The following is a 56,183-nucleotide window of genomic DNA, read 5'->3' on the forward strand; positions in this document are numbered from 1 at the left end:
CGTCGGCCGACGAGCCCCGGGTGAACGTGGCGATGTCGTCCTTCCCGTCGCCGTCGAAGTCGCCGACCGCCGGGATCTCGGTGCCCGCCGCGAAGAAGTCATGCCATTTGCGGGCCCCCGCGAATCCGGAGCCGGTGGACAGCGCCACGTAGACGTCGGCCGACGAGCCCCGGGTGAACGTGGCGATGTCGTCCTTCCCGTCGCCGTCGAAGTCGCCGACCGCCGGGATCTCGGTGCCCGCCGCGAAGTAGTCGTGCCACTTCCAGGACTGCTGGACGAACTTGCTCCCGTCCGACAAGGTCACGTACACGTCGGCGGCGGTGCCCCTGGTGAACGTCACCGCGTCGTCGCGGCCGTCGCCGTCGAAGTCGCCCGTCAGGGCGATCTCCTGGTCAGTGGCGAAGAAGTCATGCCATTTCCATCCGTTCTGCACGAACTTCCCGCCGTCGGAGAGTGACGCGTACACGTCGGCGGCGGTGCCCCTGGTGAACGTGACCGCGTCGTCGCGGCCGTCCTTGTCGAGGTCGGTGCGGGTCGGCTGCCCGCTACGGCCGGACACGGCAGGCCCGAGGTCGGCCGTGCGGCCGGACAGATCCACCGCCACCACCCGGTAGTACCAGGTCTTGCCGGCCGCGAGCCCGCCGTGGGTGAAGCCGAGCGCCCGGGTCGTGCCGAGCAGGCTGCCCGGCCCGATCGGGACGGTCGGAGACGTGGAGCCGTACACCCGGTACTCGCGCAGCCCGAGATCGTCGGACGGCTCCCGCCAGGTGAGGTGCAGCGCGTGGTCGGTGCCGCCGATCAGGGACGGCCCGGTGGCCGCCGAGGGGGCCCGGTCGTCGATGTGCTGTTCGGGGATGATGCTGTCGGCGGCGTACCGGGCCGCCGTCCACGGGGGCGCGCCGGCCGAGGGCCGCAGTTCCACCCGGATCAGGCTCTTGTTGAAGGTCGCGCTCGCCGGCAGCGCGAAGGTGTCGGACTGCCAGCGCTGCACGCCGTTGCCGAGCGGCTGCCGCCACTCTCCCACGTCGGCCCCGTCGACCAGGACGCGGGCCGCCTGGTACGCCTGGCTCTGGTCGGAGGTCCGGCGCAGCAGCACCCCGTTGTTGTCGCGGTCGACGCCGACGAGGAACGAGACCGGGCTCGAGGTGGACCTCGTCACGTCGCGGACCGACGCGTCGTCGTCGTCTCCTTCGTAGACCGAGGTGAGCGTGGCCTGCGTCGCCGCTCCGGTCTCCTTGTAGTCGTGGTCGGCCCTGCTGGTCGCGTCGCCGACGTCCAGGACGGTGGTGCGGTGTGTCCCGAAGGACGGCTGGGTGTACAGGAACGCGGTGGAGCCGTACACCGCCGGCGCGTCGTTCTGCATCCCGTGCTCGATGCCGAACCTGAGGGCGGTCGAGTACTCCACCGCGTCCGACAGCATCAGCCGGTAGGCGGCGTCGCACTCGTACGTGCAGCCACCGCCGTTCTTCTCGTGCGCCGGGTTGCCGTTCATCGGGTTGCTGAAGGTGCCGCGGTTGAAGTACCAGCCGGACTCGTAGAAGTCCTCGGCGCCGCTGCCGTGGATCTGCGGGGTGAGCGCGGCGTCGGTGTGGACGCGCTCGTCTCCTTCCAGGTACACCCGCGTGTTGCCGCCCGCGAGCTGCCCCTGCATGGTGTGCGAGACGCCGACGAACTTGCCCCGGCCGGTGCGGTCGGCGAACAGCCAGTCGGCGTCGCGTACCGTGTCGCCGCGACGCGCCTCGGTACTGAAGTAGCCCGCCTTGCCACCGGGCACGAGCGCGTCGGCCCACGCGGGGTCGGGCGCGGAGGTGACCTGCGCCTCGACGTCGTTCAACGTGCGTCCCGTGGTGTTTAGCAGGCTGACCTTCGCCTCGGTGCGGTACGGCATCGGCCACCAGGTGGTGTACCAGCCGCCCGGCGCGGTGTCCATGGCGAACAGCAGCGACCGCACCTGGTACTCGCCCAGCCCCGATCCGAAGAACTCTCCGACGGGCGCGTCGACCGTGGTCCGGCCGTCGAAGTCCAGCCGCAGGCGCAGCTTGGCCAGGGTGTCGTCGCCGCTGTCAGCGTCCGGGATCCGGATGCGCAGCGTGGAGATGGCGGCCGGCCCGGTGAGCCGGGCCATCTCCACCTGCTGGCCCGCGGTCAGCGTGGCCTTCTGGCTGCGGGTTTCCGCGCCGGGCCGCGACGGCTTCGGGTCGCGCGTCCCGGACGCCTTCAGCAGGCCGACCACGTCGGCGGCCTTGTCGGCGGGGTCGAAGCGCTTCACCCCTTCGGCGTCGGGGAAGTGCCGGTAGGTCACGTGGTAGAAGAGCGGGTTGTGCTGCACCTGGACGCGCATCGACTCGCGGTACGGCATGGGCACCTTGACGTACACGCCGCCGGAGGTCTGGTCGGCGTTGGCCACCAGCGGATGCACGAACGGCGCGCCGACCTGCCCGTTGACCAGGGCTTGCAGGGACGCGTTGACGACGGTGACGCCGTCCAGCTCGACGGTGATGGTGCCGGTGGCAGAGACGTCGCCCCCGTCCCTGGTGAACCAGATGGACGAGATCTCGCCGGGGCCGGTGTCCTCGGCGATCACGCAGCCGGAGGACGTGGTGCGCAGGCAGGAGTAGCGGCCGTCGAAGCCGTCCTGGACGTTGCCTCCGGCCCGGTCGAAGCTGGAGAACTGGCGGGTCTGCGTTCCGGGGCTCAGGTAGGGGAGCCGGTCGAGCTGGCGGAAGACGTCCCAGCCGATCGGCCCCTTGTCGGCGGCGGCCGCGGCGGGGGGCGCGGTCACGGCGATGGCGAACACCGCGACGAGCATGCTCGTCACCACCGCCGCGAGCAGCGATCGGCGGCGTAGGGATGAACCCATGGTTTCCTCTTTCAGAGGGTGGTTTCGCCGGGGAGGCCGAAGTAGTCGTGCCACTTGCCGCCGCCGGCGAAGGACGTGCCGGTCGACAGGCTCACGTACACGTCGGCCAGTTCGTTCTTGGTGAAGGTGACGATGTCGTCCTTGCCATCACCGTCGTAGTCGCCCGTGTACGGGAACTCGCCCCCCGGAGCGAAGAAGTCGTTCCACTTCATCCCGGGACCGAACCCGGCCCCATCAGACAGAGCCACATACACATCGGCCAGATCGTCGCTGGTGAACGTGGCGATATCGGCCTTGCCATCGCCGTTGAAGTCACCCACGCGCGGCTGCTCACCCGCCGGGGCGAAGAAGTCGTGCGCCTTGCGCGCCGGGCCGAACGACGTGCCGGTCGACAGCGCGACGTAGACGTCCGCGCTGGTGCCCTGGGTGAAGACGATCAGGTCGTCCTTGCCGTCACCGTTGACGTCACCCACCGCCGGGAACTCACCGTTCAACGCGAAGAAGTCGTGCCAGACCGACGCTGTCCCGAAACCGCTGCCGGTGGACAGCGCCACGTAGACGTCGGCGTTCGTCCCGCGGGTGAAGGTGACGATGTCGTCCTTGCCATCACCGTTGAAATCGCCGACCGCCGGAATCTCACCACTCGGGGCGAAGAAATCGTGCCACTTGGTGGCCGCGCCGAAACTCGTGCCCGTCGACGGAGCCACATACACGTCCGCGCTGGGCCCCTGGGCGAAGGTGACGATGTCATCCTTGCCATCACCGGTGAAATCACCCGTGTACGGCGTCTCCCCGCCCGGAGCGAAGAAGTCGTGCCACTTCACCGACGTTCCATCGAACTTCGCCCCATTCGAGGTGGCCACGTAGACGTCCGCGTCGGTGCCGTGCGTGAACGTGACCACGTCGTCCTTGCCGTCACCGTTGAAGTCCGCCGGTGAACCGCCGAAGATCGAGCCGCCGTTGACCAGCTGCATGTAGTAGTCCCAGTTCCAGTTCGGACCGGGGTCGGTGTGGTCGTTGCCCGGCAGTTCGCTGTGGCCGACGATGTTGGCCCGGGTCCGCGGGATTCCGTACTTGTCGCAGAGGAACCGGGTCAGCGCCGCCGAGGAGCGGTACATCGCGTCGGTGAACCACGAGGGGTTGTCGACGTACCCTTCGTGCTCGATGCCGATGGCCTCGGGATTGGCGGACCGGACGTGGTAGGCGGTGTCGCCGTCGCGCACCATCTGCGTGACGTCGCCGTCGGACGACCGGATCACGTAGTGGGCGCTGACCTGCGCGCTGGGGTTCTGGAACCAGTTGATCGTGCCGGCGTACGAGCCCTGGGTGACGTGCACGACGACGTACCTGATCGGCTTGGTCCGGCCGGGCGTGTAGTTGTTCCCGTTGGCCGGAACCCAGTGGGCGGGTGGATAGTCCGCGCTCAGGACGCCCGCGTCCGCCTTGGTGGTGACGTCGCCGGTCGACTGCCCGAGCGGCTTGACCTGCTCGTACCGTCCGCGCTCCGGGCGGACCCGGCGCGGCGTCACGACGACCTTCTCGCCGTCGGCGACCTTCGCCGTCAGCCCCTGGCGGAGGATGTCGTAGACGGTGTCGGCGTACAGCCGGGTCACCTGGTCGTTCGAGGCGCCGCCGTAGCGGGCGACGACCGGGTACCACGCGTCCAGGCGAGCACGCTGCGCCGCGTCGAGCCCCAGCTCGTCGGCGTACGCGCGGAGGACCGCCGCGCCGCCTCTGATGTTGGCCGGCGTCTCGCGCTTCAGCGTGTCCTCGGGCTCGCCGGTGAGCTTGGCGGCCTGCTCAAGGGTCTTCCGCTGGGGATTGCTCACCAGGTGCATCACGCCGTAGCCGTTGGAGGCGCTCGGCTTTCCCGCGTGGCCGTCGAGACGCGTCTCCCCGTAGCCGATCGCCACGAGCAGGTCCCGCGGCACCTGGAACTCGGCCGTCGCCTGGGCGAACGCCTTGCCCATCACGTCGCCCGACGGGTTGGCGGCGGCGGGGCCGCCCGTGAAGAGCATCCCCGAGGCGGCCAGCACACCGCATAAGGCGGCGCTACGCACTCGTTTCCACCACTGCGTGGTCATGTCTGTCTCCCTGATTCTTCACGGGCTGGTCAGAGGGTGGTTTCGCCGGCGAGACCGAAGTAGTCGTGCCACTTGCCGCCGCCGGCGAAGGACGTGCCGGTCGACAGGCTCACGTACACGTCGGCCAGTTCGTTCTTGGTGAAGGTGACGATGTCGTCCTTGCCATCACCGTCGTAGTCGCCCGTGTACGGGAACTCGCCCCCCGGAGCGAAGAAGTCGTTCCACTTCATCCCGGGACCGAACCCGGCCCCATCAGACAGAGCCACGTACACATCGGCCAGGTCGTCGCTGGTGAACGTGGCGATGTCGGCCTTGCCATCGCCGTTGAAGTCACCCACGCGCGGCTGCTCACCCGCCGGGGCGAAATGGTCGTGGACCTTCGTCGCGGGCGCGAACGAGGTGCCGGTCGACAGCGCCACGTAGACGTCCGCGGTGGTGCCCTGGGTGAAGACGATCAGGTCGTCCTTGCCGTCGCCGTTGACGTCCCCGACCGCCGGGAACTCGCCGTTCAGGGCGAAGAAGTCGTGCCACTTGGCGCCGCCGGTGAAGCCCGTGCCGGTGGAGGTGGCCACGTAGACGTCGGCGTTGGCGCCGCGGGTGAAGGTGACGATGTCGTCCTTGCCGTCGCCGTTGAAATCGCCCACCGCCGGAATCTCACCGGCCGGGGCGAAGAAGTCGTTCCACTTGGTGGCCGTGCCGAAGCCGGTGCCGGTGGAGGGGGCGACGTACACGTCGGCGGTGGAGCCGTGGGTGAAGGTGACGATGTCGTCCTTGCCGTCACCGGTGAAGTCACCCGTGTAGGGCGTCTCGCCGCCCAGGCCGAAGAAGTCGTGCCACTTCACCGACGTCCCGTCGAACTTCGCCCCGTTCGAGGTGGCCACGTAGACGTCCGCGTCGGTGCCGTGGGTGAACGTGACCACGTCGTCCTTGCCGTCACCGTTGAAGTCCGCTGGCGAACCGCCCAGCATGCCGGCCATCCGCGTGGCCTCGTCGAGCAGTGTCCGGGCCCTGGCCTCCTCCTGGTCGTAGCGGTACGGGAAGCCCGAACGCTGGACGCTCTGCGCGAGCTGGCCGGCGGTGAAGCCGGGATTCTGCCGGTCGCTCGTGATCGCCCTGACGAAGAACTGGGTCGCGGCGTAGGCCGGGTCGAGAATCTGCTCCGGTGTGCCCCATCCCATGCTGGGGCGTTGCTGGAAGACGCCGAGGGAGTCCTTGTCACCGCAGGCGACGTTGTTCATGTGGGACTCGACCCAGCCCGCTTCGAACGCCGCGAGCATCACCTTGTCGTTGACGTTGTGGTTGCGTCCCACCCGATAGACGGTGAGCGTCACCCAAGGGTCGTGGCTGGGCGGTACGTCGCAGTTCACGTTGAGCAGGTTCGCGTTGGCGCGGCGCGGGTCCGGGGGCGGAGGGTCGGCGTGGGCGGGGAGTGCCGTGCACAGGGCGACGAGCACACCGGCGGCGAGGGATAACAGCCGGCGCGCCCGGGCATGCGGAGTGGTCATGATGGTCCGTCCTTCTGGAGATGGGTCAGAGGGTGGTTTCGCCGGGGAGGCCGAAGTAGTCGTGCCACTTGCCGCCGCCGGCGAAGGACGTGCCGGTCGACAGGCTCACGTACACGTCGGCCAGTTCGTTCTTGGTGAAGGTGACGATGTCGTCCTTGCCGTCACCGTCGTAGTCGCCCGTGTACGGGAACTCTCCCGCCGGGGCGAAGAAGTCGTTCCACTTCACCCCGGGACCGAACCCGGCCCCATCAGACAGAGTCACGTACACATCGGCCAGATCGTCGCTGGTGAACGTGACGATGTCGGCCTTGCCATCGCCGTTGAAGTCACCCACACGCGGCTGCTCACCCGCCGGGGCGAAGTGGTCGTGGACCTTCGTCGCGGGCGCGAAGGAGGTGCCGGTGGACAGCGCGACGTAGACATCCGCGGTGGTGCCCTGGGTGAAGACGATCAGGTCGTCCTTGCCGTCGCCGTTGACGTCACCCACCGCCGGGAACTCACCGTTCAACGCGAAGAAGTCGTGCCAGACCGACGCTGTCCCGAAACCGCTGCCGGTGGACAGCGCCACGTAGACGTCGGCGTTCGTCCCGCGGGTGAAGGTGACGATGTCGTCCTTGCCATCACCGTTGAAGTCACCCACCGCCGGAATCTCACCGCTCGTGGCGAAGAAATCGTGCCACTTGGTGGCCGCGCCGAAACTCGTGCCCGTCGACGGAGCCACATACACGTCCGCGTTGGGGCCCTGGGTGAAGGTGACGATGTCGTCCTTGCCATCACCGTTGAAATCACCCGTGTACGGCGTCTCCCCGCCCGGAGCGAAGAAGTCGTGCCACTTCACCGACGTCCCGTCGAACTTCGCTCCGTTCGAGGTGGCCACGTAGACGTCCGCGTCGGTGCCGTGGGTGAACGTGACCACGTCGTCCTTGCCGTCACCGTTGAAGTCCGCCGGCGAACCGCCGAAGACCTGTGCGCCACCGCAGTTGCCGCTCACGTGCGTGGTGGCACTCGTGCTGTAGCGCAGGGCGACACCGTCGATGACGATCCGCTGGTTGACGCCGTCGGCCTCCTGCTCGTAGTGCAGGTGCGGTCCGCTGGAGTTACCGGTGGTGCCCACCTTGCCGAGTTCCGTGCCCGCGTCCACCCACTGGTTGTCGTCGACCGTGATCCTGTCGAGGTGGGCGACCAGGGTCGTCCAGCCACCTCCGTGGTCGACGCGGACGTAGTTGCCGTAGCCGGGGTCGTTCCGGACGGTGTCGATCACCACGCCCGGGGCCGAGGCGAGAGCGGGTGTGCCGAGATCGGCGGATCCGGGAAGGTTGAAGTCGATCGCGTTGGCGACCTCCGTGGAGTGATGGTAGTAGTCCCGCGCCTCGCCGCATGGCCACGGCGCGCGGAAGCTGGGGGGCGGGCCGGCGGCGAAAGCCGGCGCGGGTGATGCGAGACCGACGCACGCCGTCATCGTCACCATGGCCGTGACGAGTGCCACGAGCCTGTTTCTCATGTCTTCTCCCGTCGGGAAAGAATGCGGCGCAGAGCGACCCCACGGCGCGACCGAGCGTCGCGCCGAACGATGGAATGACCGGGTCAGAGGGTGGTTTCGCCGGGGAGGCCGAAGTAGTCGTGCCACTTGCCGCCGCCGTTGAAGGCGGTGCCGGTCGACAGGCTCACGTGGACGTCGGCGGAAGGGGTGTGGGTGAAGGTGACGATGTCGTCCTTGCCGTCACCGTCGTAGTCGCCGACGTACGGGAACTCGCCCGCCGGGGCGAAGAAGTCGTTCCACCTGGCGGCCGTGCCGAAGCGGGCGCCGTCGGACAGGGCCACGTACACGTCGGCCGCCGTGTCGTTGGTGAAGGTGGCGATGTCGTCCTTGCCGTCGCCGTTGAAGTCGCCGATGCGGGGCTGTTCGGAGCCGGGCGCGAAGTTGTCGTGCACCTTCACCGCGGGGCCGAACGAGGTGCCGGTCGACAGGGCGACGTAGACGTCCGCGGTGGTGCCCTGGGTGAAGACGATCAGGTCGTCCTTGCCGTCGCCGTTGACGTCCCCGACGGCGGGGAACTCGCCGTTCGGCGCGAAGAAGTCGTGCCACTTGGCGCCGCCGGTGAAGCCCGTGCCGGTGGAGGTGGCCACGTAGACGTCGGCGTTGTTCCCGCGGGTGAAGGTGGCGATGTCGTCCTTTCCGTCGCCGTTGAAGTCACCGACGGCCGGGATCTCACCGCTCGGGGCGAAGAAGTCGTGCCACTTGGCGCCCGCGCCAAAACCCGAGCCGGTGGACGTCGCCACGTAGACGTCCGCGCTGGAGCCGTGCGTGAAGGTGACGATGTCGTCCTTGCCGTCACCGTTGAAGTCACCCGTGTACGGCGTCTCGCCGCTCGGGGCGAAGAAGTCGTGCCACTTGGCGCCCGCGCCGAAACCTGAGCCGGTGGACGTGGCCGCATAGACGTCCGCGCTGGAGCCGTGGGTGAAGGTGACGATGTCGTCCTTGCCGTCACCGTTGAAGTCCGCCGGAGAGCCGCCGAACACGCTGCCGGGCGTGCCCGCGTAGTAGACCTCCAGTTCGGCGATGGAGGTGAACGTGCGGGTGCCGCCAGGTGCCCCGACGACGCGCACGCCGTCGCCGTCGACGGGGTTGAAGCCCAGTTCGAAGCTGCGGTTCGGGCCGGCGGTGTTGTCGTACGGGTAGTCGGGTGTCACCCGCAGGCCGCTCACGTCCGTCCACCGGCCGTCGCGGCGTACCTGGACCCTGAGGTCTGCGGCGAACCAGCCGCCGTCGCCGAACATCTGCCCTGTGGTGTACACGACCTTGTTCATCAGGTACTCGCGCGGCCAGGTGTACCCCCACCAGCTGGCGCCCTTGCGCTCGTCGTTCCAGTCGTCCTCGTTCTGCGCCTTGTTGCCGTCGTTGTAGAACGCGGTGTTGCCGAAGTGGGTCGCCCGTTCGACGCCCACCGTTCCCGGCTCGCGGGCGAGGTTCCGGTTCGCGTCGGACCTGTTGGCCGGGGTGGTCGGCACGTCCGGTTCGAGGCGGAGCCTGCGCAGGGAGAACGTGTACGCCCAGTGCTCTCCCGGCGGGTAGCCGCCGCCACACGGGCAGACGTTGGACTGCAGCCACATCGACTTGCCGTCGGCGCTGATGTACTTCGACGGGATCGTGGTGGCGTAGCCGCCGTGCTTCGTCCTCGTCCACGGGTAGCCGCCGAAGTCCTTGGTGGCGAACGGCTTCCATGGGCCCCAGGGGGTGGGCGACTCGTAGAACTCGAAGGTGTATTCCGTCCAGGAGGTGTAGAGGTAGCGGTTGAGCGGCTTGTTGTAGACCACGCCGCCCTGGCTGATCACGCTGAGGTTCTGCACGCGGTTGGCGGTGTACACGTCCTGGTAGACGCGCCGGTCGTCGTGGAGGACGGGGGCGCGCTTGGCGATGTCCGAGGACCAGGTCGGCGTGCCGGACGCGTCGAAGCCGCCGGCGAACTGCCAGGCCGACCGGTTCTGGACCGCGTCCTTGGGCACCCGGGCCAGGTAGAGGTCCACGGGATCGGGCACCCGGTTAGAGAAGGAGTCCCGCCAGTTGTGATCGAGCCCGTACGCGTAGACGTAGCCGTCGGGCGCGTTGGCGTAGTCCTTCCCGTAGTCCAGGAACATGATCGTGGTGAACACGCCGTTGCCGAACATGGGCACCGAACGGTCCCACGTCCAGGTCTGGCCGTGGTCGAGGGACTTCGCGACGGTCGCCGCCGGGGCGTCGTCGAAGTCGAGGGCGAGGTCCTGCACGGCCAGGTAGAGCGCGCCGCCCACGCAGGCCATGCCCGTGGGCTTGCGCGTGTGCTGCGCGTTCCACACCTGCCCGACGCGCTCGCCGATGGCCAGTTGCGAGCCGGTGAGGTTGCCCGGCGTGCCGGAGATCCTGGCCACGCCGATGTCGCTGTAGACGTCGCTGAACCCGACGCCGTCGCCGTAGGCGGCGTAGACGTGGTCGTCGTTGGACCAGCACGACGGCCACAGGTCGCCGTGGTTGCGGTTGTCGCCCACGGCGGGGGCTCCGACCGTGGCCGCTGAATCGATTTCTGTGGTCGAGAAGAACGTGCTCGGCGGCGGTGGCGCTGCCGCCTCGGCCGGGACGGAGGCCACGGCCGGAACCAGCAGCAGCGCCGCGATCAGGGCGCTTGGGCGCATCAGGCGTTGAACGATCGTGTACACGACTTCTCCTGGCAAGGGGTGGCCCCGTGACACCGTGGTGGCAGTCAAGGGATCACTGGGGGCGGGGAGGGAGAAGAAAGGCAGTGAGCAATCGATTTCTCGAAGAACGTACAGTCGCCGCCTGACCCCGTCAAGACCTTGCTCGGTCATGACATCTGTGGCGAAATGGGCAGTGCCGGGCGGGCAGGCGCGCCCACCCGGCACCACTTTCAAGGAGGCGTTTCCGGGAAATCGATTCCCTCTAGCTACTCAGATCCTCCAGGCGCAGAGCGGACGCGATGGCGTGCGAGCCGGCGTCGCTGGGGTGCAGCCCGTCCATGAAGACGTAGCCGGGCCGGGGACGGTCAGGCGCGGCGGGGTCCGCGACGGCGCGGTCGGCGTCCAGGACGGCGTCGTACCCGCCGCCGGTGCGGATCCACTGGTTGAGCGCCGTTCTGGCCTTCTCCACGTCCTCGTTCCAGAACGGGAACAGCGCCCCCTTCAGCGGAATGATGGTGACGCCGATGGCTTTGATGCCGCGGGCGTGGGCGGCCCTGATCAGCGCCTGGTGGCCTTCGATGAGCTGCGCCACGGTGACCCGCGGGTTGGGCTTGGTGCACGCGCCGTCGACCTGGGGGTAGCCGAGGTCGTTGGCGCCGAGGTGGATGACGACCGCCTTGACGCCGGGGCGGTCCAGCACGTCGCGGCGGAAGCGGTCCGGCGCCTTGTCGCCGAAGCAGGCGGAGTCGTTCAGCAGGCGGCTGCCCGCGATGCCCGCGTTGACCGTCCCGGCCCGGCTGCCCGCCTCGACGAGCCGTTCCGCGATCTGGTCGACGAACCTGACGTCGGCGCCGGCGCTGGAGCCGACGCCGTCGACGAGCGAGTCGCCGAAGGCCACGACGGCGGGCGCGTCCGCGACGACCTCCACGCCGCTCAGGTAGTACCACGCGCCGGTGGACTGGCGGAAGGCGTCGGCACCCTGGTCGGACAGGTGGTCGCCCTGCGCGCGGTAGGAGGTCGCGGTGGTGAAGCGGTGGAAGGTCGCGGGGCCCGTCGCGCCGGACAGCCGCAGGGTCACGGCCAGCTTCTCCAGCGGCGAGGTGGTCAGCGCGACCGGGTCGCTGACGGCCTCCTTGCCCGGCGGGATCTCCGTCGCCGGCTTCCCGCCGAATCGCAGGACGCGCGAGCTGCCCGGCCACACCAGCGCGCCCCCGGCCGACCTGCCGAGCCGGGCGCCCGCGATCTTCAGGGGTTTGCTGCCGTACAGGTTGGACAGCCGGATGCGCGCCTGGGAACCCGCCGCGGTGACCCTGACCACCTGCCGGAGCGTGTGGTCCCTGAACCCTCCGACCGACCAGTTGGGCCCGTTGTCCTCGGTGCCGGGGGTGGGGCGCTGGACCGCCGCCCCCCACGTCGCGACCCAGTTCTCGCCGGCTGCGCGGTCCTGCGCGGCCGCCGGCACGGCCGTGGCCGCGCACAGCGCCACGGCCAGCACTACCGATCCTCGCCACCTCGATGGCTTCGTCACTTCGGCACTCCAAGTCAGTTGTCGGGACGATCGTCGAAGATCGTCCCGGCAACCGCTCAGGCTGAGGATCGGCCTTTCGGCCGAGTCCGCATCTGCCGTTCGGTCATATCGGCGCGTCAGGTGTCGAGGAACCGGTGGAGGGACGCCTTCATGCCGGCGACGAAGGCGTCGCGGGTCCGGTCAGGGACGAGGTCCAGCGACAGGTACGGGTTGAGGTCCTCCAGCTCGACCAGCAGGAGCGCGCCGTCGCGGGTGCGGCAGGCGTCGACGCGCTGGATGCCGTGGTCGATGGTGTTCCACTCGACGAAGCGACGGGCGAAGTCGAGGTCGGCGTCGGTGGGCTCGTACGGTTCCAGGCTCCACCGCTGGTCGGGACGGGGGGCGTGCAGGGCGTACTGGAAGGTGTGGTCGACGTAGTAGAACGACACCTCGTAGCGGAAGTCGACGCGCGGCTGAACCAGGACGTCCCCGTAGGCGACGTGGGCAAGCCGGTCGCGGGTGACGAACTCCAGGCCGATGGAGTCCGCTCCGGCCTTGGGCTTGACCGCGTACTGGTCCGCCTCGGGCAGGCGGCCGAGGTCCTGGGGGCGGTCGACGGTGGGGATGACCGGGTATCCGGCCGTGGTCAGATCCAGGAGGTACTGCTTGCCCGCCATGTCGGCCCGGCCGGACAGCGGGTTGTAGACACGGGTGCCGCGCTGGGCGGCCTGGGCGCGGAAGGCGTCGTACCGCTCCTGGTAGTGCAGGACGGGCCCGCTGTTGCGGACCACGACCGCGTCGAAGGCGTCCATCAGGGCGGCGGCGTCCACCGGGTGGCACAGGGCGAGGTCGAAGTCCTTCCGCAGCCGGGAGGACAGGAAGATGTCCTCGTCGCAGTAGCGCCGCCCCCTGGCCTGGTAGGCGAGGTCGGTGACGAAAAGGACTCGGGGCCGGGCGGACGCCATGCTTCTCCTGACAGGTCGGGGTTGCCCCAAACCTACATAAAGCACACCGCCGACCCGATCCGCGAGGGCACCGCCGCCTGATGGATGCCGGGGGCCCGTGGCTCAGACCGCCGCGCCGACGACGAAGTCGACGATGTCGGGAAGCCGGAAGACCCGCCCGGCGGCGCCCCAGTTGCCGTCGGGGATCTCGAGCAGGTGGACCCAGGCGACCGGCCGGTCGTAGAGCCGCTCCGGGTCGTCCTCGGCCTGGGACAGGACGCGGGTGATGCGGCTGATCATGTCGGCTCGCTTGTCGTCGTCCAGCGACCCGGCGGGGACGCTGACCCGCACGACGTAACGGGGAGGCTCCTCGTCGAGGAGCTGCCGCCCGCCGACGTACCAGGTGTCGGGCTCGTTGACCACGAGCCAGGAGATCTCGCGCGCCTCCGGGCTGTCGGGCGCGCCCTCGGCCAGCATCACCTCGGCCACCAGCTGCTCCTTCACCCGCTCGCCGCGTTCGCCGTCGAGAGCGCCCTTGGGGGTGAACAGTTCCACGAAAGGCATGCCCTGCTCCTTGGGTAGTCCTTGTATCCAACTGCTGCCGACGCTAGACGAGTGAGTTCAAAAAATCAACTCATCACTTCAGCAGCCGAAGGACCGGCTCCACCCGCCGACGGCGGGCTCGTCAGGCCGTGGTGCCCGCGTCCACGGCGATGGACGCGCCGGTGATGTTGCGCCCGCCCTCCCCCGCCAGGTGCAGGACGGTGGCGGCGATGTCGGCGGGGTCGCAGTAGCGGCCCAGCGCGGTGTAGCGGCGTTCCTCCTCGGCGTCCGGGCCGTCGGCGGGGTTCATCTCGGTGTCGGTCGACCCGGGGTGGACGAGGTTGGCGGTGATGCCGTACGGGCCGAGGTCGCGCGCCAGCCCCTTGGTCAGGCCGATGAGCGCGGACTTGCTCATCGCGTACAGCGTCCAGCCCGGATAGGGGACGCGTTCGGCCAGGCTGCTGCCGATGGTGATGACACGGCCGCCCGCGCCCATGTGCCGGGTGGCGGCCTGGGCCAGGACGAACGACGCCCGCGGGTGGACGGCCAGCGCGCGGTCGACCTCCTCCAGCGTGACGTCCTCCAGCGGCCCGTAGGGTGCGATGCCCGCGTTGTTGACCAGGATGTCCAGCCGTCCCATCGCCGAGACGGCGTGCTCGACCGCCGCCAGGAGCGCGGCCGGGTCCGCGGCCTCGGCCGGGACGGCCAGGCCGCGGCGTCCGGCCGCCTCGATCTCCTTGACGACAGATCGGGCCCTCTCCGCGGCGTTCGTGTACGTGATCACGACGTCGGCGCCCGCCTCCGCCAGGCGCCTGGCGATGGCGGCCCCGATGCCCCGGCTGCCGCCGGTCACGATCGCGACCTTGCCGGTGAGCTCTGTCATGTGCGGTCCCCTCGATATACCGGAATGCGTTCCGGTTAAGGGTAAGCGGAACGCATTCCGGTTATCAAGCGGGCCGCTGCCGATACGGTGACCACGTGACGCAGACTCGACGCAGCAACGACGCGGCCGGGCGGCCACGCGGCGGGGAGCGCACCGACGCCGCCCGGAACCGGGCCAGGATCCTCGCCGCGGCGGCGGAGATCGTCGCCACGGACGGCATCGAGGGGCTGACCATGGCGAAGGTGGCCAGCGCGTCAGAGGTCGGCGTGGGCACCCTCTACCGCAGGTTCGGCGACCGCTCCGGCCTGGCCTACGCCCTGATCGACGAGCGGGAGCGCGAGTTCCAGCAGTCCTTCCTCACCGGCCCCCCGCCGCTGGGCCCCGGCGCGCCGCCCCTCCCCCGCGTCCGCGCCTTCCTCCACGCGCTCACCGACCGCACCTTCGCCCAGCTCGACCTCCTGCTCATGGCCGAGACCGCGGGCCCGTTCGCCCGCTTCGGCGGCGCCTACGACGCCTACCACCGCCACCTGTCGATCCTGATCGCCGAGGCCGACCCGGCACGCGACGCCCCCACCCTGGCCGACGCCCTGCTCGCCCCCCTGGCCGCCAACCTGGTGACCTACCGCCTCCGCGAGCACGACCTGGACCCCGCCCGTCTCAAGGCCGCCCTGGACGACCTCCTGTCGGCCTGCCTCGCCGCCCGCCGCTGACGTTCAGCTACCGAGGGTGGCGCGCAATGCGGGCTGAAGGCGGTCGGCGTGGGCCTTCACCATGTCGTCGCACAGCTCCCAGATCTGTTCGACGGTCAGCGTCGCGGCGGTCGCCGGGTCGGTCATGGCCGCGTGGCGGATGTGGCGCGGCTCGTCCTCGATCGCGGCCCTGACGACGAGGTCGGTGACGCTCAGGTAGGTCCGGTTGAGCGCCGCCAGCTGCGCGGGCAGCGCCCCGACGCGGGTGGGCTGCACGCCCAGCGCGTCGACCAGGCAGGGCACCTCGACCGCGCCGTGGTCGGGCAGGTTGTCGATCAGGCCGTGGTTGGGGACGTTGCCGTAGACGGTCCGGGGCGTGCCCGTGGTGATGCTGTGGATGATCTGGGGGGCGTACTCCATGGTCCCCTCGACCGGGAGCGGCTCTCCGGCGGCCAGGGCGTCGCGCGTCCGCTCGTAGCTGGCCACGTTCTGCTCGACGATGTCGAGGTAGGCGCCGACGGGCAGGCGCAGCCGCTCGATCTCGCCGTCGTGGTGCAGGTACCAGGGCACGTACTCGGAGGAGTGCTCGCTGGTCTCGGTCGGGTAGTAGCCCAGCCGCCGGTACATGTCGACGCGGACCCTGCGGCGCAGCTGCTCGTCGGCCGCGATCAGGGCGTCCAGGCGGGGGTACAGGTCGGCGCCGTCGTGCTCGAACCGCAGCACCCACGCCTGGTGGTTGACGCCCGCGGCGCGGTAGCGAACCTCCTCGAACGGCACCTGCAGCAGGTCGGACAGGCCGCGTATGGTCCAGTACACCGAATGGCACAGGCCGACCACGCGCGTCAGCCCGGCGGCCTGGGCGAGGTACTGGACGTTCATCGCCATCGGGTTGGTGTAGTTGAGCAGCCACGCCTGGGGGCAGACGGCGGCGATGTCCTCGCTCAGGGAGCGCAGCACCGGGAAGGTGCGCAGCGCGCGGAAGATGCCGCCGATGCCGAGGGTGTCGCCGATGGTCTGGCGCAGGCCGTACCTGGCGGGGACGTCGAAGTCGGTGCGGGTCGCCTCGCCCATGCCGACCTGCACGATGTTGATGACGAAGTCGGCGCCGTCGAGCGCCTCCCGCCGGTCGGCGTGGGCGGTGACGCGGGGGCGGGCCCCGCGCTCGGCGGCGATGTGCCGGGCGGCCTGCTCGGCGGTGGCCAGGCGCTCGGCGTCGATGTCGTGCAGGGCGACGTGGACGTCCTGCAGCTCGGGGAAGGCGAACAGATCCGCGAGCAGGCCCTGGGTGAAGACGACGCTTCCCGCGCCGATGAATGTGATCTTGGTGCTCATGTCAGGTGCTTTCCGATACGGGTGACGTGCGCGACGGCCTCGTCCCAGGTGGCCTGGGCCGGGGTGCCGCCGTGGGCACGGGTGGACAGGGCTCCGCAGGCGGCGGCGACGTCCAGGGCGTCGGCGGGGGGCAGGCCTGCCAGGGTCGCGGCGACGAAACCGGCGTCGAAGCTGTCTCCGGCGCCGACGGTGTCGACGGGGGTCACGGTGATGCCGCGGGTGCTGGTGAGGGTGGCGCCGTCGTGGCAGAGGGCGCCGTCGGCGCCGTTCTTGACGGCCACCAGCGGCCCGCGCGTGGCGAGGAGGGCGGCGGCCGCCTCCGGCGAGTGCGCGGCGGGTCCCGCGAGGTGGCGCGCCTCGCGGGCGTTGGGGAGCAGGATGTCGGTCTCGGCGAGCACGGCGGGCAGGCCGAGCGGGTCCCACTGCCCCGAGGGGTCGTCGTTGGTGTCGAGCGAGGTGGTGGCGCCGTGGGCGCGCGCGGCGCGCAGCAGGCGGGGCAGCGCCCGCGCGAGCGCGGGCATCAGGAAGTAGGAGGCGGCGTGCACGTGCCTGCTGCCGGCGAGCAACGCCTCGGGGACGTCGTCACCGGTGGTCGCCGCCAGCGTGCCGGGGGCGGTGAGGATCGCGCGGTCGTCCTCGCGGGTGACCACCACCGTGAGAGGGGTGGGCAGCTCCGCGTCCATGCGCAGGGCGCCGGTGTCGACCCCGCGGGCGGCCAGGGTGTCGCGGACATAGCGGCCGGCGTCGTCGTCGCCGACGCGGCCGGCGAAGGCGACCTTGAGGCCGAGGCGCGCGGCGCCGCAGGCCATGATCGCCGCGGAGCCGCCGAGGGTGAGCGCGCCGGCGCCGACGAGCTGTTCACGCTGCTCGAAGGCGAGCGGCGCGTCCAGCGGGCCGACGATGACGTCGGGGTTGGCGTCCCCGATGACGAGCAGGTCGAAAGTGTGGTGCATCGGTTTCCGTAGGTCGGTTGCGAGGTCAGCCCTTGAGGCCGCTGGACGTGATGGACTGGATGAACGCCTTCTGCGCGCCGACGAAGGCGAGCAGCACCGGCAGCACCGTGATCACGTTGCCTGCCATGACGGCCGCCCACTGGGTGTGGTGCTGCCCCTGGAAGGTCGCCAGCCCGAGCTGCAGGGTGTACTGGGTGTCGTGGTTGATGGCGATCAGCGGCCAGGTCAGATCGTTCCAGGTCGACAGGAACGTCAGGATCGCCACGGTGCTCAGCGCCGGACGCGACAGCGGCAGCACGACGCGGAACAGCACCCGCAGCCGCGAGCACCCGTCGATCCAGGCGGCCTCCTCCAGCTCCCTGGGCAGGGAGAGGAAGAACTGCCGCAGCAGGAACACCGCGAACGGCGTGACCAGCGAGGGCACGATCAGCGCGCCGAGCGTGTCGATGAGCCCGAGGCGCTTCATGACGAGGAACGTCGGGATCATCGTCAGCTGGAAGGGGATGGCCATCGTGGCCAGCATCAGCACCAGCAGGACGCGGGAGCCGGCGAACCGCATGCGGGCGAAGGCGTACCCGCCGAGCGCGCCGAACAGCAGGTTGGACGCGACCGCGACGGCGGAGACGACCAGCGAGTTGGCGAACCAGCGCGGGAACATGGCGTTGCCCAGGACGTACCGGTATCCCCCGAGGTCGATGCCCGACGGCCACAGCGCGGGAGGGAACCGGTTGATCTCCGCGTTGCTCATCACGGAGCTGAGCAGCAGCCAGATCAGCGGGATCGCGAAGATCAGCGCGAGCGGGGCCAGCAGCAGGTGCCAGGGGCTGAACGGCAGCCGCGCGCGGCTCCGCCGTGGCGTGCCGGCGTGCGCGGCCCGGCGGGGGGAGGTGGTCAGGGTCGCCGTCATCGGGTGGCTCCTTCGAGCCGCCGGCCTTCGCGGCCCCGGACCACACGAAGGCCGGCGGCGATCACGAACAGGGCCACGGCGAGGACGTACGCGGCCGCGGCCCCGTAACCGGCGGTGAAGTTCTTGAACGCCTGCTCCCAGATGAAGTAGACGATCACGGTGGTGGCGCCGAGCGGGCCGCCCTTGGTCGTCACGTACACCAGGTCGAAGAGCTGGAGCGCGTTGATGGTCTGCCACAGCACGAGGAACACGCTGACCGGGGCGATCGTGGGCAGGGTGACGTGCCGCAGCAGGTGCCACCGTCCGGCGCCGTCCAGCCGCGCCGCCTCGATCAGCGGGCGCGGCACGTCCTGGAGGGCCGCGAGGTACACCACGACGCAGAAGCCCAGGCCGCTCCACAACGTGACGGCCACGAGGACGGGCATCGCCTGGCCGGGGTCGGTGAAGAAGCCCTGCGGGGAGACGCCGAGCGCGTGCAGCACCGCGTTGGCCGCGCCGAACTGCGGGTCGAGGATGAAGGAGAACAGCGTGCCCTGGGCCGTGGCCGAGACGACGAACGGCACGAAGATCAGCGTGCGGTACAGGCCGACGAGCCTGATCCGCTGGTTCAGGACGAGGGCGAGCCCCAGCCCCAGGACGATGCTGAGCGGGACGTACAGCGCCGTGTACACCAGCGTGTTGCGGACGGCCTGCCCGAAGTGCGGGTCCTTGGTCAGCGCGTAGTAGTTGTCCAGCCCCACCCAGCGGCTCGGCGTGACCAGGTCGTCGGCCTGGAAGGACAGCAACAGCGACCAGACCGTGGGCACGATGCTGAGCCCGAGGATGACCAGCACCGACGGGGAGATGAACGCCCAGGCGGTCCGCGACTCGTGGCGGCGTGACCGGCGCAGGGCGCGTTGACGCAGTTCGTGGTCGGAGACGGTGAACGGTTTGGGGGGACCAGGCATGGAAGGACTCCTCAACGCGGGATGAGCAGGGCGGCGTCGGCCTCGTCGGCGCAGCTGCGCAGCGCTTCGGCGGGGGTGCTCTTGCGGAGCAGCACGGCGACGATGGCCTGCCCGAGCGCCTGGGAGATCTGGGGGTAGGCGGGGTGCGCCGGGCGTGCCCGCGCCGACTCCAGCGCCTGCGTGAACACCTTCAGACCCTGGGAGCCGGAGGTCTTCTTCTGCCAGGCGGGCATGGCCTGGGTGGCCCGGCTCAGCGGCAGGCTGCCCGCCTCCACGGCCCAGCGGACGTCCTGCGCGGGCTGCATCAGCCAGGTCAGGAAGGTGCGGGCGGCCTGCACGCGCGCGCTGCCGTTGTCGAACATGGTCCACGTGTCGGGGCCCGAGATCGTCACCGGCCGGCCGCTGAAGGTGGGCAGCGGCGCCACGTGGTAGTCGATCCCGGCGTCCTCGATGTCGGGCAGCTGCCACGGGCCGGTGAGCACCATCCCCATCCGGCCTGACAGGAACACCTGGTACATCTGCTCGCTGCCCGGCTTGGGGTCGATGTAGACGCTGGAGGCGCGGGCGAGCGCCTCCACCACCTGAAGGGCCTGGACCCCGACGCCGGCGAACCCGATGCTGCGCCCGTCGCCGGCGATCACGTCACCGCCGAGGTCCCAGACGAGGGGCCACAGCCGCCACACCGTGTCCTCGTCGCCCACGCCCGGCCAGCCCGTGCCGAACGTGCCGCGTGCCGCGTCGGTGAGCCGCTGGGCCGTCTCGACGAACTTCTGCCACGTCCAGCCGGGCTCGGGCAGGGGCACCCCGGCCTGGCGGAACAGCTTCTTGTTGCAGACCACGGCCAGCGAGTCGACCACCGCGGGAACGGCCCGGACCTGGCCGTTGACGGTGACGGCCGCCCGCGCGGGCGCCCAGTAGTCGTTCCACGGCGTGGGGCCGGAGTTGACGGTGCCGGTCAGGTCGACCACCTGCGGGCTGCGCGCGATGCTGGCCAGGTCCGAGCCGAAGATGTAGGCGATGTCGGGGTAGGAGCCCGACGCGAGCGCCGCGGTGATCTTCTGCAGCATCGCGTCGGCCAGCACTCCGCCGCCGACGTCGACCCTGATGCCGGGGTGCGCGCGCTGGAAGTCGGCTACCAGCCGCTTGATGGCTTTCAGAGCCGTGTCGGTCTGCCCGTGCCACAGTTCGATCGTGACCCGCCCGTCGGGGCCGACGCCGTCACCGGCGCCTTTCCCGCACCCGGCCACGGCCACGCTCCCGACCGCGGACAGCGCCAGGGCGCCGGCGCCGCGCAGGAGTCCACGACGTGATGGCATGGGGGCAGCGTGATGGATCGCCTCCATCTGTACCTCCGAGATAACAAGAAGACCGGACGTTATCAGCAGGTCTGCCGAACGTATCCGCTGCTGCCCTTGGGGGAGACGCTCACGTCGCGGCGGACGACGCTCAGCCGGCCGCCCCAGCCCGAGCAGGCCTTCGACAGGCCCCGGGCGGTGTACTCGATCACGATCACGTTGTCGCCGAAGGCCGCGGTGTAGTCGCCGCACTCGTCCCAGACGCCGCACTCCTCGGCGACCGCGAAGTCCAGCCCGTTCTGCTGACGCGAGCCGGCCAGCTCCGAGGTGTTCTTCTGGGCGATCGCCAGGCCCTGGGCGTGCGCGTGCGCCGACAGCAGACGGATGTACGCCTGGGCGTTCGCCTTGCTCACCAGGCCGCGCGAGCGCGAGTAGCTGTCGTAGTTGTCGGGCTCGACCGCCTGGAACCCCTTGGCCTTGCAGCCGTCGATCCAGCCGTTCACCTTCGCCGCGACCCGCTGCCGCTTGGCGTCGGTACGCAGGTCGAGCAGCGCCTCGTTCCAGTTCTTGTCGACGACCACGTTGCCGTTGGCGTCGCGTAGCAGCAGGTCGGCGTCCCACTCCTGCTCAGCGCCGGACTGGGCCTGGAAGGCGTTGACGTAGCAGATGTTGTACAGACCGGCGGCGGGGCTCGCCTCGTGGTCGCGGCTGACCACCTTGACCCCCGTCGGCGGCGTGTACGGACCGCCGATCTGGTAGTCGAACCCGGCGTGCGCGGGGGGCGGCACGATTGCGGCGGCCGTCGTTTCGGCCGACGCGGTGGACGGGGTGATGAGCGGGGCGGCCAGCGCGGTCGTGAGGGCCACGACGGCGCCGACAGATCTACGGGTGGGGAGACGATTCGCTCGCATCGTCGCGCTCCAGACGCTTGAGGGTACGTCCCCGCCTCGGATGCTGACAGCGATCCTGGCGACTCAGTCCGGGCTCGGGCGCGGGCCACATACCGGCTGGGCGTACCTCTGCCGCCGGATGCTCAACCCGGCGTGCAACGGAGTAAATCGAGCGGGAACTCTCCTGTCAAGAGCGTGGAGTTGCTCGAATCAGGCCGATACAGCGCAACATTGCTCACCGGCGGGCCGGTCCCGTGGAACGGCCCGCCACCCGCGTGCTACGTGAGGCGTCTGACCGCGACGACGTTGTCGATGAGGGTGCCGCGCTGCCCGTCCGGGCCCGTGGCCTCGCGCTTCGGGGAGCCCAGTCGTTCGGTGCGCCACTGCCCGGGGCTCAGGTCGAGCACGGCCAGGGTCTCCTCCGGAGTGGGGAAGCGCGGGTGCGGTTCAGGGTGCCGGGACCAGGGCGGGAAGGCGCCGTGCTCGACGATCAGTAGGAGCCCGCCGGACGCCACGGCGCGCGCCGCCGCCTGGAGGACGCGGTCACGGGGGAACTCCACCGGGGACTGCAGGAACTGGGCCGAGACCAGGTCGAACACGCCGGAGGGGAAGGAGTGGGCCAGGTCGTGCCGCTGGAAGTCGATGCGGGCCTCGAGGCCGGCCGCCTCCGCGGCGGCAGCGGCCCGGCTGAGGGCGGTGGCGGACACGTCCACGGCCGTCACCTGCCAGCCCAGCCCGGCCAGCCAGACCGCGTCGCCGCCTTCCCCGCAGCCGAGGTCCAGCGCGGCGCCCGCCGGCAGCGAGCCGGCAACGTCCACCAGGACGGGGTTCGCCTTCCCGCTCCACACGCGGTCACGCTCCTGATATCGCTCTTCCCAGAACCGCTCTGCCTCGTCGGTCATCGTCAGCCTTCCCTTCTCGTGGCTGGCGCGATCCTGCACGGCCCGGCCCCGAACCGACAATTTTCGTTGCCGATATGGCAAACTGGCGGCCGTGGAAGACGACGAGAGCGACCTGGACGAGGTCCTGCATGCCGTCGGGCCGCGGCTGCGAACCCTGCGCCAACAGCGCGGGGCCACCCTGACCGAGCTGTCGGAGTCCACCGGCATCTCCATCAGCACCCTGTCGCGCCTGGAGTCCGGGCAGCGCCGGCCGACCCTGGAGCTCCTGCTGCCCCTGGCGCGGGCCCATCAGGTGTCGCTCGACGAGCTGGTCGACGCGCCGCCCACCGGAGATCCCCGCGTCCGGTTGCGCTCGTTCCAGCACCACGGCAGCACCTACATCCAGCTCTCCCGCCGGCCCGGCGGGCTGCACGCCTTCAAGCAGATCATCCCGCCGGAATTTCCGGGAACCGAGCCCGACCCCCGCACCCACGAGGGCTACGACTGGATCTACGTCCTGTCCGGGCGGCTGCGCCTGGTCCTCGGCGAGCACGACGTGATCCTCACGCCTGGTGAGGTCGCCGAGTTCGACACCCGGGTGCCGCACTGGTTCGCCAACCCCGACCCGGAACCGGTCGAGCTCCTCTGCCTCTTCGGCCCTCAGGGCGAACGCCTCCACGTCCGCGCCCGCCCCACCCGGCCGGCGTGATCAACGAGTGTCCGTTCCCGTGCGGGCCTGGTCGACGGCCGTTCGCCTCGGAGCCCTGGCGCAGGTGCCGTGGGAGTGGGCCCTGTCGGCGTCCAGCCAGCGGGGCGTGGGCCCGTTCCACGCCCGGTAGAGGCCGACGACGATCGTGGCCCGTGCCGGCCCCGCCGCGCGTCAGCTCGCGCGTGCCGGGAGGAGCTTGGAGGCGAGCCACGGGTGGACGACCGGGATGACCTGGTTCGCCTGCATGGCCTGCATGTGGTCGAGCCCGTCGAGGACACGCACGTCCCAGCCGAGCCCCTCCAGCTCCGCACGCCGGGCGAGGATCGGCCCTGCGATGTCCACCAGGATGTCGTCCCACTTCGGGCCGTATTGGATCTTGTCGGCCGAGCCGGCGAAGCACAGCCTGGGGCAGCCGATCCGGTCCTGGGCGGCCCGGTCGTCGAAGCCCTGGAGCGCCTCGTACAGGGTGACGTACTGGCGGGTCTGGTCCTGTGACATGGACACGGGGGCGTTCTCCCAGTCGCCCACCTCTGCCGGCTGGGAGGGCGGCGAACTCTGCGGCTCGACGACCATCCGGTGGGTCGCGGTGGTGACGCCGAGCATCTCGGCGTACGGCCCGCCGACCGGCGGGTAGCCGCCCATGACGAGCGCCGTGAGGCGGTCGGTGCGGATCGCCAGCTGCATGCCGATCACGGCCAGCCACGAGTATCCGTAGTAGGCGAAGCGGTCGGCGCCGGCCGCGTCGGCCACTGCCAGCAGATCACGGGCGACGTTGTCGGGGGTGAGCGTCTCGGCCTTCGGGTGGGCCCGCACGTGCCCCTCATAGTCGAAGGCGACCACGCGGAACGCGTCCCGCAGGCCGGTCAGAAGGGAATGACCGAGCGAGGGGTCCGCACCCCACTTGCGCATCTCCTCGGCCTGGGGTCCCTCGTCGGCGGGCGTGGGGTTCACGGGCAGCAGGACGGTCGGTCCGTCGCCGTGAATCTCGATCTCGATCGCGGATCCGTCGTGCAGGGTCGCGGATGGCATTCGGTGTCCTCTCAAGTGTTCTCGTCCAGAGCCCGAAGGCATCTCTATACGCCATAATCTATTGGCTCGGCCACAATACAATATGCCGTAAAGAGTTGCGAACCCGCCTGCCGCCCCACCGGGCGCCCGCGGCCAGGCCGTCGTCGCGGCGTCCGCCAAACAGGCCTGCTCGCAGGCGCGCCAGACACAAGCCAGGGCGAACAAGTGCGGGCTGCTCACGACGGCGCCTTGCCAGGCACGTTCGCCGTCTGGAGCGATGACGAAACGGCGGTCTGGGCAGGCAGTCGCACGAGGCGGGCGCCCTTGGACACGACGGACGACAGGTCGAGGGAGCACTCGTGGTTGCCGGCTGGGAGTCGTTGACGACCGTGATGGCGGCGAGCTCGTCGCGGGCTTCGACGGCTGCGGGCATGCCAGGCGGGGTCGCCCAGGCGGCGGCTGCGAGCGGGGGGAACTCGACGAACCCGGCCAGGTCGACCAGCTTGGCGACCTCGGCCACGGTGGCGCAGCAGGCGGCCCGGTCGGGGTGGGCGGGGCTTGGAGCCGGTCCAGTGCGGCGATGACGTTGGGGCGTCCAGGGCCAGCGGGGGCGGTACACAGGCGTTTTGCACCGCCAGAGTGCGAATGACAACCAGCTTTACAGGATTTTGACACATGTTGTACGGATCTGTATAACGTACGTGCAGGTGATCACGTGCGGCCGCCCGGCGACCCGCGGAGCTCGACGACCTCCGCCACGGGTCCGGCCCGCTTTGTTGTCATGGCTACGCCGAAAAGGCATTCATCAATCGATGCCAGCTGGTTGAGCGGCTGTAGAAGATTTCGCTCCACCGAAGCGATTACCAGTCAGGAGAATTTCTGTGCGCACGTTCAAGCAGGGAGCCGCGCTCGCGCTCGCGACCATGGCCGCGCTTACCGGATCCCTCGCCACCAGCGGCCCCGCAATGGCGGCCTCATCGCCGATCGCGGCATGCGGAGGCGGCTCCTACCATGTGATCGACCAGCACAGCCTGGGCCCGTCTTCCACCATCTACCTCTTGTACAACGGCAGCACCAACTGCGTGGTCACCTGGAGGAAGAGGAAGGACAACACCATGCTCACCGCCAAAATCAGGCGCGAAGGCGGGATTTATGTCAGCGACTCCGGTCGCTTCTCGACCTACGCGGGCCCGGTGAAGATCTCCGCTCAGGGGAAGTGCATCCAGTGGGGCGGCAATGACTACATCGCGGCCTACACCTCGCCCCCTGAGCACTGCGGCTGATCAGAGCCCCCGGCTCGCGTGACTTCGTCCAGGGTCTGGCCCCCTATGGATGCTCCGTCAAAGGGGGCGGACAAGCTCACGAGCGGGTGATGCCAAGCCGTCATCCCGCTGAAGAAGGACCAGCTGCCAACCGCAGGAAACTCGGCTCCAAGGGCGGACGCCCCCGGGCCTTCGACGTCGAGACCTACAAGGAGCGCAACACCGTCGAGCGCTGTGTCAACAAGCTTCGCCAGCCCACACCGTCCTGGAGAGTGTCGGCCAAACCCGTGTTCCGCCCCGCACGGAACCTGACCTGGTACGGCACAGCCAGCGCTTGAGCCTCCACCACAGCAGTCCCCTTCTCGATCTCCGTGCAGTGCACGCCAGGTGTCGCATCTCCGTCTTCTATGTCAATATCTATTGATTTTAGAAGCTGTCTACCGCGTCGAGCGGAAGCGCGCACGGAAGAAGAGAGCCAGATGCCGGATGTACTGATCGTCGGAGCAGGGGTGGTCGGCGCGAGCGTCGCCTACCACCTCGCTGAACTCGGGTGCACCGATGTGGTCGTCATGGACCGCCGGGCAGCGGACGCCCACCCTGGCTCGACCGGGCTGGCACCCGGTTTCGTCGGCCAACTGAGCTCCACGCCCGAGCTCGCCGCCCTGGCGCAAGACAGCGTCAAGACCTTCAGCACGCTGCATGACAGCACGGGAACTGCGGCCTTCCGGCGAGTCGGCTGCCTGGAAATCGCCACCGGTGGTGAGCGGTTGACGTCCTTCCACGCCGACGTCGAGCAGGGTAAGCGCCTGGGCATCGACGCCCGTGTCATCGCCCCGCAGGAAGCCGCCGGGCTCGCGCCTGGTCTGGTCGATCCGAGCCAGGCGCTCGGCGCCCTGTACGTGCCCTCCGACGGGGCGGCGGAGCCGACCGTTGTGACCACGGCCCTGGTTGAGTCGGCCGCCGCCCGAGGGGTCGCCTTCCGCTGGGGGACGGCCGTGCACGAGCTCGCCTTGGCCGGCGGCCGCGTGGTCGGAGTGGTCACCGATGCGGGCGTCGTACGTGCCGAACGAGTGGTCCTGGCCACGGGCATCTGGGGCACCCGCCTGACGGAGCCGGCCGGGCAGAGGTTGCCCATGGTCGCAGTAGAGCATCCGTACGTGCTGAGCCCCGAGCGGCCCGAACTGGCGGACGCGCTGGAGCCGACGACTCGGCCCATCGTGCGCTACCCAGAACACGCCGTCTACACGCGCCAGCACGGCCGCCGTTGGGGGCTGGGCTCGTACGCGCACCAGGCCCGCCCCGTCGCCGCGCTCGCGCTCGGTGACTCGGCCGAACGCCTCTACCCCCATCAAGACTTCGACCCCGTGGTCACGACCGCGGCCGCCCTCGTTCCCGCATGGCGCGGAACGAGTCCGGAGCGCCGTATCAACGGGGTCTTCGCTCTCACGCCAGACGAACTGCCCCTGGTCGGGACGCCCGCGGCGCTGCCCGGCCTCTACCTGGCCGAGGCGAGCTGGGTGACCCACTCCGGAGGCGTCGGACGGCTGGTGGCCCACCTGCTGACCGGCAAGGGAGAACCCCCGGTCGACCCCGACCGGCTGCACCCTGACCGTTTCGCCGGTTGGACGCAGGCGGAGATCTCCTCCCGCGCGCTCGCTCACTACTCCAACATCTACGACGCGCATTGACCTGAACCGCGCCGGCCCCCGGACGGGGCAGCGAATCCCATGCGGGCCGTCGCGGCCCGCATGGTACGCGATCAAACAAAGGAATCGATCTTGATCGTGGACACCTTGCCCGGTTCGTCGACGGAGAGCGCCGGCCACACCTCCACAGCCGCGAAGGCGCCGGGGCGAGAGGACACCAGCCGACTGTCCGGGGCGAATGTCATAGCGCTCACCGGTATCCAGCTGTCGATGCCGGACATCTGTGTCCAGGCCGTGCGGGCGGCCGCCACCCCCGGTTCACGCATAGGTCTGACCTCGAGTGGAAGAGGGGTGGAGAAGATCGCTTGGGCCGCGAGGGGTGGTGTGGAGGTCAGCGGCCTACGGCCGTCTTCACCTCTCCCACCAGGGCGGCTGCGTCGGCGACGGTTTCCTCGATCTGCCGCGTCGACTCGCCGATGTCGCCAAGGAGCCTCTGGGCTCGTACGGCGAAGTCCTGCGGGGACGCGGAGAGCCGTCCCGCCGAGGCCACCATGCCCTTCTCGTTGATCAGCCACTGCCCCGCGTGCCCGTGCAGCGCCTGACAGGCGACGCCCACGGCACGGAACAGGCATCCGGCCGCGTAGGCGGGGTCGGTGCCGACCGCCCCGTAGCGCGCCAGTTGCACGGCGAAGTCCGCCTCCCACAGCCCCTCGACGAGTGCGGCACCCAGGGCTGCGGGGTAGGCACCGGTCCGTTCGCGCAGGTCGGCGAGGTCCCCGCGAGGATCGGCCAGGACCCGGCACAGGGCGACCTCCCCGGCGTAGGCGTGGGAGTAGAAGCCCAGCGGATGCCCGGCCTGGACACCGATCTCGTAGCGACCTTCCTGGCAGTCGTCCCAGATCCGGTGGACGCGGTCGAGGTCGCGGTAGATCCAGTCGACGCGCCAGCCGTCGATGGTCAGCCAGCCGCCGCCGTTGACCCACGGCCCCCAGCCGCCCGGCGCGGTCACCTCGGTTCCTTCACCGCCCAGTTCCACGGCCAGCGTCCGCAGCGCGGCGACGTCCAGGGCGCCCCGGTAGTACAGGCCCAGATCGATGTCGGAATCCGGACGGTGAGTGCCGCGGGCCCGGCTGCCGCCAAGCACGACCGCGACCACTCCGGGGACTTCTACCAGCTGGTCCGCGAGTGCCTTCAGGCCGACATCATCCATTGGCCTATCTGATCACGCATCTGCCCTCTCTCTCCTCCCCTTTTTCCGTCGAACGGCCGTTCGCCTCGAGGTTCGGGGCTCAGGGGGACAGGTGCGCGGCTCGTAGGCCGGCGGCCAGGGCGGCCGAGTCGTGGTCGGGGCCCACGCCGTCGATCAGCACGATCTCGCCCTCCATGTGCCTGGCCCGCAGCGGCACGATGGCCTGGTAGGCGGCCGAGTCGTACCAGTCGCGCGCCTGCTCGATCGAGGGGAACCGGATCAGCACCAACGCGCCCGGCCAGTGACCTTCCCGCACCTCAGGCTCGGCTCCGTGCACGGCGAAGCGGCCGTCGAACGGGTCGAGTGTCGCCTGGATGCGCTCCATGTACTCGAGGATCTCCTCGTGGAGCCCGTCAGTGGTGCGCAGGTGGCCGAGGGCGTAGGCGGTCATGGTTCTTTCCTCCTGTTTCAACCGGTACGCACCCATGGTGACCGACCCTAGGTAAGGGCGTCGATTACCTCACAGGTAGCCAGGGCCCGTCGCCGGTCGGCCTGGCCTGCTCGACGGGCGCCTGCGGCGAGGCGGTGGCAGCGGTGACGCGGACGCCGAACCGCAGCGGACGGCCGTAGTCCACCCGCTATCTCCCGGCCCCCGTCGCGCGCTCGGCGGCGACGAGTTCGCGCACCACCGGGGCGACCTCCTTGCCGAAGACCTCGAGGACCGCGGGGTCGTCGCCCATGAGGATGTAGGCGGTGAACCCGTACTCCAGGGTCAGCACGGCCAACTGCTCCGCCCACTGCGCCGGCGGGCCGGACAGCAGCCGGTCGCTGCGCGGGCCGAACTGGCCGCCGATGTTGAGCAGGCGGCGGACGGCGGCGGGTTCCCGTCCGGCCTCCGTGGCCGCGGCGTCGATGGTGGCGTTGCTGTCGGCGAGTTGGTCCAGGCTCCGGACGTAGGCCAGGGACGGCAGCCAGCCGTCGGCCTTGGAGCCGGTGAGACGGAGCATCCGGGGCTTGTAGGCGCCCAGCCAGATCCCGATGTCGTGGGCCGGGGCGGGGCCGCGCTTGGCGCCCTCGACCTGGTAGTAGTCGCCGTCCACCCGGAAGCGCGTCTTGTTGTCGGCGTCCCAGACGCCGCGGATGATGTCGATGGCCTCGCTGAGCGCGTCGACGGCCTGCGCGGGGGTCAGGCGGCGCCCGCCCATGGCCTCGATGGCGTCCCAGAACCCGCCGGCGCCCAGGCCGAGCTCGAAACGGCCGCCGCTCAGCAGGTCGAGGCTGGCCGCCGCCCGGGCGAGCACGGCGGGCGGGCGCAGCGGGAGGTTCAGGACGTTCCCCGAGAGACGGATCCGCTCGGTCCGCGCGGCGACGTACGACAGCAGCGTCCAGGTGTCGAGGAAGGCCGGCTGGTAGGGGTGGTCCTGGAAGGTCACCAGGTCCAGGCCCGCGGCCTCGGACGCCTGCGCCAGGGCGACCACCTGCTCCGGCGCGCCGTTGGCGGGGGTGATGAAGGACCCGAACATCAGGTCGTGGCCGTAGTCAGGCATGGTCGCCCTCATTCCGGTTGAATACGCTACATCACAGATGTTTTGCCTGGCTTGCTATATGCAGCACAGACATGTTGCCCAACAGCGTACTTCCGGACGGCATTCCGGGGCTGCGGAGAGCCTAGGGCGACGTCCGTCCTCGGCCTCGGCACGCCGCCTTACCGCGCGGCGTCCTCGCCCAGCACCCCGCTGACCACCTCGCACGGGTCGACGGCGGGCTCGACGTCGCGCACGCCGCACGCCACCCGCCGCAGCAGGCGCCGGAACGTCTCGCGATCGGCCGCGTCCAGCGCGCCGAGGACGGCGTCTTCGGCCTCGCGCACCCGCCGCTCGAGCTCGCGCAGGACGCTGTCGCCGTGCGCGGTCGCGACGATCTTGCGCTGGCGACGGTCGGACGGGTTGAGGCGGCGTTCCACCAGACCGGCCTCGACCAGGTCGTCGATGAGGTACGTCAGCACGGTGCGGTCGATGCCCAGGTGCGTGGCCAGGGCGAGCTGGTTCGGCTGATCACCGTGGACCACGGTGGCCAGCGTCTCGTAGCCGCGCGGGCCCTGCGGGAAGTCGCCGATCACCGTGACGACCGAACGGTGGAGAGCGCGCAACAGCACCCCGAGGGACCACCCCAGATCGCCCCCGGCGCGGTCGGCCGGCGCCCGGTCTGGCTGCCCCTCGTCGCTCATGCTCGAAATCATACGGCGGCTCTCTGTCCAGCCACCCTTCTCATCCACATACGGTCTGCGAGACAGCAGGTACTGGGGACGGGGCTCGCAACCCCGCCCCCGGCCCCAGGCGGGCTCGGCCGAGGCTCGCCGCCCGCGAGCGGGGAACTCGCCGACCACCACCGCACGCGAGCCGTTCGCTACCGGGTGCAGGTGGGGTGGTCGCCGAGGTTCACCGTCACCCGGTCACCGCCCGGCAGGGTCAGGGTGACCTGGTCGCCTTCGACCCGCACGTCCGGCGCGGGCGGCTCCTCCCCCGTGCCGGTGAGCTGCACGACGCTGACGTAGACCGCCGTCCCGCCGGGGTGGGCGTCCGCGAGCGCGTACGGCGTGGCCGAGTACCGCCCGTACGCGTTCGCGCCCTCCGCGGTCACGACGCCGGACCCCGTGTAGCCGTGCAGGCCGCGCACGGCGCTGGTCATCCCGTCGGGGCGCCGGACGACCGCCATCGCCGCCCCTGTCTCCACGGCGAGCGGGGCCGCGCCGGCCAGCGCGTGGCCGCCCTCCCTGACCTGATGCCCGGCGGGGGCGGTGACCTGGTGGATCCGCACCTCGGCGGCCCCGTCGACCACCGAGGCGGTCACCACGCGGACCGGGCCGGCCGGCAGCTCGTCCCGGTAGGCGGAGGCGGCGAACCGGTCGCCCACGGCCAGGGGCTCGATGCGCCGCCTGAGGGAGACGGCGCCGTCCGGCGAGACGACGGCCAGGTGCCCGTCGACGCCCTCCACCTGCTCCCCCGCCTCGGGGCCCGTGTGGCTGGTGTAGCCGAACTTGAGGTAGTACGGGTTCGGCGGCCGGGACGCGTCCTGTATCCGGTCGTTGTCGCTGCCGTGGTTGATCAGCCGTACGACGCCGTCGTCCCTGGTGGCGTGGACCAGCCAGCCCGGGCTCGGCAGGGCCACCGCCTGGTCGGCGAGGTCGACGGGCGCGGGCTCCTCGGGGTCCGTCCAGGCGGGGTGGTCGGGTGGCAGCAGCAGGCCGACGAAAGCCTTGCTGGCCCAGTAGGGCGAGCCCGGCCCCGAGTAGGACTGCACGCAGGGCAGGAACGTGTCGTACCAGCCGAGCGTGAGCAGCCCCCGTTCGTCGGGCGCGCCGCGCTCGACGAAGTGCCGCAGCACCCCGCTCGCGATGCGGCGGGTGGTGCCGGGCGCCAGCGGGGAGGCGTCCGCGAGCGCGCCCAGCCAGAGCGGCGCCGCCGTCGCGAACCGGTAGGTCAGCGAGCGCCCCTGGTGGACGGGCCCGCCGTCGGCGGCGAACAGGTGCTGGTACTGGCCCAGGAACTCCCGCAGCCGCCCGGCGTAGCGTTCCTGACGTGCGGTGTCGCCGGACATCCTGGCCCACAGCACCGGGTAGAGGTGCATCGCCCAGCCGGCGTAGTAGTCGAAGTTCTTGCCCGCGCCGTCGGTGTACCAGCCGTCGCCGACGTACCACTCCTCGATCCGCTCCAGGCCTCCGTAGATCTCACCGGGCTCGTGCGGCCCGCCCACCTCGGCGAGGAACTGCTCGACGACCACCTGGAACAGCACCCAGTTGTTCGCCGCGGTGCGCCGGCCGACGAAGCCCGACAGCCACTCCACCACGCGTTCCTGCTCGGCGGGCGAGAGCCGGTCGTACAGCCACGGACGGGTCTCGTGCAGGGCCAGCGCGATCGACGCCGCTTCCACCAACTGCTGGGACATGTCGGCCAGCGCGGGCCAGGCGTACGGGTGCGCCGGGTCGGTGCCCGCGACCAGCCCGCGCGCGTACCGCTCCAGGAGGGCGGGCGGCACCGCCCCGCGCGCGCCGGCGATCCGGAACGCGGCGAGCAGGAAGGTGCGGGCGTACCCTTCCAGGCCGTCGCTCTCCAGGCCCGAGCTGCCCTGCCGGCCCGGCATGCGGAACTGGGCGAAGTCGTCGGTGGCGTACGGCACGACGGAGTCCAGCAGATGGTCTGCCACGGCCTCCCAGTGGGCGCGGGTCCACCCGGTGTACCGGGAGAGCCGCGGGTCGTGAGGAGGGAGGCGCAACGCTGAGGTGTCACCGGAGGAACCAGGGGAAAGGCGCATGAAGCGCTATGGTAACCGCCTCGGGTAAGCGCTTACCACCGACCTTCGCTCCCGACTTACGCGGCGCTCGCGATCGTCCGGGACCCGCTCGCGAAGGGCCTGGAGGTGTAGCGGCGGATCCCAGGGGTAGCGCGGGGTGCCTGGGCGTGGAGTTCAGCTGGAGGCGGCGTGCGGAAGAGCGGCGGGCTGGAGGCCACCTTCGCGGCGCTGGCCGCCAACGTGGCCATCGCGGCGAGCAAGTTCGCGGCCTTCGCTTTCACCGGGTCCTCGGCGCTGCTCGCCGAGGGGTTGCACTCGGTGGCCGATTCGGGCAACCAGCTGCTGTTGCTGCTCGGACGGCACCAGGCGGAACGCGCGCCGACCCCCGAGCATCCCTTCGGCTTCGGGGGCGAACGCTACTTCTACGCCTTTCTCGTGTCGGTCGTGCTGTTCTTCGGCGGCGGCCTGTTCGCCCTGTACGAGGGCTACGAGAAACTCCTCCATCCGCATCCGCTCGAGAGCTGGCCGTGGGCGATCGGCGTGCTCGCCGTGGCCATCGTGATGGAGTCGTTGTCGCTGCGTACGGCGGTGCGCGCGTCCAACGACGTACGCGGACGCCGGTCCTGGCCCGCGTTCATCCGCCAGGTGAAGGCGCCCGAGCTGCCCGTCGTCCTGCTGGAGGACACCGCCGCGCTGATCGGGCTGGCCTTCGCCGGGATCGGGGTGACACTGACGGTCCTCACGGGCAACGCCGCGTTCGACGGCCTCGGGTCCATCGCCATCGGCGCGCTGCTGGTCGTCGTGGCCGTGGTGCTGGCCGTGGAGACCAAGAGCATGATCATCGGCGAGGCCGCCTCGGCCGGGATCCAGAAGACGATCCAGGAGACGCTGGCCGGCGAACCGCTCATCCAGCGGGTCGTCAACCTGCGCACCCTGCACGTGGGCCCCGAGCACGTGCTGGTGGCCGCCGAGGTCCAGCTGCCCGCCGGCACCGACCTCGGCGTGGCGGCGAAGGCCATCGCACAGGTGGAGGACCGCGTCCGGGAGCGCCTGCCCGTCGCCTCGCTCATCTACCTGCAGCCGACCACGGCCGAACTGGACGACGGCGACTGAGCACGCCTCGACAGATGGTGTCATGGGTGTCCATGGGCACGGGCAAGATGCACGAGGACGAAGCGGACATCGACGAGTCCCTCGTGCGCCGGTTGCTGGCCGCGCAGTTCCCGCAGTGGGCGGATCTGCCCGTCGAACCGGTCGCCTCCAGCGGCGCGGACAACGCGATGTACCGGCTCGGCGACGACATGGCCGTGCGGCTCCCCCGCATCGAGTGGGCCGTCAGATCTGTCGGACGCGAACAGGAGTGGCTGCCGCGGCTCGCCCCGCTGCTCCCCGTCGCCGTTCCCGTCCTGCTCGGGAGGGGCGTGCCCGGGGAGGGCCATCACTGGCCGTGGTCGGTGCTGCGCTGGCTCGACGGCGAGAACCCCGCCGTCGGCCAGCTCGCCGACCCCGAACTGCTCGCCGAGGATCTGGCGGAGTTCGTCCTCGCGCTGCGGTCGATCGACCCCGCCGACGGGCCGCCGGCGGGCTGGGGCCAGCACCTGGCGACGCTGGACGAGTCGGCCCGCACCGCGATCGGGGAGCTGGACGGGCTCGTCGACACCGGCGCGGTGACCGCCGTCTGGGAGGAGTCGCTGCGCCTCCCCGAGTGGGCGGGACCGGCCGTCTGGATCCACGGCGACCTGTCACCGGGGAACGTGCTGCTCACCCAGGGGCGGCTCAGCGCGGTCATCGACTTCGGCAGCGTCGGCGTGGGCGACCCGACCACCGACCTGATCGCGGCGTGGAACCTGCTGCCTCCCGGCGCGCGCGACGTCTACCGGGACGCCCTGCGGGTCGACGAGGCGACCTGGCTGCGAGGACGCGGCTGGGCGCTGGTGGTCGCGCTCGTCCAGCTCTCGTACTACCGCGCGACGAACCCGGTGCGCGCGTCCGGCGCACGGCAGGTGATCCGCGAGGTGCTCGCCGATCATCAGCGGTCCGCCTGAGACGGCAGGTGATCCGCGAGGCATGCATCAAGCTCCTTAGCCCGATGGGCCGACGCCCCCATCAGGGGATGAAAGCCGACATTAAGCGATCATTTATCCAGCTCGATAGGTTTCACCTCTATGACCCGCTTAAGTCCGACCTTGGGGCCGCTCACCCCTCGGCAGCGCTGGCGCAGGGCCCGGCTGCAGGCGTACTCGTGGCTGCTGACCGGCGCGTACCGGCTGGGGGCGACGCACCCCGCCGTGTGGCGGTTCGTCGCCCGCACCTACCACCCCGTCCTGGACCGGGTGGCCGCCAGACACGCCCGGCTGGCCTGCCAGTTCGCCGCCGTGGACGTCCCCGCCTACCGCCACTTCCTGCGCGGCCACGGCGCCGAGCACGCCAGGACCCTGGACGCGTTCCCCGAGACCACCAAGCAGAACTACGCGGGCGTCTACGACGAGGCGAGCCGCTGTCAGGAGGGCAGGCTGCACCGGCCGGGCGTGATCGTGGACGAGTCCTCGGGGTCGAGCGGCAAGCCGTACAACTGGGTGCGCGGCCCGCGCGAGCTCAAGGGCATCTACCGCAACGCCGCCGGCTACATCGAGCTGGTCTTCCCCGGCAAGAAGCTGTTCGTGATCAACGCCTACTCGATGGGCGCCTGGGCCACCGGCACCACCACGGGCGCCGCCATGGCGCGGATCGCGATGGTCAAGAACACCGGGCCCGACCTGGAGAAGATCGCCGACACGCTGGAGCACTTCGGCCCCGGCTACGACTACGTGATCGCCGCCTATCCGCCGTTCCTGAAGCACCTGCGCGACCGGCTGGACGAGGCCGGCTTCCCGTGGCGCGACTACCGCATCCGCGGCATGGTCGGCGGCGAGGGCATGACCGAGGCGCTCCGCGACTACCTGGAGGAGCGCTTCGAGGAGGTCCGCTCCGGCTACGGCGCCAGCGACCTGACGATCGGCATGGGTGCTGAGAGCGGGTTCAGCGTCTGGCTGCGCAAGCGCCTGGCCACCGACGAGCGGCTGCGCGACCAGCTGCTCGGCCCTGGCGAGCAGCGGCTGCCGATGATCTTCCATTACAACCCGCTGGAGACCTTCCTGGAGGTCAACGCGGACGGCGAGCTGCTGTGCACGATCAACACCAAGACCTGCCTGCAGCCCAAGCTGCGCTACAACGTCGGCGACGAGGCCAGGCTGCACACGCTGGCGGAGGTCAGGCGGGCGCTCGGCGCCGAGTACGAGGGGGCGTGGACCGACGAGCGGATGAACCTGCCGCTGCTGTTCCTGTTCGGCCGCAAGGACTCGACGATCTCGTACATGGGCGCCAACCTCTACCCGCAGGACGTCGAGTACGGCCTCTACCAGGGCAACCCGTACGCCGCCGCGATCAACAGGTTCTGCCTGTCGCTGGAGGAGCAGCCCGGCCTGGAGTACCGGCCGGTGGTCAACATCGAGCTCCGCGAGCTCCGCGAAGGCTCGGCCCTCGACCGTGACGAGCTGGCCGCGATCTGCCGCGAGGGCGTGGTCGCGCACCTGGCCAGGGTGTCGCGCGACTTCGCCGAGTCGCTGAGGGAGGATCCGACGGCCGCCGACCTGCGCGTCAGCATCCACGACCCGGGGCAGGGGCCGTTCGCCGGGCTGACCAAGATGAAGAACGTCTACCTGTTGAGGGACGCATGAAGACCACCGACTTCAGCCAGGCGCCGCCGCAGGGGCGGGCGAGCGCGATGTTCGTCGGCGCCACCCGCTACCGGGGGCCGCTGTCGATCATCACGCTCACCCTGACGTGGTTCCGCATGGTCCGCGACATGAAGCGGATGCGCGGCTACTGCTGGCACAAGGTCTACTGGGAGTTCCCCTTCACGCTCGGCACGTTGGCGTTCTTCGAGGACCGCGACGCGCTGCTGCGCTTCGCCCGCAGCCGCCACCACCGCAAGCTCATGCAATGGGTGACGGACGGCACGAAGAACGCCACCGGCGGATACATCCGCCTCTACAACGCGGAGCCGGAGGGCTACAGCAACGGCGTCTGGCGCGCCGAGGGCGGCCCCATGGCGCACATCGAGACGTTCACCCCGCTGTCCACGGAGGACGGCGAAGGCCCCCGGGTGCGGCGCGGATGACGCTCCAGCCGGTCGAGACCCGCCGTGACCTGCGTGACTTCCTCGCCCTCACCGACGACGTCTACCAGGGGGACCCGCGCTACATCCCACCGCTCCACGCGCAGGTCCGTACGTGGTGGCGGCGCGGCGTCCGGATGGGCCTGCTCAGACGGCGCGGACGGGTCGTCGCCCGGACCACCCTGCACACCGACCCGGCGCTCGACGCCAAGCTGGGCCGGGCCACCCAGCTGTTCGGCCTGACGGAGTTCACCGAGGACGCCGCCGAGGAGCTGTTCGACGGCGTCTGCGCCGCCGGCCGGGCAGGCGGCAGGGACGCGGTGTTCGGGCCGGTCTCGCTGCTGCCCAACCAGGCGGGCGGCGTGATCACCTCGGGCTTCGGCGAGCGCGGTTTCATCGACAGCGCGTGGAACCACCCCTACTACCCGGCCGCCTACGAGCAGCACGGCTTCACCCGGCGCTTCGAGTCCGACACCTGGATCTGCCCGGTCCCCGCCGAGCCGGCGTTCACCTTCGACGACGAGCGGATCGCGGCCGAGCGGCTGCGGGTGCACCGGGGCGACAGGAAGCGCGTCGGGGAGCAGCTGCCCATCCTGCGCGAGATGCTCAACGCCAGCTTCGCCCAGCTCGGCTACTACACCGAGATCTCCGCCGAGCAGTTGGCCGCCCAGACCGACGGGCTGGCCTACCTGCTGGACGAGGCGCTGCTGCTCTACCTGACGAAGGCGGACCGGCCGATCGCGTTCGTCCTCTGTCTGCCCGACATCTCCGCGTTCGTGGCGAGGATCCGCGGGAACCTGCACCCGCTCAACCAGCTTCGCCTGCTGGCGACCAGGTCCCGCCACCGCCGCGAGGCCGTGCTCATCATCAAGGGGACGGTCCCCAGCGAGCAGGGACGCGGCTACATGCGGCTGCTCGCCCGCGAACTGCACGAGGGGCTGCGCCGCGGCGGCTACCGCACGCTGCGCAGCACCTACGTCGAGCGCACCAACCCCGGCTCGGCCGCGCAGTACGTCGCGATGGGCGGGCGCCCGCTGCACGGCTACACCTTCTACGGCAGGGACCTGGCGTGAAAGAGCTGCGGGCGCTCGAACCCGACTTCTGGCGCGCGCCGAGCGCGCACAACACCCAGCCGTGGACGCTCACCTACACCGGCGGCGAGGCGGCCGTCGGCTGGGATCCGGCGCGGGCGCTGCCCGTCAGCGATCCCACCGGCCGCGACCTGCGCCTCGGCCTGGGCGCGTTCGTCGAGACGTGCCTGATCGTCTGCGCGGACGCGGGGCTCGACGTCGCCTTCCGTCCCGACCCGGGGCCGCTGCGGGTGGGCTACCTGCACGCCGCGCCTGAGCCGTACCGGACGCCCTTCACGACCGCGGACGTGCGGGCGCGCGGCTCCAACCGCGGCGGCTACCACCCGGGACGGCTGCCCGCCGAGGTCGCCGACCGGCTGACCGGCGTGCGCCGCCTGCCCTGCCGGGACCTCGCCGGCCTGCTGTACGCGGCGGACCTGAGCCAGTTCGGCGACCCCGACGTGACACGGGAGCTGCGCGACTGGCTGCGGCTGACTCCGCGCCACCCCCGCTACCAGCTCGACGGGCTCACCGACCAGGCCCTGACGCTCAGCGGGACGAAGGCGTTCGGGCTGCGCGCCTCACTCGCCCTCTACCCGGCGCTGCGCGGCCTGGGACTGCCCAGGGCGCTGGCCGCGGCCGCGCGCGGGCTGCTCGACTACGACGGGGACGTGCTGGTGCTGGTCGGGCCGGTGGCGGAGCAGGTGGAGCTCGGCCGGGTGCTGATGCGGAACTGGCTCACCCTCTCGGGCCTGGGCTACACCACGCACCCGATCAGCCAGGTCATCGACTGCGCGGAAACCCGGCAGGCCCTGGCGGACCGGCTGGGCGTGGCCGACCCGCTGACCCTGCTGCACGTGGCGAGGGTCGGGCGGCCGAAGACGCCCGCCGCCCCGTCCGCCAGGACGAGGACGTGATCTCAGGTCCTGTCGATCAGCGGGTCGACCAGCGGGGTGCGCTTGTAGAGCACCTGGTTGCCCCGGCGGTGCGACTCCAGCAGCCCGGCGTCGCGATCGCCGCCGCATTCGGTACCGAATTCCGCGGCACTGCGCAGCGTTTCCTCCCCCATCTGAAGACGGGTGTTTCCACGCTCGAGGAGTCTCGACGACTGGAGAACGGCTCGGGCGTCCTGGCAGGCTGCCGCTCATGTCATCCCACCCGTCCGGGAGCGGGGGCCCGGGCCCGAGCTCCGGATACCTGGCCGTCTTCGCGGTTCGCGAGTTCCGCGCGGTGTTCGCCGCGCACGCGATGTCGACGCTCGGGGTCGTCGTCTCCGAGATCGCCCTGTCGGTCCTGATCTACCGGCTCACCTCCTCGCCGCTGCTCAGCGCGCTGACCTTCGCCTTCGGGCTGCTTCCGTACGTGGTCGGCGGCACCCTGCTGTCCTCCGTCGCCGACCGGTTCCCGGCCCGCCGGGTTCTGGTCGTCTGCGATCTGCTCTGCGCCGCCTGCGCGGCCGGGATGGTGGCGCCGGGCATGCCCGTCGCGTTGCTGCTCGTCCTGCGGTGTGTGACCGCCGCCGTCGCGCCGGTCTTCCAGGGCACGCGGGCGTCGACGCTCGGCGACATCCTCGGCGAGGGCGACCTGTTCATCCTGGGCCGCTCGGTCATCCGGCTCGTCGGGCAGAGCGGGCAGCTCGCCGGCTTCGCCGCCGGCGGCCTGCTGCTGGCCCTCCTGTCGCCGCGGGCCGTCCTCGTGCTGACGGTGGCGACCTTCCTCGGCTCCGCGCTGCTGCTCCGCTTCGGCACGTCCGCCCGTCCGGCGCGGGCCGGGACGGACGGCGGCGCGCTGGTGAGCGAGTCGCTCTCCGGCATGCGACTGCTTCTCGCCGACAGGCGCGTCAGGTCGCTCCTGCTGCTGGCCTGGGTGCCGCCGATGTTCGTGGTCGTGTCCGAGGCGCTCCTGACCTCGTACGCCGGCGCCCTCGCGGTCAGTCCGGCGGGGCTCGGCCTGCTCATGTGCGGGATGCCGGTCGGCGCGATCGCGAGCGAGGCCCTGGCCGGCTCGCTGCTCGGCCCGCGCGGCCGGGCGCGTCTCACGATGCCGGTCGCCGTCCTGGCGATGCTGCCGGCCGTCGGGTACGCGTTCCAGCCCTCGCTCGGCTGGGCGCTGGTATGTCAGGTGCTGACCGGCTGCGGCATCTCGTACACCCTCGGCCTTGACCAGTGGTTCGTCGCCGCCGTCCCGGAGCGGCTACGCGGCCGGGCGATGACGGTGATGACCGCCGGCCTGATGACGGCCCAGGGTCTGGGCATGACTCTGGCGGGCGCGGCCGCCGAGTTCGTCCCCGTCCACCAGGTCATCGCCTGCGGGGGCGCGCTGGGCCTGGTGTGCGTGTCCGCCGTGCTGTGGGGCGTCCTGCGGACGCGGAACGCGGACGGGAGCCGCGCCGGAGGCCGGTCAGGCCGGCGCCCGGACAGGACGGGAGGGGCGCGCCGGTAGGCGGGCTACGCCGCGGAGAGGGCGTCGACCGGCCGGGTGCGCAGGGCGCCCAGCGTCGTCGGGATCGCGGCCAGCATGACGAGCAGGAAGGCGCCCCCGACGATGGCCAGGTACATCCACGCCGGTCCGGACGCGATCGGCGAGCCGGTCTTGACCAGGCTGTACGGCACGGTCGTCACCGCGGCGGCGACGGTGCCGAGCACGACGGCGATGGCGGCGGTGACGGCGGCCTCGACGGTGACCATCTTCAGCACCTGGCCGTGGGTGGCGGCGGACAGCCGCAGCAGGCCGAACTCGCGGCTCCGCCGGCGGGTGGCCGCGACCAGCGTGTTGATGACCACGATCGCCGAGAAGCCGATGATCATGGTGACGACCAGGTAGTTCACGGGCGCGAGTGGCACGCTCGCGTCACCGGCGACGGCGGGCCCGCGGTGGGTACTGTCCTCGGTGCTCTGCATGTAGAGGGTGCCGGCCGCGATGCCCACCAGCAGGATCAGCGGTGACGCCACGCTGGCGCTGTGCTTCGCCCGCACGTGGACGTTGCGGGCGGCCAGCCTGGCGGTGGCCCCGATCCTGGCCTGGGTGAACAGCCTGATGGGCGTTACCGCGGCCGGGCTGAGCAGGGCGAGCCCGACCGCCACGGCCACGCCCGCCGGGCCCGCGGTGCTGGAGAGCAGCGGGCCGTTCTCCATGAGGAGGGTCCCCGCCCCCAGGCTCAGGCCGACGACCAGCAGCCCCAGGCCGCTGAGCACGCGGGCGCGGGTCAGCGCGCGGGCCGCCGCGGGCGTGGACTCGCCCAGCGCGCGCACGGGCGGGATGGACGCGGCCCGCCTGCTGGAGATCAGCGCGGCGCCGACCGCCGCGAGCAGGGACGTGCCCGCGCCGATCGCCACGCACAGCCACCCGGCGCTCAGCTCGGTGCGGGCGCTGACCAGGCCGCCGTCCACGAGCCGCCCGAGGACGACCGCGCCGAGCCCGATGCCGGGCAGCAGGCCCGCGACGACCGCGGGCAGCGCCACCATGACCGTCTCCCTTACGACGCTCTGCCGGATCTGCCGCGGGGTGGCGGCGATCGAGCGGAGCAGCGCGAGTTCCTGTTCCCGGTGCTGGATGGTCAGGGAGACGGTGGAGACCACGCCGAAGGCCACGATCGCCACCGTCCAGCCGCCGAGGATGGCGGGCAGCATGACCAGGAAACCGGTGTCGCCGCCGGTCGCCATCCCGGTCTCCAGCAGGCTCGCGAACGCGGTGAGCAGGGCGGTGCCCGCCGCCATCACGGCCGCCGAGGCGAGGAACGACGCCCTGTGCGCGCGGACCGTGAGGAAGGCCAGTCTCCACATCATCGGAGGCCGCCGTCCTGGTGGACCGGCCTCGCGTCGGCGGCTGCCGGCGCGGACAGCTGGGCCATCCGCGCGGCCACCGCCCCCGCGTGCGGGCGCGCCATGCTGTCGACGATCCGCCCGTCGGCGAAGAAGACGACCGTGTCGGCGTAGGAGGCCGCCACCGGGTCGTGGGTGACCATCACGATCGTCTGGCCGGACAGGGTCACGGCCTCCCGCAGGATGTCGAGCACGTCGCGGGCGGCCTGGGTGTCGAGCGCGCCGGTGGGCTCGTCCGCGAAGAGGACGGCCGGCTGGGAGAGCAGGGCGCGGGCGATGGCCACGCGCTGCTGCTGGCCGCCGGACAGCTCCGCCGGGCGGTGGTCGCTCCGGTGGCCGAGCCCGAGCCGGGTGAGCAGCGCCCGCACCTGCCGCTGGTCGGCATGGCGGCCGGCGAACTCGAGGGGCAGGGTCACGTTCTGCGCCACGGTCAACGTCGGCACGAGGTTGAAGGACTGGAAGACGAATCCCATCCGCTCACGCCGGAGCCGGGTCAGGGCCGTCTCGTCCAGGCCCTTCAGGTCGCGGCCGTCGAGGACGACGGACCCGGACGTCGGCTGGTCGAGCCCGGCGGCGCAGTGCAGCAGGGTGCTCTTTCCCGAGCCCGACGGGCCCATCACCGCGGTGAAGGTGGCGCGGGGGATGCGCATCGTCACCCTGTCGAGCGCGGTGACGGCGGCGTCGCCGTGCCCGTGGCGCTTGACCACGTCGAGCAGTTCGAGGGCGTAGGGCGCGGGCGCATGGGCATGCGCCCCTCGTGAATACGCTGTACGAGTCATAAATACACCGTACAACATGATCGGAGGATATACGCTAATTTGTCCTATTTCCCCAGGTCAGCCGACTTGATTCGTTCATTTCTGCTCCCATCTTCTATACTTTCGTCACGATATGAGTTTCGTGACGAAAATGAGGGCGGTCACCGAGCATGCCGACGTGTGAGATGTGTGGACGACCCCTGCGCCCGGCCGAGCGCGGACGGCCTCCGCGATACTGCTCACGCGCCTGCCGGGCACGCGCCTACCGGATGCGCGTCGCGGACCGGTCGACGGCGGACGTGCGGGACGCCGCCGAGATCGGCGCCCCTTCTCATGAGCCCCACGCCGCGGGCGGCTCCACGGAAGGGGCCCTGGACCAGGCGCTCATCGTGCGCGCCGCGATCGAGGTCGCCGACCGGGAGGGCGTCGCCGCCGTCTCCATGCGGCGCGTCGCGGCGGAGCTCAGGGTCGCCGTGATGTCGCTGTACCGCTACGTCGCGAGCCGCGAGGAGCTCAACGACCTGATGGTCGACACCGTCTTCGGCGAGCGGCCCCTGCCGGAACCCGGCCCCGACGGCTGGCGGGCCAAGCTGGAGCTGTCCGCGCGCGAGGAGTGGGCGCTCTACCGGGAGCACCCCTGGGTGTCGCACCTCGTCGCGGTCACCACCCGGCCGCCGGTCGCCCCGAGCCTCATGGCGTACACCGACTGGCGCATGCGCGCCCTCGACGGCCACGACCTGGACTTCGCCACCCTCGTCCAGGTCGCCATCATGATCGGCACGTACCTGCAGAGCGCGGCCATCCCCCTCGCCCACGAGGCGCAGGCGGCCAGGACGACCCGCCACACCCGGCAGCAGTGGGCCGACGCCCGGCAGGACGCGTTCAGCCGCACCATGCACGCCGCTCGGCTGCCCATGGTGTCGGAGTTCGGCGCCGAGGCGTTCCAGGCGTCCGAGCCGGAGAACATCTTCGAGTTCGGCCTCCACCGCATGCTCGACGGCATCGCCACCCTGCTCGAAGCCGGCGGCCGTCAGGACCCTCCACCGTCGATCAGGTAGCCGAGACCGCCGCAGATCACGTTCGAGGATCCGACCTGCTGCGCTGCACCAGAAAGTGTTGCCGCCACCGGCTTCTACGACCACCGGGCGCTCCCCCTCCGGCCACCATGCGCGGCGGTCGCGGCAGCCGGACGCCCGCAGCCGGCCGACGCGGCGCGAGGAACAGGTTCCCCAAGTCCAGAAAATCCCTATATAGCATGGAATATACGGTTTGCGACTGCTTTCCTGGTAAGACGAAGAGCCTGTCGCCCTGGTCGCCGTCGGGCTCCATCCAGACTTCCGCCGGCCATCCGGACGGGGGCGGCGGCGGAGCGATCCCGTACGCCGCATGTGCTGGAGGAGGCGGAGATGGCTGACGCGCACGCGCTCATGGTCAAGCTCGGTGAGCGGCGCATGAACCTCGGCCTGACACAGCTGGAGGTCGCCTCGCGGATCGGCGTCTCGCAGGGCGCGGTCTCCTTCTGGGAGACCGGTCAGCGCACGCCCAACCTCGCCAAGTTCACCGAGCTGGCCGACCTCCTCGGCGTCGAGCTCACCCTCACCCTCAAAAAGCCCTGACGCGCTTGCCTCAGCACGGCGCCGCCTCCGCGAGCATCAGCGGCGCGGCGGCGGCGCGGAGTTCGTCGCTGAACGGCGTCGGCCGCAGGGTGGCCGGGTCCAGGTTGACGTTGACCCGGTAGCCCTCGGCGTGCACCACGGCGTGGTCCGCGGACAGCACGCGGAAGCCGTACCACCCGCTGGTACGTCCCATCCGCTCGAGCCAGAAGTGCACCAGCGGCTCGCCCACCCCGGTGATGGGCGTGTTGTAGGTCACCTTGAACTCGCGTACAGCCAGGAACACGTCCTTGAACGCCGATCGGCCGGGGTCGGACGCCCAGCCGAGCCGATGCCAGTACGCGCTGATCGCCCGCTCAACCAGCAAGGCGTACCGCGAGTTGTGCAACAGCCCCATCGCGTCAAGGTCGTCGAAATGCACCTGGACCGGCTCGTAAACGCCGCCTGCGGTCATGTCAGTCCTCCGGGAGAAGCGCTGGGTCAGGGCAGAGCGCACGCAGGCGCTGGAGCACGGCACGGCGGGCGTGGACGAGGGAGGCCGGCCCATCGTGCAGGCGGGAGTGGATGACGACCATCTCGCCGAGCGCGTCGATCTCGTAGGCCAGCTGGGCCGGATCCACGCTGTCGACCAGTTCGCCCACCGTCACGGCCTCCGCCACCAGCCGGCGGATGAACTCCTGCCACTCGCGCATGGCCCGCGCGAGCCGGTCGCGGACCACTCCGGGACGATCATCGAACTCGGCCTGCACCGCGAAGAAGAAGCAGCCACCGGGCAGCACGCCGTCCTCGTAGAACCTCAGCCGCGCCTCATGCAGCGCGAACAGGCGCCGTACGCCCGCAGGGGCGCGCAGGGCGGGCCCCACCACCTGCTCGGTCCACTGCCGGACGGCCCACTCCACGGCGTCGAGCTGCAGCTGCTCCTTGTCGCGCCAGTGCGCGAAGAACGCGGACTTGCTGACGCCGGCCGCCGCTGCCAGCCGCCCCAGAGAGAGCCCGTCCAGCCCTTCGACCGAGGCCAGCCCCACCGTCTGCTGGAGGATCGTCTCGCGGCTGCGCAACCCGCGCAGCCGTCGGCCGTCTTGTTCCATACGGCCACACTATATTAACGACCGATCGTTCATATAATTGGGTGATCGGTGGCGGGGGATGTCCCGCCACCGGTCGGTCGTCATCCGCTACTCGGCGCGGGGAGACGTGAACGGCGGAACCCCACGCGAACCCGTGGCGCTCTCCTCCGCCGCTCGGCGGCCTGTTCGAGGGGTCCGCGCCTCGGTCAGGAGCCGGGCTTGTCGTCGGTCCAGCCGGCTTCGAGCACGACGTCGGAGTTCCACACCGTCCCCGGCGCGAAGTCCGCGAACAGGCCGCCCGGCTGGACCACGACGTTCTCGTAGGCCAGCGCTCCCCCGGTCGCCCTGTCGAAGATCAGACGCTTGCGCAGGACCCCGCTGACGTCCTTGTCGGTCGCCTTGACCTTGGTCCGCTCGTCGATCGTGACCGCGGTGCCGGTACGGCCCTCGGCGTCGGTGACGTCCTCGGCGACCTCGACCGCGTCCAGGTCGGCGAGCATCCGGAAGGCCGCGCCGCGCACCTGCGGGGTGACCGGCATGTCGGTGATCAGCCCGGCCGTGACGTCGAACAGCCAGGCGTCCGCCGACTGCGGATCGCTCGACTCCGTGCCGTGCCCCTCATAGGAGCGCAGCAGCCAGGCCCTGAGCGCGGCCGGGTCCGACGGGAGGCCGCGCAGGTCCTTCATCGTCACGTTCCGGCCCAGCCAGAACACCTTGTCGCCCTCCACCAGGTCGGCGTGGCTGGTCCGGGCGGCTCCGGGCGCGGTCGACAGCTTGGCCGCCACCTTCTTCCCCGGCACCAGGACGCCCACCTCCTCCGGAGACCCGGCCTGCCGCCAGGCGGCCTCGTCGTCCGGGCCCGCCGGCCGCACGCCCAGGGGCTGCGACCGGCCCCACTGCTGCCCGCCGGGCGCGTACGGGGTCCAGCCCTCACTCCGCTCCTGGTCCACGACGGTGTATCCACCGCCCTCGACCTTGAACAGGGTCCGGCGCACGGACGCCGTGTGCCAGTAGGCGGCCGGCTCGTCCGGCTGGCGGTCCGCCTGCTTGGCGGCGGCCAGCAGGATGTCGCGGGCGGAGAGCCGGACCTGAGGGCCGGGGCTCCCCTGGGCGACCGAGGAGGCGACCGAGGGGGTGCCCGGGTGCGGGTCCGCGGGTGCCCGCGGCGTCGTGCCGCCCGTCCCGGAGACCACGACGGCCACCGCGGTCACGGCCGTGGCGGCCCCGGCGAGGCTGAGCCCCCAGGCCGGCCGGACGATCCCGCGCCTCCTGCGCGCGGGCCGCGGCCCCGCCATGGCGTGGGACAGCTCGGCCGCCCTGGTGCGCTCGTCGACCGGGACGTCGCCCAGGTGCGCGGGACGCGCCGCCCGCAGTTGGTCGATGGGGTTCATGTCCACTCCTCACTGAGATTCGGCACCCGTGCTCCGGCCCGCGCGGCAGGTTCCAGCCCCTGTTGGAACCGCTTGCGCGCGCGGTGCAGCCGTACGCGGAACGTGGCCGGGGAGCAGCCGACGACGCGCGCGGCCTCACGCGGCGACAGGCCCTGCCAGGCGACCAGGATCAGCGTCTCCCGGTCGTCCTCGGGCAGCTCGGCCAGCGCCTTGAGCACGCCGAGCCGCTCCGCCACCTGCTCGGCCACGTCGCTCTCGGTCCAGGACCGCAGCTCGGCGCTGAGCGCCTCGCGACGGACCTCGGCCCGGACGTTGTCGCGCAGCACGTTGCGGGCCACTCCGAGGAGCCACGGCAGGGCCGGGTCCGGGACGTCGTCCAGCCGCCGCCAGGCGATCGCGAACGTCTCGCTCACCACCTCGTCCGCCACCTGGCGTCCCGCGCGGCTCACCACGTACGCCCAGACGCGCTGCCGGCATTCGTCGTAGATGCCGGTGAACCGTTGAGAATCGTCCGTCACCAACCCGCCCTTTCTCCGGGTGTGTTCTTCCACAGGGAAGTGGTCCGGGATGCCCCATCGTTACCACCCGTTCGTCCGGAGACGCGAAACGGGACTCGGGCGCGACCGGATCCGGTCGCGCCCGAGTCGGGCAGGGCAGCCGCCACGGGCGGCCCCGGTCACCTCCCGCTGCGACAGCCGCCCGCCGGGGGTGCTGCCGTCGCCACGTTGGCGACGTTCCTGCTTTCGACGGTGGCGGTGTGGGCGCGGGGGCCGGTCAGCGCAACTGCGCAGCGCTTCCTCCCCCGCCTGAAGACGGGGGTTGCCAGGCTCGAGGAGTCTCGATGAGCCTTTGCCGGAGGATTCGGTGGCGGCGGGTGGGGGCGAGGGAGCCCCCACTACACGCAAGAGCGGCTAGGTGAAGACGTAGCACTCGACCTCGGAACGGCGGTAGGTCAGCCCCTTCTCGACCGAGTCGCGCACGCACTCGCGTTCGGAACGGCTCAGTTTCAACTCGCCGCACACGGTCACGCCGACGTACGTGCGGCAGTCGAGCGTCGGGTCCTTCTTCCCGATGCGGTAGTTCTTCCTGACCTGTGCCCGGCATTCGGCCCGCGCGGCCGAGGTGTGCGCGTACTGGCACTGGCTCAGCAGAATCTCGTACTGGTGTTTGCTGACCTCGCGCGTGCGGTGCCAGGCATGGGCGGAGGGCCCGAACAGCCCGAAAGCGGTCATCATCCCGAGCGCGGCGGTAACGATTGTCCTCATATGTTCCCCCCTCCTTGCGGGATACCGCCCAGGGCGGTCGCCAAACACCGCCGGGTCGGTGTCAGCCGGTCAGGTTGGGCTGGTGGCCGTTGAGCAGGGCGACGCCGAGCGCGGTGACGGCGTGCAACACCGCCTTGCCGTAGCGCTGGCTGGTCACCAGCTCGGCGTCGCGCAGGACGGTGACCTGCCTGCTGACCGTGGACGGCGGCAGGCCGAGCCGCCGGGCGAGCTCGGACGTCGTGCAGTCGCCGAGGGCGACGACCTCCAGGACCCGGGTCCGGGTGGGGCCGAGCAGCCCCGCGAGCGTCGGACGCCGTCCAGCGTCCCCGCCTGGGCTCTCGCCGTGGGCCCAGGCCGGGTCGTGCTCGATGGGATAGACCAGGACCGGCGGCAGCTCCTCGTCCAGCAGGGTGACGGGGGCCTTGCGGCAGAAGAACGACGGCACCAGCACCAGCCCCCGACCCTGGAGATGGAGGTCGTGCTCGGCCGGGTAGGCGAGTTCGAGCGTCGGGAAGGACCAGCGCGCCGACGGGTGCAGCGTGGCGAACACCGATTCCCAGCCGCCTTCCGACAGCACGCGGGAGCGTCGCGTCCGGTCCTGGCCGACCTGCCCGCGGATGCGCGACCAGTACGGCGACAGGCACGCCGCGAAGTACGCGCTCACCGCTCCGGCGACGGCCTGCACCGCCTGCGCGCTGCCCGCCGCCAGGTCGGCGGTCCAGCCTGGCAGCCGCCTGCCGGGATGCCGCCGGGCCAGCTCGGCCAGGTCGGCGCGGAGCCGGTCGCGAGGGGTGCGCCGCAGGCTCTCCACTCCCGCCTCCATTGAGCCGGACCCGGTGCGCGGCGTGAGGAAGTCGACCGCGTACCCCTTGGACGGCGCGAGCGGCGTCAGCAGCCTGGCGAGCGCGGGAACCCGTCCCAGCGCGTTCCGCTTCCACTCGCCGAAGACCAGCGTCTGCTCGCTGCGGCGCAGTCTGTGCAGGCTGAGCATCACCTCCCACATCGCGTCGGGCTCCGGCGAGATCCGGGTACGCGCCAGATCCGCGCCCGTGAAATGGATCCGCAGCGTCACGAGACCCCCGCTCCCAGCTGTCAGAAAGCCGTGCCCGGGCCCCCGCCACCGGCACGTTTGCATTCAGACGGAAATCTCTATCACCTCGGGCTGACTCCACGTCAGACTCTCACGAGTAAGGATCACGAAATATCGCCCTTTATCCCCTCTTTTCCTTTTTTCTGTTGACGAACTCCTCCGGTGTCCCCCGTTCGCCGCGAGCCCCGACCCGCGCGCGCCCGCCGGCTCCGCCCCGCGGTCAAGGAGTCGAACCCGCCCTTTCCTTCCTGTCACCGTCGCGAAAGGCGTCCCATGTCCGAGGAACCATCCGCACGGCCGCCGGCGCGGCCACGGCTCACCCGGCGGGCCTTCGTCCGCGTCGCAGGAACAGGCGCGACCGCGATGGTGCTCGCGGCCGGGATCGGCACGTCGCCCGCCCGCGCCGCGCCCGCGACGCTGTCGCCGCAGGAAGCCGACATGATCCTCCAGGTGGCGCGCGCGGGCGCGGTCTATCCCGCCGCCTTCCCCGCCTTCGGCGAGGAAGGTCCCGCGGTCCGGCGGGCCACCGCGGCCCGGCTCGCGGCGCGGCTGACCGAGTTGGACGCGCCACGCCTGGAGCTGGCACGGCAGGGCGCGCGGTCGCTGGTCTCGGCCGGCCTGCTGAACACCGGCCGCCCCAGGCTGCTGGCCGGAATCGCGCGCCAGGCGTCCGCGACGCAGGCTGCCGCGCCCGAACTGGTCGCCGTCGTCGCGCTGGCCGTGGCGACCGTCTCCGCGCACTTCGACCCCGCGTCGGACGCCGCCGCGTCCGTCTGGCTGAACGCGCTGCGCAACCTTCCGGCGCCTGACAGCCGCTTCAGCCCCCTGACGACGAGGAGACCGCGGTGAGAATCGCCGAGGAGAAGATGGCGGGGCTGGAACTCGCCAAGCAACGGCTGCTGGGCGCCCACGGCGACGACAGGAACTGCGTCGGCTTCGCCATCGGCTTCAGGGAGCGCGGCGGGGTGCGGAGCGACGAGCCGGTGGTCACCGTGATGGTGGCCAAGAAGCGTCCGGAAGGCTTCGTGTCCGGCCGCAGGCTGCTGCCGAGAACGGTCACCGTGGACGGCGTCGAGCACGCCGTCGACGTCGTGGAGACCGGGGTGATCAGGGCGGGCCGCGCGACACTCGACCCCCCGGTGCGGACGCTGGCCGCCCGGAGCATCACCGAGCGGATGCGGCCCGCGCGGCAGGGATGCGGCGTCGCCAACCTCCGCCAGGTGGGGAACTGGGTCGGCACCTTCGGCTGCGTCGTCCGCGACCGGACCGACCAGAGCCTGTGCATCCTGTCCAACAGCCACGTGCTGGCCCGCGGCGGCATGGCCGAAAGCGACGGCAAGGTCATCCCGGAGGAGATCGTCCAGCCGGGGACGCTCGACAACGGCGGCGCGGCGGACGTGATCGCCAAGCTGAAGCGGTTCGTCCCGTTCGGGGGCAGCAAGGACCAGCCCAACGAGACCGACGCGGCCATCGCACAGGTCCTCGACTCGTCGTTGGTGAGCGTCTCACAGGTGGCCCGCGACCTGATGGCGCCGCCCTCGGCGGCGCACCCCGCGATCGGCCTGTGCTTCGCGGGCTCCGACCAGACCGGTGTCGGCTTCGTCGTGCGGATCGCGCCGACCCTGAGCGGGCTCAACGTGGAGATGCTCAGCCCCGGCTCGACGGCCGAGGTGGACATCGACGACCACATCGAGAAGGTGGGGCGGACGACCGGCTACACCTCCAGCAAGGTGTTCGCGATCAACGCCGTGGTCCGCATCTCCATGGAAGAGCCGAAAGAGGACTTCTGGTTCCGCTGCATCGCCACCCGGGGGTTCCTCTGGGCGGGCGACTCGGGCTCGCTCGTCTGCCGCGGCGGTGACGGGAAGACGACGGTGCCGCCGGAGAAGCCGATCCCGTGCAACATCCTCGACAGCCTCGGCGGCTACTACGACCTGCCGCTCGTCGGCGACAGCGCGCTCGCCGACAAGGCCCGCGACAGCTTCCTCTACCAGAGCCAGGCCGGGCAGCTGATCGGGCAGCTCTTCTACATCAACTCCCAGGTCATCATCGACCGGGTACGCGGCAAAGAAGGCACCGACACCGAAAAGTCATACGCCGCGACTTATTACAAGAAATATCATGACTTTATTGCCAATTTGCTCGCTAATCCCAATTCGACAGCCGTGATCACCCAGGAGAACCTCAACGACGTCGCCTTCATCATCACGGGGCTCGAGCAGAGCCTGCTGACCCCGGAGGAGTCCAACGCCGCGACCACCCTGTTCAACGACGTGATGTCCCCGACCCTGGGCATGAACAGGGCGCAGGTCATCGCGTACATGAACACCGACGCCGTCTACCACAAGGTTCTCGACGCCGTCGCGAAGGCCCCGACGCTGGAGACGAACGCCTGGGTCGGTGTCGGCCACTGACGAGGCGGCCTCCCGGGACTCAGGGCGGCCCGCCTACACGGAGCACGTCGTCGCGCGGCTGCGGGAGCTGGCCTCCGGGCTGCCGGAGCCGCTGGGGCCGGTGGTGCGCGACCTGGCCGGGCGGCCGGGCAAGTGCCTGCGCTCGTCGCTGCTCGCCGCCTGCGCGGGGGCGTCGCCCGCGGTCCCCTCACGGCTGGTGCGGCTGGGTGCGCTGGTCGAACTGCTGCACATGGCCTCGCTGCTGCACGACGACGTGGTCGACCGCGCGCCCCTGCGCCGGGGCGGTCCCGCCGCGCACACGGTCGTCGGGGCCGAGACCGCGATGCTCGCCGGGCTCGCCTGCTTCTCCCTCGCGGGGACGGAGTCCGCGCAGCTCGGCCCCGGCGTCGCCGCCGCCACCGGGCGGACCGTCGCCGGGCTCGCCTACGGGGAGCTGCTCGACGTGGAGCGCGCGTTCGACACCGCACTCGGCCTGGACGACTACGTCGAGCTGGTGGAACGCAAGACCGGGGAGCTGTTCCGGCTGGCCTGCCTGCTCGGCGCGGCCGAGGCGGCGCTGGAACCGGAGGAGGGGGCCGTCCTGGGCCGGTTCGGGCTCGGGTTCGGGGTGGCGTTCCAGATCCTCGACGACTGCCTCGACCTGTCGACCGGGGAGGTCGACAAGGCGATCGGCACGGATCACGTCCTCGGGCTGTTCGGCGCGCCCACGCTGCTGGCGCTCCGCGCCGACGTCACCGGCGAGCTCGGCGCCCTGCTGCTCGCGCCCGACTTCGGCCGGGACGACGTGCCGAAGGCGCGTTCGCTGATCATCTCGCTCGGCGGCCTCGACCAGGCGGAGGACCTCGCACGCGAGCGCTACGCGCGGGCCACGGCCGAACTCGCCCAGCTCGCCGACGACGCCCTGCGCTCCCACGTGGCCTGCGCCGCGGACGCAGCCTGGGGAGGTTTCCGATGAGCGGCAACCGCGAGGCAGCGGTCGCGGGCACGGGGCCACCGGTCGGCGAGAGCCGCGAGGCGGATGTCGTGGTCGTCGGTGCGGGGCCGCCGGTTGGCGAGAGCCGCGAGACCGACGTCGTGGTCGTCGGTGCGGGGCCGGCCGGGAGCGTGGCGGCGGCCGCGCTGGCCGCGTCCGGACTGCGCACGGTGCTGGTCGGCGATGGCAGCGGGCACGGCCGGCAGTACGACGTGGTGCTGAGCGCCGTCGCGCTGGACGGCCTGGCGGCGATCCCCGGCGCGGACGCCGCACCGCTGCGTCGGCTGAACGCCGCCGACCTGGCCTTCGGTGCGGGATCGCCGCGGGAGCTGGCCGACGCTCCGATGGCGGTGTTCGCCCGGGACCGGCTGGACTCCTGGCTGCACGGCCTCGCCGAGGCGAACGGCGCCGAACCCCTCACCGGCCGCGTCGTCGCCGTCGAGGGAGACCGGGTCCTGGTCCGCCAGGGGCAGCGGGCGATGACGATCACCGCCGGGCACGTCGTCCTCGCGACAGGATGCGAACGTCCCGGCATCGCGCGGACACCCGTCGCGGGCGCGCTCCCCAGCGGAGTCGTGAGCACGCTCGCCGGCGGGGTCGCGTGCGCGCGGCGATATCGCGGCGTGCGCCTGGACGGCCGGTTGTCGCTGCGGCTGGCCGTCCCGCCGCGCACCGACGCGCGGGCGCGGCCCGCCTGCCTGTGGATCGTCCCCGGGGACGGCGACACCTGCACGATCGGCCTCGCCCGGATCGGCGACGGGACGGACTGCGAGGAGGCGCACGACCGAGCGGTCGCCGAGCTGATGAGACGCGACGACCGGTTCGCCGCGGCCACCCCGGCGGGACCGCCCGTGACCGGGCCCGTCAGCAGCGCCTTCGCCCCGGCGCGCACCGTGGAGGGCGGCTGCCTCCGGGTGGGGGACGCGGCCGGGCTGGCCAACCCGTTCACCGGGGAGGGACTGAGCCACACCGTGCACAGCGCCCTGTACGCGGCCGAGGCCATCGCCGCGCACCCGGACGACCCGGCGGCGGCACGCGACGCCTACGCGCGCAGACTGTCCGCCACGTTCGTCGGCTACTTCGAGACCGCACGGCACGCCGCGCACCGCTACCACCTGGCGTGGCGGATGCTGGAGGCCACGTCGGGCAGCGACAGCCCGCTGTTCGTCAAGGGACGGCGGGCGGTCCTGCTCCCCGAGGGGCTGGCCGGCGCCACCATGGCCGACCAGATCGAGCTGCCGGAGGCCGACGCGCTGGCGCTCGCCCCGTTCCTCGCCGCCTGCGACGAGGTGGCCCTGGCCGCCGTGCGCGAGGAGTGGCCGTTCATCGCCCGGCTGCTGCTCGCCGGGAGAGGCCCCGGCGAGGCCCGGATCCGCCCCGCGGTGCTGTTCGTCGCCGCGCTGGCCGCTGCGGGCGGCGTCCCGCAGGCTGCGCAGGTGACGGTCGGCTCCGCCGTCGAGCTGGCCATGCTCGGCGCGCTGGCGTTCCTCGGGCCGGGACGTCCCGCCGAACACACTGGCAGGGGCGTCGACTGGGGTACCACCACGACCGTGCTCGTGGGCGACTTCCTGCTGGCGCAGGCGACCCGGCTGGTGTCGGCCGAGGCCCCGGACGTCGCGTGGTCGTTCGCCGACTGGCTGACCGAGCTGACCTGCCTGCGCGGGGGCCGGCTCACCGACCCGCCCGGCGTCACCGCGGCCGACGTCTTCGCCGCCATGTTCGAGTTCCCTGCCAGACTGGGCGCGCAACTCGGCTGCGGCTCCCCCGCGCTCGTCGCGCGCCTGCGAGCCTTCGGACGGCACTGCGGGACGGCGTTCCTGCTCGCCGACGACATCCTCGCGCTGCGCGGACAACGGAACCGCCTGGACACCACGCCCGAGACCGCCATCACGGCGCGGATCTCCGCGATTCCCCACCTGCTCGGCCGTCCCGGTCACGGGCTCGCGGACGAGGAGCGGGCGCGGGCGGTGGAGGCCGCGGTGGCGGAGTGCCGGCGCGTCCGCGAGGCGGCGCTCGCGCTCCTTCCAGGGGTTCCCGGCGAGCTCTCCCGCCGCGTCCTGCGAGCCTTCGTCGACGCGATCACCGCCCCCGCGTGACACCCCCGCCTGCTGTCCTGCGACCGGCCGCCGGTCATCGACGTGATCACCGCCCCCGCTGTCCTCCGGGGGGCCTCCAGGACACGGGTCCGGTTGCGTTCCGCGTCGGTACGCGGCTTGCGGCGGGACGGCGGAGTTGACATCCGAAGAGATCCTCTGTCTAGACTTTCGGAATACGGATTCCGCATTCCGTATTATCGCACGTGCCAGAAGACGGAGACTCCATGTCGAAAGAGCGCTTCATCCTGCTGAGCCCCGGCGAGGTCCGGCCGAGCCGGATCCCTATCCCGCCCGCGTTCGCGATCAAGGCCAGGACCGAGGACACCGAGGGAAGGTTCTCCCTGCTGGAGGTGACCCTCGCGCGCGACATCCCGCGCCACGTCCACCACGAGGCCGACGAGTGCATCTTCGTGCTGGACGGCCTGCTCGAGGTGGAGTTCGACGACCGGACGGAGACGGTGCCCAAGGGCGGGTTCGTGCTGCTGCCGCACGGCGTCCCGCACGCCCTGCGCAAGGCGTCCACGCCGCCTCCGCGGATGGTGCAGATCTCCTCGCCGGGAGGCTGGGAGTGCTACGTCGAGGACCTGATCGAGGCCGGGCCCGCGGCCACCACGAGCGGGAAGTTCGACCCCGAGAAGCTCAACCGCATCGCCGCCAAGTACCACATCACCTACGAGGAGCAGGCGTGACGGACGCCGCCGCCCCTGCTCCTCGGAGCCGGTCCGGTCAGCGGTAGCCGGTCAGCCCGTCGTCCAGTTCGTGCTGGTCGCCGTCGCGCGCCGCGTACAGGGCCTGCTGGAGCGCGAACGTGCCGCGGATCGCCGCGACGCGTTCCGCCAGCCCGCGCGGCGCGCCGAGGCGGGAGACGACGGCGTCGAGCAGCGCGTCGCCGTAGCTGGCCGCGACGGCGGCGAGGTCCTCCGCCTGGTCCCCCAGGCAGACGTCGTCCCAGTCGACCACGCCGCTCAGCCGGGGCAGCCCGCCCACCCGCTCCCACAGGACGTTCTCGCCGCCGAGGTCGCCGTGCACCACGGCGGAGGTGAGGTGGGGAAGGCCGTCCAGCGCCGCGAGTTCGCGTTCGGCCCGCGCCCGTCCGGCGCCGGACATGAGCGCGAACAGCTCCGCCCGCACGTCCGCGGCGAACTCCCGCCACCTGTCGCGCGCGGCGTGCGGCAGGGCCTCGCGCACCGCCGTCCGCGCGCCCGCCGCGGCGAGCCCGGCGAACAGGGCGGCGTACCGGGCGGCCACCAGGTCGGCGACCTCGCGGCGGCGAAGCTCCTCCTGGGCCAGCGGCGCGCCGGGGACGCGGCTGAGCACCAGCCAGGAAGCCCCGTCATCGAGGGGGACGGGCGTGCGGACACCGAGGTCGAGCCCGGCGAGGACGCGGAGCACGGCGGCCCGCCGGGGCAGCCGGTCGCCTGCGGCCCCGGTCCGCGCGAAGCAGACGACCCGCTCCGCGCCGATCACCACGTCGTGGAACTGCCCCCGGTGGACGGAGAGCGCCGGCAGATCGTCGTCTGGCAGGAGCCCGCGCAGCAGGCCCCGATGGGCTTCGATCACGTCCATGGCAGACGAACCTACTCCACGGGGACGAGTCGACCTGAAGCGAATATGGGACGGCACAACCCGACATATAACCTCCGCCCGGAATAACTGGACCGGCGAGGGATAGGGACACATGGAGGGCTGCGCCGCGGCTCTCGGGTCCCGTCGTTCCCTGGCATGACGTCAGGGGTGGACTTTCCTCGTCCTGGAGGAGGAATCATGGCCGCCGCCCAGACGCGCCCGTCACGAGGGCGTCCGTCCACCGCTACCGCCGCGCCCGGACGGAAGGAGTCCGGCAGGCGGCTCACGCTGGACCTACCGATGATGACGGTCCAGCTCCGCGCACCCGACGTCCGGATGCCCCACATGGCCCTGCCGCACCTCGCGATGCCGCACGTGCCGATGCCGCCGCTGCCGCACATCGGCAAGC

Annotated in this window: 53 protein-coding genes (1 of these 53 cut by a window edge); 20 read left to right on the forward strand and 33 right to left on the reverse strand. The window is 71.2% G+C overall.

Going from position 1 to position 56,183, the window contains the following annotated elements; translation table 11 throughout:
• The 9 genes from ABT294_RS36755 to ABT294_RS36795 form a co-directional block, all read right to left on the reverse strand.
• Positions 1-2,860: DUF2961 domain-containing protein (locus ABT294_RS36755; RefSeq protein WP_350810995.1), on the reverse strand; the 2,860-nt coding region annotated here is incomplete at its 3' end.
• Positions 2,861-2,871: 11 nt separating this feature from the next.
• Positions 2,872-4,944: an N-acetylmuramoyl-L-alanine amidase gene (locus ABT294_RS36760; protein ID WP_350810997.1), complete on the reverse strand. Its 2,073-nt coding sequence runs from the start codon at positions 4,942-4,944 to the stop codon at positions 2,872-2,874.
• A gap of 29 nt (positions 4,945-4,973) precedes the next feature.
• Positions 4,974-6,449: an FG-GAP repeat domain-containing protein gene (locus tag ABT294_RS36765; RefSeq protein ID WP_350810998.1), complete on the reverse strand. Its 1,476-nt coding sequence runs from the start codon at positions 6,447-6,449 to the stop codon at positions 4,974-4,976.
• A 25-nt stretch (positions 6,450-6,474) separates the two neighbouring features.
• On the reverse strand, positions 6,475-7,950 hold the full coding sequence (locus ABT294_RS36770; protein WP_350811000.1) for an FG-GAP-like repeat-containing protein: 1,476 nt from the start codon (positions 7,948-7,950) through the stop codon (positions 6,475-6,477).
• An 83-nt stretch (positions 7,951-8,033) separates the two neighbouring features.
• Positions 8,034-10,640, reverse strand: a complete 2,607-nt coding sequence (locus ABT294_RS36775; protein ID WP_350811001.1) for an FG-GAP-like repeat-containing protein — start codon at positions 10,638-10,640, stop codon at positions 8,034-8,036.
• Positions 10,641-10,881: 241 nt separating this feature from the next.
• Entirely contained in the window at positions 10,882-12,114 is a 1,233-nt protein-coding gene (locus ABT294_RS36780; protein WP_350811003.1) for an SGNH/GDSL hydrolase family protein, read from the reverse strand.
• Between the two features lie 149 nt (positions 12,115-12,263).
• The gene (locus tag ABT294_RS36785) at positions 12,264-13,091 is read right to left on the reverse strand and encodes an ATP-grasp domain-containing protein (protein ID WP_350811005.1); all 828 of its coding nucleotides are present in this window, start codon (positions 13,089-13,091) and stop codon (positions 12,264-12,266) included.
• A 102-nt stretch (positions 13,092-13,193) separates the two neighbouring features.
• Positions 13,194-13,634 (reverse strand): tautomerase family protein, encoded by a 441-nt coding sequence (locus tag ABT294_RS36790; RefSeq protein ID WP_350811006.1) that lies wholly within the window; start codon positions 13,632-13,634, stop codon positions 13,194-13,196.
• A 121-nt stretch (positions 13,635-13,755) separates the two neighbouring features.
• Positions 13,756-14,496, reverse strand: coding sequence for an SDR family NAD(P)-dependent oxidoreductase (locus tag ABT294_RS36795; RefSeq protein WP_350811007.1), 741 nt, complete (start codon positions 14,494-14,496; stop codon positions 13,756-13,758).
• A gap of 95 nt (positions 14,497-14,591) precedes the next feature.
• Here ABT294_RS36795 and ABT294_RS36800 point away from each other — a divergent pair, with 95 nt between their 5' ends.
• Entirely contained in the window at positions 14,592-15,206 is a 615-nt protein-coding gene (locus tag ABT294_RS36800; protein WP_350811009.1) for a TetR/AcrR family transcriptional regulator, read from the forward strand.
• A 3-nt stretch (positions 15,207-15,209) separates the two neighbouring features.
• Here ABT294_RS36800 and ABT294_RS36805 read toward each other — a convergent pair whose 3' ends face one another.
• The 7 genes from ABT294_RS36805 to ABT294_RS36835 form a co-directional block, all read right to left on the reverse strand.
• A complete protein-coding gene (locus ABT294_RS36805) occupies positions 15,210-16,517 on the reverse strand; it encodes an alpha-glucosidase/alpha-galactosidase (RefSeq protein ID WP_350811010.1) in 1,308 nt (435 codons plus the stop codon).
• Complete coding sequence (locus ABT294_RS36810; protein ID WP_350811012.1) at positions 16,514-17,470, reverse strand: carbohydrate kinase family protein; 957 nt, start codon at positions 17,468-17,470, stop codon at positions 16,514-16,516. Before ABT294_RS36810 ends, ABT294_RS36805 begins: the two co-directional genes overlap by 4 nt.
• 25 nt (positions 17,471-17,495) lie before the next feature.
• Positions 17,496-18,377, reverse strand: coding sequence for a carbohydrate ABC transporter permease (locus tag ABT294_RS36815; protein ID WP_350811013.1), 882 nt, complete (start codon positions 18,375-18,377; stop codon positions 17,496-17,498).
• Positions 18,374-19,324 (reverse strand): carbohydrate ABC transporter permease, encoded by a 951-nt coding sequence (locus ABT294_RS36820; protein ID WP_350811015.1) that lies wholly within the window; start codon positions 19,322-19,324, stop codon positions 18,374-18,376. Before ABT294_RS36820 ends, ABT294_RS36815 begins: the two co-directional genes overlap by 4 nt.
• Positions 19,325-19,335: 11 nt before the next feature.
• On the reverse strand, positions 19,336-20,640 hold the full coding sequence (locus ABT294_RS36825; RefSeq protein ID WP_350811016.1) for an ABC transporter substrate-binding protein: 1,305 nt from the start codon (positions 20,638-20,640) through the stop codon (positions 19,336-19,338).
• A 62-nt stretch (positions 20,641-20,702) separates the two neighbouring features.
• Positions 20,703-21,485: an endo alpha-1,4 polygalactosaminidase gene (locus ABT294_RS36830; RefSeq protein WP_350811017.1), complete on the reverse strand. Its 783-nt coding sequence runs from the start codon at positions 21,483-21,485 to the stop codon at positions 20,703-20,705.
• Positions 21,486-21,787: 302 nt separating this feature from the next.
• Positions 21,788-22,411, reverse strand: coding sequence for a class I SAM-dependent methyltransferase (locus tag ABT294_RS36835; RefSeq protein WP_350811019.1), 624 nt, complete (start codon positions 22,409-22,411; stop codon positions 21,788-21,790).
• Positions 22,412-22,493: 82 nt separating this feature from the next.
• Between ABT294_RS36835 and ABT294_RS36840 the strand changes: the two genes are divergently transcribed.
• Together ABT294_RS36840 and ABT294_RS36845 are read left to right on the forward strand one after the other, a co-directional pair.
• The gene (locus tag ABT294_RS36840) at positions 22,494-23,099 is read left to right on the forward strand and encodes a helix-turn-helix domain-containing protein (protein WP_350811120.1); all 606 of its coding nucleotides are present in this window, start codon (positions 22,494-22,496) and stop codon (positions 23,097-23,099) included.
• A gap of 7 nt (positions 23,100-23,106) precedes the next feature.
• Complete coding sequence (locus tag ABT294_RS36845) at positions 23,107-23,229, forward strand: hypothetical protein (protein ID WP_350811021.1); 123 nt, start codon at positions 23,107-23,109, stop codon at positions 23,227-23,229.
• Positions 23,230-23,270: 41 nt separating this feature from the next.
• Here ABT294_RS36845 and ABT294_RS36850 read toward each other — a convergent pair whose 3' ends face one another.
• On the reverse strand, positions 23,271-24,128 hold the full coding sequence (locus ABT294_RS36850; RefSeq protein ID WP_350811022.1) for an alpha/beta fold hydrolase: 858 nt from the start codon (positions 24,126-24,128) through the stop codon (positions 23,271-23,273).
• A gap of 860 nt (positions 24,129-24,988) precedes the next feature.
• Here ABT294_RS36850 and ABT294_RS36855 point away from each other — a divergent pair.
• Positions 24,989-25,390 carry a spore-associated protein A gene (locus ABT294_RS36855; protein ID WP_350811023.1) on the forward strand — a complete coding sequence of 134 codons (402 nt, stop codon included), beginning with the start codon at positions 24,989-24,991 and terminating at the stop codon, positions 25,388-25,390.
• Between the two features lie 458 nt (positions 25,391-25,848).
• Complete coding sequence (locus ABT294_RS36865) at positions 25,849-27,057, forward strand: NAD(P)/FAD-dependent oxidoreductase (protein WP_350811024.1); 1,209 nt, start codon at positions 25,849-25,851, stop codon at positions 27,055-27,057.
• Between the two features lie 71 nt (positions 27,058-27,128).
• Here ABT294_RS36865 and ABT294_RS36870 read toward each other — a convergent pair whose 3' ends face one another.
• The 6 genes from ABT294_RS36870 to ABT294_RS36895 all read right to left on the reverse strand — a co-directional run bounded on the left by ABT294_RS36870 (position 27,129) and on the right by ABT294_RS36895 (position 32,515).
• Positions 27,129-27,341 carry a hypothetical protein gene (locus ABT294_RS36870; RefSeq protein ID WP_350811026.1) on the reverse strand — a complete coding sequence of 71 codons (213 nt, stop codon included), beginning with the start codon at positions 27,339-27,341 and terminating at the stop codon, positions 27,129-27,131.
• Positions 27,342-27,406: 65 nt separating this feature from the next.
• Positions 27,407-28,225, reverse strand: a complete 819-nt coding sequence (locus ABT294_RS36875) for a nucleotidyltransferase domain-containing protein (RefSeq protein ID WP_350811028.1) — start codon at positions 28,223-28,225, stop codon at positions 27,407-27,409.
• A 79-nt stretch (positions 28,226-28,304) separates the two neighbouring features.
• Positions 28,305-28,655: a DUF1330 domain-containing protein gene (locus tag ABT294_RS36880; protein WP_350811029.1), complete on the reverse strand. Its 351-nt coding sequence runs from the start codon at positions 28,653-28,655 to the stop codon at positions 28,305-28,307.
• 187 nt (positions 28,656-28,842) lie between these two features.
• The gene (locus tag ABT294_RS36885; RefSeq protein ID WP_350811031.1) at positions 28,843-29,751 is read right to left on the reverse strand and encodes an LLM class flavin-dependent oxidoreductase; all 909 of its coding nucleotides are present in this window, start codon (positions 29,749-29,751) and stop codon (positions 28,843-28,845) included.
• A gap of 158 nt (positions 29,752-29,909) precedes the next feature.
• Positions 29,910-30,431: a MarR family winged helix-turn-helix transcriptional regulator gene (locus tag ABT294_RS36890; RefSeq protein ID WP_350811032.1), complete on the reverse strand. Its 522-nt coding sequence runs from the start codon at positions 30,429-30,431 to the stop codon at positions 29,910-29,912.
• Positions 30,432-30,610: 179 nt separating this feature from the next.
• Complete coding sequence (locus ABT294_RS36895) at positions 30,611-32,515, reverse strand: DUF2264 domain-containing protein (RefSeq protein ID WP_350811033.1); 1,905 nt, start codon at positions 32,513-32,515, stop codon at positions 30,611-30,613.
• 168 nt (positions 32,516-32,683) lie between these two features.
• Between ABT294_RS36895 and ABT294_RS36900 the strand changes: the two genes are divergently transcribed.
• The 6 genes from ABT294_RS36900 to ABT294_RS36925 all read left to right on the forward strand — a co-directional run bounded on the left by ABT294_RS36900 (position 32,684) and on the right by ABT294_RS36925 (position 38,637).
• The gene (locus ABT294_RS36900; RefSeq protein ID WP_350811035.1) at positions 32,684-33,607 is read left to right on the forward strand and encodes a cation diffusion facilitator family transporter; all 924 of its coding nucleotides are present in this window, start codon (positions 32,684-32,686) and stop codon (positions 33,605-33,607) included.
• Between the two features lie 32 nt (positions 33,608-33,639).
• On the forward strand, positions 33,640-34,539 hold the full coding sequence (locus ABT294_RS36905; RefSeq protein ID WP_350811121.1) for an aminoglycoside phosphotransferase family protein: 900 nt from the start codon (positions 33,640-33,642) through the stop codon (positions 34,537-34,539).
• A gap of 120 nt (positions 34,540-34,659) precedes the next feature.
• Entirely contained in the window at positions 34,660-36,210 is a 1,551-nt protein-coding gene (locus ABT294_RS36910; protein WP_350811036.1) for a phenylacetate--CoA ligase family protein, read from the forward strand.
• On the forward strand, positions 36,207-36,653 hold the full coding sequence (locus ABT294_RS36915; RefSeq protein ID WP_350811037.1) for a DUF4188 domain-containing protein: 447 nt from the start codon (positions 36,207-36,209) through the stop codon (positions 36,651-36,653). Before ABT294_RS36910 ends, ABT294_RS36915 begins: the two co-directional genes overlap by 4 nt.
• Positions 36,650-37,723: a hypothetical protein gene (locus ABT294_RS36920; protein WP_350811038.1), complete on the forward strand. Its 1,074-nt coding sequence runs from the start codon at positions 36,650-36,652 to the stop codon at positions 37,721-37,723. The genes ABT294_RS36915 and ABT294_RS36920 overlap by 4 nt, the downstream gene beginning before the upstream one ends.
• Positions 37,720-38,637, forward strand: a complete 918-nt coding sequence (locus tag ABT294_RS36925; RefSeq protein ID WP_350811039.1) for a nitroreductase family protein — start codon at positions 37,720-37,722, stop codon at positions 38,635-38,637. Before ABT294_RS36920 ends, ABT294_RS36925 begins: the two co-directional genes overlap by 4 nt.
• 2 nt (positions 38,638-38,639) lie before the next feature.
• Here the strand turns inward: ABT294_RS36925 and ABT294_RS36930 are convergent, their stop codons facing one another.
• Positions 38,640-38,789 carry a hypothetical protein gene (locus ABT294_RS36930; protein WP_350811040.1) on the reverse strand — a complete coding sequence of 50 codons (150 nt, stop codon included), beginning with the start codon at positions 38,787-38,789 and terminating at the stop codon, positions 38,640-38,642.
• A gap of 77 nt (positions 38,790-38,866) precedes the next feature.
• Here ABT294_RS36930 and ABT294_RS36935 point away from each other — a divergent pair, with 77 nt between their 5' ends.
• Entirely contained in the window at positions 38,867-40,162 is a 1,296-nt protein-coding gene (locus tag ABT294_RS36935) for an MFS transporter (protein ID WP_350811041.1), read from the forward strand.
• 5 nt (positions 40,163-40,167) lie between these two features.
• Here the strand turns inward: ABT294_RS36935 and ABT294_RS36940 are convergent, their stop codons facing one another.
• Together ABT294_RS36940 and ABT294_RS36945 are read right to left on the reverse strand one after the other, a co-directional pair.
• Positions 40,168-41,505: an ABC transporter permease gene (locus ABT294_RS36940; protein ID WP_350811042.1), complete on the reverse strand. Its 1,338-nt coding sequence runs from the start codon at positions 41,503-41,505 to the stop codon at positions 40,168-40,170.
• Positions 41,502-42,320, reverse strand: a complete 819-nt coding sequence (locus tag ABT294_RS36945; protein ID WP_350811043.1) for an ABC transporter ATP-binding protein — start codon at positions 42,318-42,320, stop codon at positions 41,502-41,504. Before ABT294_RS36945 ends, ABT294_RS36940 begins: the two co-directional genes overlap by 4 nt.
• 248 nt (positions 42,321-42,568) lie before the next feature.
• Between ABT294_RS36945 and ABT294_RS36950 the strand changes: the two genes are divergently transcribed.
• Together ABT294_RS36950 and ABT294_RS36955 are read left to right on the forward strand one after the other, a co-directional pair.
• A complete protein-coding gene (locus tag ABT294_RS36950) occupies positions 42,569-43,357 on the forward strand; it encodes a TetR/AcrR family transcriptional regulator (RefSeq protein ID WP_350811044.1) in 789 nt (262 codons plus the stop codon).
• A 348-nt stretch (positions 43,358-43,705) separates the two neighbouring features.
• A complete protein-coding gene (locus ABT294_RS36955) occupies positions 43,706-43,915 on the forward strand; it encodes a helix-turn-helix domain-containing protein (protein ID WP_350811045.1) in 210 nt (69 codons plus the stop codon).
• 10 nt (positions 43,916-43,925) lie between these two features.
• On the opposite strand, the gene ABT294_RS36960 is transcribed toward ABT294_RS36955, so the two are convergent.
• From ABT294_RS36960 to ABT294_RS36985, 6 genes are all read right to left on the reverse strand, one after another.
• Complete coding sequence (locus ABT294_RS36960; RefSeq protein ID WP_350811046.1) at positions 43,926-44,366, reverse strand: acyl-CoA thioesterase; 441 nt, start codon at positions 44,364-44,366, stop codon at positions 43,926-43,928.
• Between the two features lies 1 nt (position 44,367).
• Positions 44,368-45,000, reverse strand: a complete 633-nt coding sequence (locus ABT294_RS36965) for a TetR/AcrR family transcriptional regulator (protein WP_350811048.1) — start codon at positions 44,998-45,000, stop codon at positions 44,368-44,370.
• 185 nt (positions 45,001-45,185) lie between these two features.
• Positions 45,186-46,370, reverse strand: coding sequence for a CU044_5270 family protein (locus ABT294_RS36970; protein WP_350811049.1), 1,185 nt, complete (start codon positions 46,368-46,370; stop codon positions 45,186-45,188).
• Complete coding sequence (locus tag ABT294_RS36975; protein WP_350811050.1) at positions 46,367-46,888, reverse strand: RNA polymerase sigma factor; 522 nt, start codon at positions 46,886-46,888, stop codon at positions 46,367-46,369. Before ABT294_RS36975 ends, ABT294_RS36970 begins: the two co-directional genes overlap by 4 nt.
• A 393-nt stretch (positions 46,889-47,281) precedes the next feature.
• Positions 47,282-47,635, reverse strand: coding sequence for a hypothetical protein (locus ABT294_RS36980; RefSeq protein ID WP_350811051.1), 354 nt, complete (start codon positions 47,633-47,635; stop codon positions 47,282-47,284).
• A 61-nt stretch (positions 47,636-47,696) separates the two neighbouring features.
• Positions 47,697-48,707 carry an ArsR/SmtB family transcription factor gene (locus tag ABT294_RS36985; protein ID WP_350811052.1) on the reverse strand — a complete coding sequence of 337 codons (1,011 nt, stop codon included), beginning with the start codon at positions 48,705-48,707 and terminating at the stop codon, positions 47,697-47,699.
• 291 nt (positions 48,708-48,998) lie between these two features.
• Between ABT294_RS36985 and ABT294_RS36990 the strand changes: the two genes are divergently transcribed.
• The 5 genes from ABT294_RS36990 to ABT294_RS37010 all read left to right on the forward strand — a co-directional run bounded on the left by ABT294_RS36990 (position 48,999) and on the right by ABT294_RS37010 (position 54,897).
• Entirely contained in the window at positions 48,999-49,574 is a 576-nt protein-coding gene (locus ABT294_RS36990; protein WP_350811054.1) for a hypothetical protein, read from the forward strand.
• Positions 49,571-51,139 carry a hypothetical protein gene (locus ABT294_RS36995; RefSeq protein ID WP_350811055.1) on the forward strand — a complete coding sequence of 523 codons (1,569 nt, stop codon included), beginning with the start codon at positions 49,571-49,573 and terminating at the stop codon, positions 51,137-51,139. The genes ABT294_RS36990 and ABT294_RS36995 overlap by 4 nt, the downstream gene beginning before the upstream one ends.
• Positions 51,126-52,094 carry a polyprenyl synthetase family protein gene (locus ABT294_RS37000; RefSeq protein WP_350811056.1) on the forward strand — a complete coding sequence of 323 codons (969 nt, stop codon included), beginning with the start codon at positions 51,126-51,128 and terminating at the stop codon, positions 52,092-52,094. The genes ABT294_RS36995 and ABT294_RS37000 overlap by 14 nt, the downstream gene beginning before the upstream one ends.
• On the forward strand, positions 52,091-54,208 hold the full coding sequence (locus ABT294_RS37005; RefSeq protein ID WP_350811057.1) for an FAD-dependent oxidoreductase: 2,118 nt from the start codon (positions 52,091-52,093) through the stop codon (positions 54,206-54,208). The genes ABT294_RS37000 and ABT294_RS37005 overlap by 4 nt, the downstream gene beginning before the upstream one ends.
• A 224-nt stretch (positions 54,209-54,432) precedes the next feature.
• Positions 54,433-54,897 carry a cupin domain-containing protein gene (locus ABT294_RS37010; RefSeq protein WP_350811058.1) on the forward strand — a complete coding sequence of 155 codons (465 nt, stop codon included), beginning with the start codon at positions 54,433-54,435 and terminating at the stop codon, positions 54,895-54,897.
• 37 nt (positions 54,898-54,934) lie between these two features.
• Here ABT294_RS37010 and ABT294_RS37015 read toward each other — a convergent pair whose 3' ends face one another.
• Entirely contained in the window at positions 54,935-55,774 is an 840-nt protein-coding gene (locus ABT294_RS37015; protein ID WP_350811059.1) for an aminoglycoside phosphotransferase family protein, read from the reverse strand.
• Between the two features lie 198 nt (positions 55,775-55,972).
• Between ABT294_RS37015 and ABT294_RS37020 the strand changes: the two genes are divergently transcribed.
• Positions 55,973-56,183 carry the 5' end (the start) of a hypothetical protein gene (locus ABT294_RS37020; RefSeq protein ID WP_350811060.1) on the forward strand. It continues 581 nt past the right edge of the window, so only the first 211 of its 792 coding nucleotides appear in the window; the start codon lies at positions 55,973-55,975; its stop codon lies beyond the right edge, outside the window.

Source organism: Nonomuraea sp. NPDC000554 (assembly GCF_040300065.1).
GTDB lineage: Bacteria > Actinomycetota > Actinomycetes > Streptosporangiales > Streptosporangiaceae > Nonomuraea.

Excerpts from the sequence above, each read along its gene's own strand:
- ABT294_RS36760 (WP_350810997.1), bottom strand. The coding sequence starts at position 4,944 with ATGACCACGCAGTGGTGGAAACGAGTGCGTAGCGCCGCCTTATGCGGT.
- ABT294_RS36765 (WP_350810998.1), bottom strand. The coding sequence starts at position 6,449 with ATGACCACTCCGCATGCCCGGGCGCGCCGGCTGTTATCCCTCGCCGCC.
- ABT294_RS36770 (WP_350811000.1), bottom strand. The coding sequence starts at position 7,950 with ATGAGAAACAGGCTCGTGGCACTCGTCACGGCCATGGTGACGATGACG.
- ABT294_RS36785 (WP_350811005.1), bottom strand. The coding sequence starts at position 13,091 with ATGGCGTCCGCCCGGCCCCGAGTCCTTTTCGTCACCGACCTCGCCTAC.
- ABT294_RS36790 (WP_350811006.1), bottom strand. The coding sequence starts at position 13,634 with ATGCCTTTCGTGGAACTGTTCACCCCCAAGGGCGCTCTCGACGGCGAA.
- ABT294_RS36795 (WP_350811007.1), bottom strand. The coding sequence starts at position 14,496 with ATGACAGAGCTCACCGGCAAGGTCGCGATCGTGACCGGCGGCAGCCGG.
- ABT294_RS36805 (WP_350811010.1), bottom strand. The coding sequence starts at position 16,517 with ATGAGCACCAAGATCACATTCATCGGCGCGGGAAGCGTCGTCTTCACC.
- ABT294_RS36810 (WP_350811012.1), bottom strand. The coding sequence starts at position 17,470 with ATGCACCACACTTTCGACCTGCTCGTCATCGGGGACGCCAACCCCGAC.
- ABT294_RS36815 (WP_350811013.1), bottom strand. The coding sequence starts at position 18,377 with ATGACGGCGACCCTGACCACCTCCCCCCGCCGGGCCGCGCACGCCGGC.
- ABT294_RS36820 (WP_350811015.1), bottom strand. The coding sequence starts at position 19,324 with ATGCCTGGTCCCCCCAAACCGTTCACCGTCTCCGACCACGAACTGCGT.
- ABT294_RS36825 (WP_350811016.1), bottom strand. The coding sequence starts at position 20,640 with ATGCCATCACGTCGTGGACTCCTGCGCGGCGCCGGCGCCCTGGCGCTG.
- ABT294_RS36835 (WP_350811019.1), bottom strand. The coding sequence starts at position 22,411 with ATGACCGACGAGGCAGAGCGGTTCTGGGAAGAGCGATATCAGGAGCGT.
- ABT294_RS36850 (WP_350811022.1), bottom strand. The coding sequence starts at position 24,128 with ATGCCATCCGCGACCCTGCACGACGGATCCGCGATCGAGATCGAGATT.
- ABT294_RS36865 (WP_350811024.1), top strand. The coding sequence starts at position 25,849 with ATGCCGGATGTACTGATCGTCGGAGCAGGGGTGGTCGGCGCGAGCGTC.
- ABT294_RS36870 (WP_350811026.1), bottom strand. The coding sequence starts at position 27,341 with ATGCGTGAACCGGGGGTGGCGGCCGCCCGCACGGCCTGGACACAGATG.
- ABT294_RS36875 (WP_350811028.1), bottom strand. The coding sequence starts at position 28,225 with ATGGATGATGTCGGCCTGAAGGCACTCGCGGACCAGCTGGTAGAAGTC.
- ABT294_RS36880 (WP_350811029.1), bottom strand. The coding sequence starts at position 28,655 with ATGACCGCCTACGCCCTCGGCCACCTGCGCACCACTGACGGGCTCCAC.
- ABT294_RS36885 (WP_350811031.1), bottom strand. The coding sequence starts at position 29,751 with ATGCCTGACTACGGCCACGACCTGATGTTCGGGTCCTTCATCACCCCC.
- ABT294_RS36890 (WP_350811032.1), bottom strand. The coding sequence starts at position 30,431 with ATGAGCGACGAGGGGCAGCCAGACCGGGCGCCGGCCGACCGCGCCGGG.
- ABT294_RS36895 (WP_350811033.1), bottom strand. The coding sequence starts at position 32,515 with ATGCGCCTTTCCCCTGGTTCCTCCGGTGACACCTCAGCGTTGCGCCTC.
- ABT294_RS36905 (WP_350811121.1), top strand. The coding sequence starts at position 33,640 with ATGGGCACGGGCAAGATGCACGAGGACGAAGCGGACATCGACGAGTCC.
- ABT294_RS36910 (WP_350811036.1), top strand. The coding sequence starts at position 34,660 with ATGACCCGCTTAAGTCCGACCTTGGGGCCGCTCACCCCTCGGCAGCGC.
- ABT294_RS36915 (WP_350811037.1), top strand. The coding sequence starts at position 36,207 with ATGAAGACCACCGACTTCAGCCAGGCGCCGCCGCAGGGGCGGGCGAGC.
- ABT294_RS36920 (WP_350811038.1), top strand. The coding sequence starts at position 36,650 with ATGACGCTCCAGCCGGTCGAGACCCGCCGTGACCTGCGTGACTTCCTC.
- ABT294_RS36930 (WP_350811040.1), bottom strand. The coding sequence starts at position 38,789 with ATGGGGGAGGAAACGCTGCGCAGTGCCGCGGAATTCGGTACCGAATGC.
- ABT294_RS36935 (WP_350811041.1), top strand. The coding sequence starts at position 38,867 with ATGTCATCCCACCCGTCCGGGAGCGGGGGCCCGGGCCCGAGCTCCGGA.
- ABT294_RS36940 (WP_350811042.1), bottom strand. The coding sequence starts at position 41,505 with ATGATGTGGAGACTGGCCTTCCTCACGGTCCGCGCGCACAGGGCGTCG.
- ABT294_RS36945 (WP_350811043.1), bottom strand. The coding sequence starts at position 42,320 with ATGACTCGTACAGCGTATTCACGAGGGGCGCATGCCCATGCGCCCGCG.
- ABT294_RS36950 (WP_350811044.1), top strand. The coding sequence starts at position 42,569 with ATGCGCGTCGCGGACCGGTCGACGGCGGACGTGCGGGACGCCGCCGAG.
- ABT294_RS36955 (WP_350811045.1), top strand. The coding sequence starts at position 43,706 with ATGGCTGACGCGCACGCGCTCATGGTCAAGCTCGGTGAGCGGCGCATG.
- ABT294_RS36960 (WP_350811046.1), bottom strand. The coding sequence starts at position 44,366 with ATGACCGCAGGCGGCGTTTACGAGCCGGTCCAGGTGCATTTCGACGAC.
- ABT294_RS36965 (WP_350811048.1), bottom strand. The coding sequence starts at position 45,000 with ATGGAACAAGACGGCCGACGGCTGCGCGGGTTGCGCAGCCGCGAGACG.
- ABT294_RS36970 (WP_350811049.1), bottom strand. The coding sequence starts at position 46,370 with ATGAACCCCATCGACCAACTGCGGGCGGCGCGTCCCGCGCACCTGGGC.
- ABT294_RS36980 (WP_350811051.1), bottom strand. The coding sequence starts at position 47,635 with ATGAGGACAATCGTTACCGCCGCGCTCGGGATGATGACCGCTTTCGGG.
- ABT294_RS36990 (WP_350811054.1), top strand. The coding sequence starts at position 48,999 with ATGTCCGAGGAACCATCCGCACGGCCGCCGGCGCGGCCACGGCTCACC.
- ABT294_RS37005 (WP_350811057.1), top strand. The coding sequence starts at position 52,091 with ATGAGCGGCAACCGCGAGGCAGCGGTCGCGGGCACGGGGCCACCGGTC.
- ABT294_RS37010 (WP_350811058.1), top strand. The coding sequence starts at position 54,433 with ATGTCGAAAGAGCGCTTCATCCTGCTGAGCCCCGGCGAGGTCCGGCCG.
- ABT294_RS37015 (WP_350811059.1), bottom strand. The coding sequence starts at position 55,774 with ATGGACGTGATCGAAGCCCATCGGGGCCTGCTGCGCGGGCTCCTGCCA.